Source organism: Vibrio sp. TRT 21S02 (assembly GCF_050113675.1).
GTDB lineage: Bacteria > Pseudomonadota > Gammaproteobacteria > Enterobacterales > Vibrionaceae > Vibrio.
This window is the reverse complement of the sequence record NZ_JBNJOI010000003.1, coordinates 1-57,671: the sequence shown is the minus strand read 5'-3', so window position 1 is coordinate 57,671 and position 57,671 is coordinate 1. Positions and strand designations below refer to the sequence as shown.

Sequence of the window (57,671 nt, the reverse complement as noted above, 5' to 3'; positions counted from 1 at the left end):
AATCAGGTCACGGATTAGAAACCTACCATCTAATGCGTGAATACAACCTATTCCAGCAACTGTTCCCAAGCGTGTCCCATTACTTCACGGCCGAATATGCTTCCAAAACAGAGCAAATGCTGGATCTAGTGCTGGACTCAACCGACATTCGCGTAGAAGAAGGGAAACGAATTAACCCAGCTTTCATGTTTGCAGCAATGCTATGGTACCCGCTTCAAGCTGTCGCAGAGAAACTGATGGAAGAGCGTAACTTCTCTTACTATGATGCCGTCATGGAAGCCAGCAACATTGTGCTGGATGAGCAAGTTAAAACCATTGCGATCCCTCGCCGTCATACTGCAACCATTCGCGAAATTTGGCAGTTACAACTTCGTATGCCTCGCCGCAACGGAAAACGCGCATTCCGTCTTATGGAGCTCAATAAGTTCCGTGCTGGTTTCGACTTCTTAGAAATGCGCGGTGAAATCGAAGGTGAAGAAACAGCGAAACTGGCAAAATGGTGGGAAACCTTCCAAAACGCGGGTCGCAATATGCGCCAAGCCATGGTAGCTGATCTCGATAGCAGTGATGATACAAAACCACGCCAGCGTCGTCGCAAGACCTTTCGTAAGAAAAAATCGAAGGCAAAATCATGATCACTGCATACATAGCAGTCGGCAGTAATTTGTCTGATCCAGTCACGCAGGCAAACAGTGCCATTGACGCGTTAAAAACCCTACCGAAGTCAACACTCCTTCAGGCTTCGATGCTGTATAGTAGCAGCCCTATGGGACCGCAAGATCAGCCCGATTACATCAACGCTGTCGTGGCAATTGAAACTGAATTAACGCCTCTTGAGCTGCTCAATTGCACTCAAGCAATTGAACAAGAACAAGGGCGTGTCCGTAAAGATGAACGCTGGGGCCCAAGAACCTTAGATCTCGATATCATCCTTTATGGCAATGAGGTGATGGATTCCGAACGGTTAACCATTCCCCACTACGGAATGAAAGAAAGAGAGTTTGTTCTCTACCCACTCGCTGAAATCGCACCAAGTTTAACGCTCCCTGATGGGACTGAGTTATCTGAGCTACTGAAACAAGTAGACAGAAATGGCCTCAGAATTTGGCAATCGTAGCCAACTCCTAGTAAGGAAAAACGATGAAAAAAATTACCATTAACGACCTAATGAAGTGGAAACAAGAAGGTCGTAAATTTGCTACTTCCACCGCTTATGATGCGAGCTTTGCTCAGTTATTTGAAAGTCAGGAAATGCCTGTTCTTCTAGTTGGGGATTCCCTAGGAATGGTACTGCAAGGAAAGCCAGATACCCTCCCCGTGACTGTTGAAGACATCGCTTATCATACTCGCTGTGTTCGCGCAGGCAGCCCAAACTCATTGCTCATGGCCGACATGCCATTTATGAGTTACGCAACGCCTGAACAAGCCTGTGAGAATGCTGCAAAGCTAATGCAGGCTGGTGCAAACATGGTAAAAATTGAGGGTGGTGACTGGTTAGTTGAGACCGTAAAAATGCTCGCTGAACGCGCGGTACCCGTTTGTGCTCATCTAGGGCTAACCCCACAATCTGTCAATATTTTCGGTGGATATAAGGTCCAAGGCCGTGATCAAGAAAAAGCCGATCGCATGGTGAAAGATGCCCTAGCCCTTCAAGAAGCAGGAGCGCAAATTGTATTACTTGAGTGTGTACCTGCAAGCTTAGCTGCGCGCATCACTGAGGTTCTAGATGTGCCTGTGATTGGTATTGGTGCTGGTAACGTGACTGATGGCCAGATCCTTGTCATGCACGATATGTTTGGTATTTCTGCTAACTACATGCCTAAATTCTCGAAAAACTTTTTGGCAGAAACTGGTGATATGCGACAAGCCGTTGCGAAATACATCGAAGATGTACAAAGCGGAGCCTTCCCAGACGACGCTCATACCATTGCCTAGAGGATTAACAGATGGAAACTTTTGCTGAAATTTCCGCCTTGCGTGAACAAATCAAACTTCACAAACGAGAAGGCCGTAAAGTTGCTTTTGTTCCGACAATGGGTAATTTGCATGAAGGCCACTTGACTCTGGTTCGTAAAGCTCGAGAACACGCAGACGTCGTCGTGGTAAGCATTTTCGTCAACCCAATGCAATTTGAGCGTGCTGATGATCTCAACAATTACCCACGCACACTTGAAGACGATCTAGCTAAACTTGCTGCTGAGAATGTCGATTTGGTCTTTACACCGACTCCAGAAATCATCTACCCAGAAGGCCTAGATAAACAAACGTTTGTCGAAGTACCCGGGTTATCAACCATTCTGGAAGGGGCTTCTCGCCCAGGTCACTTCCGTGGCGTCGCAACAATTGTCACCAAGCTATTCAATATTGTACAACCTGACGTTGCTTGCTTTGGTGAAAAAGACTTCCAGCAGCTTGCGGTTATTCGCAAGATGGTGGATGACCTCGCCATGGATATCGAAATTATTGGTGTCGCTACCGTACGCGAAATGGATGGCCTAGCGATGAGCTCACGTAATGGCCTACTGACCATTGATGAACGCCAACGTGCGCCAGTACTAGCGCGTACAATGCGCTGGATCAGCAGCGCTATGCGCGGTGGACGCGACGACTACGATTCCATTGTTGAAGACGCAAATGATCAATTGCGTGCTGCGGGTTTGCAGCCTGATGAAATCTTCATCCGTGATGCACGCACACTACAAGCGATTACAGCTGAAACTACACAGGCCGTTATTCTTATGTCAGCTTTCTTAGGAAAAGCACGTTTGATTGATAATCAAACGGTAGAAATGTCCGCTGAAGTGAAAGAAGAAGATTCCGCGGCTGAAACGGAATAACATCAGAAAACAAAAAAAGGGTTGATGATTACATCAACCCTTTTTTATTGCCGACAATATTTATGGTTACGAGCGCAGCCCAATACCACGGGTTACCAAATAGTGTGCAACCGCATACAAGGCCACAATAAATACACTCAAGACAGAAAATGACGTGATGATGCCAACATCAGAAACACCAAGAAACCCATAACGGAACGCATTTACCATATAAACAATCGGATTTATTTTTGATACCCCTTGCCAAAACTCCGGCAATAAACTGATCGAATAGAAGACGCCACCTAGGTATGTCAAAGGCGTTAACACAAAAGTCGGAATGATTGAGATATCATCGAACGTCTTGGCAAAAACCGCGTTAATCAACCCACCAAGCGCAAACACAATGGAAGTCATAAATACCGTTGCAATGATGATCCCCCAGTGATCCACCTGCAAATCAACAAAAAATAGCGATACGCAGGTCACGATAGTGCCAACCAATAAGCCGCGAACGACCCCACCCATGACAAACCCTGCGATGATCACGTAATTTGGCACAGGAGCCACTAACAGCTCTTCAATATTCCGTTGAAACTTAGCGCTAAAGAATGACGATGCCACGTTCGAGTACGAATTGGTGATCACTGACATCATGATCAAACCCGGAACGATATATTCCATATAACTAAAGCCATTCATTTCACCGATTCTGGAGCCAATCAGGCTACCGAAAATGATGAAATACAACGTCATGGTGATCGCTGGCGGAACTAGAGTTTGCACCCAGATCCGCGTAAAACGATTGATCTCTTTAGCCAGCAAGCTGCGAAAAGCCGTCCAATACAACTGATACATGTTATTCGCCCCCTTCTCTCACGATGCTGACAAACAGCTCTTCTAATCGATTGGCTTTATTTCGCATCGACAATACCTTTACTCCTTGCTCGGTTAACTGAGTAAAAATACCGTTCAGCCCTTGAGTCTTCTCTATTTCAATTTCCAAAGAACCGACACTAAACTGCTGTTTAATCACTCCTTCCAGTTTCGGCTCTGGTGCACCTTCCTCAAGATCGAGGATGAAGGTTTCCACCTGCAACTTATTCAGCAAGCTCTTCATGGTGGTGTTCTCTATCAGCTCACCTTTGTTGATGATACCGATATTGCGACACAGCATTTCTGCTTCTTCAAGGTAATGAGTGGTGAGAATGATGGTGATGCCTTGCTCGGAGTTAATTTCCTTGAGGAACTCCCACATAGAGCGGCGCAGTTCAATATCAACCCCAGCGGTTGGTTCATCGAGAATGAGCAGTTGAGGCTCATGCATGAGCGCACGTGCAATCATTAAACGACGCTTCATGCCACCTGACAGATTTCGTGCACGTTCATTGCGTTTTTCCCAAAGATCGAGTTTAGATAGATACTTTTCTGCTCTTTCTTCCGCTAATGATTTAGAGACGCCGTAATAGCCCGCTTGCTGCATGACGATCTGCTTTACTGTCTCAAACTGGTTAAAGTTAAACTCTTGTGGAACGAGCCCTAAATTTTGCTTCGCTAATTCCAAGTCGGTATCGATATCGAAACCAAACACTTTTACCTTGCCAGAGGTCTTATTAACTAAAGAAGAAATCACCCCGATGGTGGTTGATTTACCTGCCCCATTAGGTCCGAGTAAGGCATAAAAATCGCCTTTCTCAACATTCAGGCTAATGCCTTTCAATGCTTCAAATCCACCCGCATACGTTTTGCGAAGCTGTTCTATTTCCAATGCATACATTGCGTCACATTACCATTTTGCTTGTTTTGCTAACTCTATCATCCAAGGGAATTCAATAACTTGGATTGAGGATACTCGTATCGCAATACCCTTTGAACCCACAGAAAAGCCAAGATATATTGTCAATATCAATACGAGAGATGATTTGGATTAGTTTATCGTCGAATAACGATGAACACAATCAAACCTTTCGGCTTTTTTCGAAATATTGATAAAAAAATACGCCGCAGGACTGATTTCCTGCGGCGTACAATAAAGGAAATAATGCTATTTTCTAACTAAACGACGTTCAACTCATGCTCATCATCACCCATATGGCGAACAACGGCCTTCAAAGCTTCATAACGGAATGAGTAAGTATTTTCATCCGGAACCAAATCCAATACATGAAACTTTTCCAGTTGCTGGCGTGTTTGCTCATTTGGACACAACAAATAGACACGACAATTGGCATCCAATGCATCTTTAATTGCGTTTTCAAGTGCTAAACCAACAGTCACATCGATCATTGGTACATCCGTCAAATCAAGAACCATGGCTTCATAGTCCGCGATACTGCTGTGTTGGCGTGAAATGGCTTTCGATACACTGAAAATCATAGGTCCAGACAGGTAGAAAAATAGTACCTTACCATCCGCCCGATCCAACAAAGCACGCTCACTGTCCGTTAAAGGCACATCGTCTTCATCTGCATCACTAATCGCCTTCACTTGTCTTGCTTGCTCTCGACTCAAACGTTCAATGATAATGATATTGGAGATAAATACCCCCAAGCCAACTGCCACAATCAAGTCCACAAATACTGTCAGCAACATAACGCCATACATTACTGCCATACCTGGGAAACTGACTTTGTGCGCGCGTTGGATAAAGCTCCAGTCAAGAATATTGAAACCCACATAAACAGCAATACCAGCTAATACAGCCATAGGGATAGGTTCAGTCAAACCACTTGCAACCAAGACCACCAGCGCAAGAATCAACGCCCGAATCACACCAGACAACGGTGAACGTGCGCCAACTTGGATATTCGTGACTGTGCCCATGGTCGCACCAGCACCCGGTAAAGCACCAAACAGACCGGAAATCATGTTGGCTAAACCTTGGCCGCGCAGCTCTTTGTCGGAATCATGCTCTTTACGGGTGAGCGAGTCACCAATTACCGCAGTTAATAAAGTATCAATACACCCAAGCGTGCCCAATACCAAAGCATCAATCACCATTTCAGTGAACATTGCCGGATCAATATGGGGAATCACAAGTGAAGGTAAGCCAGCTGGAATTTCACCAATACGGCGAATATCTTCAGCATCAAATAGAATAACCGACAGTAATGTCACGGCTACCAGCGCGACTAACTGTGCTGGGACATACTTGCGATATTGTTTAGGGAAAAAGAATAAGATACCTAACGTCAATAGGCCTAAAAACAGTTCACTAAACTTCAGGTTTGATATTGTATCCGGTAGTGCAGACAAAGTGCCTAACACACCACCTGAAGGGGCTGGGTGACCAAGCAAAGGAGATAACTGCAAGATTATGAGGATCACCCCAATTCCCGACATAAAGCCGGAAATCACACTATATGGCATCAAAGTGACGTATTTTCCAAGCTTAAGCGTCCCTAATAAAACCTGAAAAGCCCCCGCCATCATAACCACAGTAAAAGTCATCGCCATACCCGTCTCTGGGTACTTCGCCATCATGCTGGTTAACACCGCTGTCATGATCACCGTCATTGGACCGGTGGGCTCAGAAATTAGGGTATTGGAGCCACCAAATAGTGAAGCAAATAAGCCCACCATAATCGCACCCCAAAGGCCGGCTTCCGCTCCTGCCCCAGATGCCACACCAAACGCTAAGGCTAAAGGCAAAGAGATAATGGCAGTCGTTACACCACCAAATGCATCCCCTTTTAGGTTGATGTCTTCAAAACGACGTCCAAACAACATACTGCTCCCTGCTGTTAAACAATTAAACCGTACAACTTTAACAAATGTTATGCATCATCGATAAGGTTTAATCTTATCGCTTTTTGCTTACTTATAACCATTCGTTAGTATATCGGCTAAGTTTATGATTTTTTGGTGCAAGAACACGTCAGATGAGTGCAACATCGGTCACTTTTTCCGGGATAGAAATTGTAACATTGTGTATAGTGGTGCAAGTTTTCTTTAATCATTGGTCCGTAAGATGCCGGAAATTAAACAGCTTTTTGATAACAATTCGAAGTGGTCTGAATCACTCAAAGCAGAGAGCCCAGAATATTTCAGTAAATTAGAAGAAGGCCAGAGTCCTGGCTTTTTATGGATTGGTTGCTCAGACAGCCGCGTTCCCGCCGAAAGACTAACTGGACTCTATTCTGGAGAGTTATTTGTTCACCGAAATGTAGCCAATCAAGTCATCCATACCGACTTAAATTGCTTATCAGTCGTTCAGTACGCAGTTGATGTCCTCAAAGTGAAGCATGTCATTGTCTGTGGTCATTATGGCTGTGGTGGCGTCAATGCCGCGATTGATAACCCGCAATTAGGTCTTATCAATAATTGGTTGCTTCATATACGCGATCTCTACTTTAAGCATCGTAGTTACTTAGATGAAATGCCAGAAGCCGATCGTGCAGACAAACTCGGAGAAATCAACGTTGCCGAGCAAGTTTATAACTTAGGTAATTCAACCATCATGCAAAACGCATGGGAACGTGGGCAGGAAGTCGAAATCCACGGTGTCGTATATGGAATTGGTGATGGCAAATTACAGTATCTTGGCGTACGGTCCAACTCAAGAGAGACGGTAGAAACCTCTTATCAAAAAGCAATGGATTCCATTTTAAATCCTGAACGCACACTACTCTGTCGCTAGACGCGATATAAACAAAAACGCCCGCTGACACAGCGGGCGTTTTATTAAAGCACTCGGTTTATTCTTGCGGCACAACCTTACCAATGTATGGTAAGTGACGATATTTTTGCGCGTAATCAATACCGACACCAACAACAAACTCATCAGGAATTTCGAAACCGATCCACTTCACATCAACATCAACCTCACGGCGAGATGGCTTATCGAGTAAAGTACAAATTTCAATAGACTTAGGTTCACGAAGGCTCAGGATTTCTTTAACTTTATTCAAAGTATTACCAGTATCGATAATATCTTCGACCAATAGAACGTCTTTTCCTTTAATGTCATCATCCAGATCTTTAAGGATGCGAACATCGCGAGAACTTTCCATTGTGTTGCCATAGCTCGATGCCGTCATGAAATCAACGCAGTGAGTAATATCGATTGCACGTGCCAAATCAGCCATAAATACAAATGATCCGCGTAGTAAGCCAACCATGACCAGATCTTCGCTACCTTTATAGTGCTCAGTAATCTGTTTACCTAGCTCTTGTACTCGTTTGCTGACCTCTTGCTCAGAAATCATTACTTCTACTGTATGTTTCATACCAATCTCGTTTTTACTAGGGACAATAGCTGACTATAGCTCAGCTATGACGTAATCGTTTAGGTCGGCATTCTATCATTCCTGTAGCAATGAAAAAACCACACAGCCGTTCGCATTTTTTTCAACATCGAACAGCAATCAAGCAATTACTTATTAACAAAAGTGATTATAAATTAATCGGAAACCGTTGACCTGACGAATATGCACCATTACACTCATATAGCTTTAAGCACAATAATAAAATACTAAATAGGGCATAAGCCCACTATAACAACTCAATTGGCAAGGATTAATCTATTATGGACACAATAGCTAAAAGACCGCGAACCCGTCTTTCTCCACAAAAACGTAAGCAACAACTGATGGAAATTTCATTAGAAGTGTTTGCTCGTCGAGGAATTGGACGTGGTGGTCACGCCGATATTGCTGAAATCGCTCAGGTTTCAGTTGCAACGGTATTTAACTACTTCCCAACTCGAGAAGACTTAGTTGACGATGTTCTCAATTATGTAGTTCGTCAATTCTCTAACTTCTTATCAGACAACATTGACCTCGACTTACCTGCTCGTGAGAATTTACAAAATCTCACCTCAGCGATGGTTGAGCTTGTCGTCAATGACTGCCACTGGCTAAAAGTATGGTTTGAATGGAGTGCATCAACACGTGATGAAGTTTGGCCGTTATTTGTAACAACTAACCGTACCAACCAACTTCTAGTACAAAATATGTTTGTCAAAGCAATAGAACGTGGTGAAGTGTGTGATGAGCACGATCCTGCAGATCTTGCGACGCTTTTCCACGGTATCTGCTACTCATTGTTTGTTCAATCAAACCGAGTACATAACCAAAAAGCGATTGAGAAACTCACTCAAAGCTACCTAGATATGCTTTGCATTTACAAGCATGAGCAGTAAAAGATCTTGTTGATCTAAAGCCAGCATCTCGCTGGCTTTTTTAATCAGATATAAAAAAACCGCTGCAATGCAGCGGTTTTAATTTATCTATCGATGAAAAATTACTTTTTCTTCTTCGCTTTTGCATTTGGTAGGTCAGTGATTGTACCTTCAAATACTTCTGCCGCTAAGCCCACTGATTCGTGTAACGTTGGGTGAGCGTGGATAGTCAGTGCGATATCTTCTGCATCACAACCCATTTCGATTGCAAGGCCGATTTCACCTAGTAGCTCACCACCGTTCGTACCAACGATAGCACCACCGATTACGCGGTGAGTTTCTTTATCGAAGATAAGCTTCGTCATACCATCCGCGCAGTCAGATGCGATTGCACGACCTGACGCAGCCCATGGGAATGTCGCTACTTCGTAGTTAATGCCTTCCGCTTTTGCTTCTTTCTCAGTCTTACCAACCCATGCCACTTCTGGCTCAGTGTAAGCAATTGAAGGAATTACTTTCGGATCGAAGTAGTGCTTCTTACCCGCAATAACTTCTGCAGCAACGTGACCTTCATGCACACCTTTGTGAGCAAGCATTGGTTGACCAACGATATCCCCGATAGCAAAGATATGAGGTACGTTAGTGCGCATCTGCTTATCAACGTTGATGAAGCCGCGCTCGTCGATTTCTAGACCCGCTTTCTCACCGTCGATAAGCTGACCGTTAGGTACACGACCGATAGCAACAAGAACAGCATCGTAGCGCTCAGCTTCTGCTGGTGCTTTCTTGCCTTCCATTGAAACGTAGATACCATCTTCTTTCGCTTCAACTGCCGTTACTTTGGTTTCTAGCATTAGGTTGAACTTGTTCTTGATACGCTTAGTGTACACTTTCACGATATCTTTATCCGCAGCTGGGATAACTTGGTCGAACATTTCAACAACGTCGATTTGAGAACCTAGCGAGTGATAAACCGTACCCATTTCTAGGCCGATGATACCACCACCCATGATCAGAAGTTTTCCAGGAACTTCTTTCAGCTCTAGCGCGTCTGTTGAGTCCCAGATACGTGGATCTTCATGAGGAATAAATGGCAGCTTGATTGGACGAGAGCCCGCAGCAACGATCGCGTTGTCAAAGTTAACAACAGTTTTGCCTTCTTCGCCTTCCACTTCAATCGTGTTAGGACCAGTGAATTTACCAAAACCATTAACCACGTTTACTTTACGCATCTTCGCCATACCGCCAAGACCGCCAGTCAATTGGTTAATAACTTTCTCTTTCCACTTACGGATTTTATCGATATCAGTTTGAGGTTCGCCGAATACGATGCCGTGTTCTGCTAACGCTTTTGCTTCTTCGATAACTTTAGATACGTGTAGAAGTGCTTTTGATGGGATACAACCCACATTTAGACACACACCACCAAGAGTGCTGTAACGCTCGATAAGAACAGTGTCCAGACCTAAGTCTGCACAACGGAATGCAGCGGAGTAACCAGCAGGACCGGCACCAAGTACTACTACCTGGGCTTTAATTTCTTTGCTCATTTTGACCTCTTGTAGTCATTATCCCTAACAGGCTGAGTAGGTATTGATTCGATTTGTTTTACGTGTGGTTTGTTTTAAACATTATTTTCAGACCGCCAACAGTTTACAGAGATGTTAATGGTGTGAAAAGTAAATCAATTTAGCCTGTGAGCTAGACGACAATTCGCTTGAGAATCCCTCAACTCTTGTAAGGGATAGCTGGCAAATCATCGCTATTTATTAACAGAGGCGGCTCAGTTGCCGCCTCTAAAATCATCTAAATCCGAATTAAAGAACTAGACGACGAATGTCTGATAGCGCACCATTTAGGAAAGTAATGAAGCGCGCCCCTTCAGCACCATCGATCACACGGTGGTCGTATGATAGAGACAGTGGAAGCTGTAAGCGAGGTTCGAATTCTTTACCGTTCCATACAGGTTTCATTTCAGACTTAGACACACCAAGGATACCAACTTCTGGCGCGTTTACGATTGGCGTAAATGCTGTGCCGCCGATACCACCAAGGCTTGAGATTGTGAAACAACCGCCTTGCATGTCAGCCGCAGTTAGCTTACCAGCACGTGCTTTCTTAGAAACAGCCATTAGCTCTTCAGATAGCTCGTAGATGCCTTTCTTGTTCACGTCTTTAAATACAGGAACAACTAGGCCGTTAGGCGTATCTACTGCGATACCGATGTTCACGTATTTCTTCAGAATGATGCTTTCGCCATCTTCAGATAGAGAAGAATTGAACGCAGGGAACGCTTCAAGCGCTTTAGCCGCTGCTTTCATGATGAAGACAAGTGGCGTGATCTTCATACCAGTGTCTTTCTTCGCTTCGATAGCATTCTGCTCTTTACGGAATGCTTCTAGCTCAGTGATATCAGCGTTGTCCCACTGTGTAACGTGAGGGATCATTACCCAGTTACGGTGTAGGTTAGCACCTGAGATCTTCTTGATCTTAGAAAGCTTCTGAACTTCAGTCTCACCGAATTTGCTGAAATCAACTTTTGGCCAAGGTAGTAGACCAAGAGCTGCACCGTCGCCTTTGCCAGATGCTACAGCACCAGACTCAAGACGCTTAAGTGCATCTTTAACGTAAGCTTGAACGTCTTCTTTAAGAATACGGCTCTTACGACCTGTACCTTTAACCTTAGATAGGTTAACGCCGAATTCACGTGCAAGACGACGAACAACTGGAGACGCATGTGCGTAATCGTTGTTTTCTTGGAAATCGCCAGTCGCTGCTGGAGCTGCTGCCGCTGGAGCTTCAGCTTTAGGAGCTGGTGCTGCTATAGGTGCCGCTGCTTGAGCTGGAGCCGCTGCAGGAGCAGGTGCTGCGCCTGCAACTTCGAATACCATGATTAGAGAGCCAGTCGTTACTTTGTCGCCTTCAGCAATCTTGATCTCTTTAACTGTACCTGCGAATGGTGCTGGTACTTCCATAGAAGCTTTGTCGCCTTCAACAGTGATTAGAGATTGCTCTTCTTCTACTGTATCGCCAACTTTAACCATGATCTCAGTAACTTCTACTTCGTCACCGCCGATATCTGGAACGCTAACTTCTTTTTCTGCTGATGCCGCAGGAGCTGCTGCTGGAGCCGCTTCAACTGCAGGAGCAGCTGCTACTGGCGCACCAGAGCCTGCTACTTCGAATACCATCACAAGAGATCCAGTTGTTACTGAATCACCTTCAGCAATCTTGATCTCTTTAACCGTACCTGCAAATGGTGCTGGTACTTCCATAGAAGCTTTGTCGCCTTCTACAGTTAGAAGTGATTGCTCTTCTTCTACTGCATCGCCAACTTTAACCATGATTTCAGTAACTTCTACTTCGTCGCCACCGATATCAGGAACGTGAACTTCTTTAAACTCTGCCGCTGCTGCTGGAGCTGGAGCCGCTGCTGGAGCTGCTTCTGCCGCAGGAGCAGGTGCAGCGTCAGCTGCACCCTCGGCTTCGAAAATCATGATAAGAGAACCAGTCGTAACAGAATCACCTTCTGCAACTTTGATTTCTTTAACAATACCTGCTTGAGACGCTGGAACTTCCATAGAAGCTTTGTCGCCTTCTACAGTGATCAGAGACTGTTCTTCTTCAACCTTGTCGCCAACGCTTACAAGAATCTCAGTAACTTCAACCTCATCCGCACCGATGTCAGGTACATTAATTTCGATTGCCATTGCTTATTTACCTTCTAGTTAAGCGCTGTATTAAGCGTAAAGTGGGTTTGTTTTTTCAGTGTCGATGTTGAACTTAGCAATAGCTTCAGCCACAACAGACTTCTCAACATCACCACGTTTCGCTAGTTCAGTTAGTGCCGCAACGACTACGTAGCCTGCATTAACTTCGAAGTGACGACGTAGGTTTTCACGACTGTCTGAGCGACCGAAGCCGTCAGTACCAAGAACTTTGTAAGATTCAGTAGGCATGAATGCACGTACTTGCTCAGCGTAGTTCTTCATGTAATCCGTCGCAGCGATTGCTGGTTCGTTACCAAGAACAGTAGTGATGTAAGGCACTTTCGCTTCAGCTTCTGGGTGAAGCATGTTGTAGCGCTCTGCATTTTGGCCATCACGAGTTAGCTCGTTGAATGAAGTTACAGAGAATACGTCAGATGCTACGCCGTACTCTTCACTTAGGATAATTGCTGCTTTACGTACTTCGTTCATGATAGTACCAGAGCTCATTAGCTGAACTTTACCCTTAGCACCTTCGTGAGACTCAAGCTTGTAGATACCTTTACGGATGCCTTCTTCAGCGCCTTCTGGCATTGCTGGCATTGCGTAGTTTTCATTCATTACTGTTAGGTAGTAGTAAATGTTTTCTTGCTCAGGACCGTACATACGACGGATACCGTCTTGCATGATTACAGCTAGCTCGTAAGCGAATGTTGGGTCGTAAGAGATACAGTTCGGGATAGTGTTCGCTTGAATGTGCGAGTGACCATCTTCGTGCTGTAGACCTTCACCGTTCAGTGTTGTACGACCAGCTGTAGCACCTAGTAGGAAGCCACGAGCTTGTTGGTCACCTGCTAGCCATGCCATGTCACCAATACGTTGGAAACCGAACATTGAGTAGTAGATGTAGAACGGGATCATTGGCAGATCGTTTGTGCTGTAAGAAGTAGCAGCAGCAACCCAAGATGCCATTGAACCTAGTTCGTTGATACCTTCTTGAAGAACTTGGCCTGATGTTGCTTCTTTGTAGTAAGAAACGATGCCTTTATCTTCAGGTGTGTATTCTTGACCGTCTGGGTTGTAGATACCCACTTGACGGAATAGACCTTCCATACCGAATGTACGCGCTTCATCACAGATGATAGGAACGATGTTCTTACCGATGTTCTTATCTTTAAGCAGGATGTTCAACGTACGTACATAAGCCATAGTCGTTGAGATTTCACGCTTCTGAGCACCAAGTAGAGGAGCGAACTCTTCTAGTTCAGGTACTTTGAACTCTTGCGTAAACTTAGGCAGACGCTGTGGCGTGTAACCTTTCAGAGCTTTACGACGAGCATGCAGGTATTCGTATTCCGCTGAACCTTCTTCCAGTTTTAGGTATGGAAGCTCAGCCACTTTCTCATCAGAAAGAATGTCTTGTAGACCGAGACGATCACGTAGGTATTGTACGTGAGTCATGTCCATCTTCTTAACACCGTGAGCGATGTTCTTACCTTCAGCCGCTTCACCCATGCCGTAACCTTTAACAGTCTTAGCTAGGATTACCGTTGGCTTGCCGTTTGTTTCTTTTGCATTGTTGAATGCAGCGAACAGTTTAGAAGAGTCATGACCGCCACGCTTCAATTCGAAGATTTGGTCGTCAGTCATGTCTGCAACTAGTGCAGCAGTCTCTGGGTACTTACCAAAGAAGTGCTCACGTACGTATGCGCCATCTTTAGATTTGAATGTTTGGTAGTCGCCATCGATCGTTTCGTTCATAAGCTGTAGTAGCTTACCAGTTGTATCTTTAGCTAGTAGTGCATCCCAGTTGTTACCCCAGATCACTTTAACTACGTTCCAACCTGCACCTTTAAATAGACCTTCAAGCTCTTGAATGATCTTACCGTTACCCATTACAGGGCCATCTAGACGCTGAAGGTTACAGTTGATTAGGAAACATAGGTTGTCTAGTTTCTCACGCGCAGCGAAAGAAATAGCACCACGTGATTCTGGCTCATCCATCTCACCGTCGCCTAGGAAAGCGTAGACACGTTGAGCAGAAGTATCTTTAAGGCCACGGCCTTCTAGGTACTTAAGGAAACGCGCTTGGTAAATAGCAGATATTGGACCAAGACCCATAGATACTGTTGGGAATTGCCAGAACTCAGGCATCAGTTTAGGGTGCGGGTATGAAGGAACACCTTTACCGTCTACTTCTTGACGGAAGTTGTCTAGCTGCTCTTCAGTTAGACGACCTTCAACGAATGCACGAGAGTAGATACCCGGTGAAATGTGACCTTGGTAGTAAACTAGATCGCCACCGTCCGTCTCGTTTGGAGCACGGAAGAAGTGGTTGAAACAAACTTCGTAGAACGCTGCAGCTGACTGGTAAGAAGCCATATGACCACCTAGGTCTAGGTCTTTCTTAGAAGCACGCAATACGATCATGATTGCGTTCCAGCGAATAATCGAACGAATACGACGCTCAAGAGTTACATCACCAGGGTAAGCTGGTTCTTGTGCTGCTGGAATAGTGTTGATGTAGTTTGTGTTGATGCCAGTTGGCATATCAACGCCGTCTAGACGTGCTTTTTCTAGAACGGTTTCTAATAGAAACTGAGCACGTTCTACACCTTCTTCACGAACAACGGATTCAAGGGCTTGTAGCCAATCTTGAGTTTCCAGTGCATCTACGTCATGCTTCATGTCAGACATGGCGATCTATCCTTCTGTTGGTTGGATCTAGTTACTTAAGTAACGCTTCTTTATGAATCGTTACCTTGCTGAATTCGACGCAAAGAACGCTCTCGTCGAGACTCTTCACGAGTCAAATCCAACAATGTTTCTTCAATATAAGCCAAATGTGAATGACACATTTCACGCGCCTGTTCAGGCTGACCAGAAACGATCGCTTCAACAATATTGGCTCGGTGTTTACTTACTTTCTCGACCACTTCATCGCGGCGATGTAAGAGCTTTAAATTCTGTAAGATATTTTGCTCTAGCAGTGGCGCCAAGCTTCGAACAATGTGAAGAAGAACGACGTTATGTGCCGCTTCCGTCAAAGCGATTAGAAACTGCATGACTGCAGTAGCTTCACCTTCAATGTTCTTATTTTCTTGAGCGCTACTGATTGTTTTCAAGCACGCTTGAATACGAGCAAAATCTTCGTCGGTACCACGTAAAGCAGCAAAATACGCAGAAATACCTTCCATCGCATGACGCGTTTCCAGTAGATCCAGCTGAGTTTCCGAGTGGCTAGACAATAAATTTAGCAGAGGATCAGAAAAGCTTGTCCAGATGTTCTCACTAACAAACGTCCCACCACCTTGTCGGCGAGTAAGAAGTTTTTTTGCTTCCAAGCGTTGAATAGCTTCACGAATCGAAGGGCGAGAAACATCGAACTGCTTTGCCAGTTCGCGCTCTGGTGGCAACTGCTGCCCCGGAGACAATGTTCCTTCTACAATCAACCGTTCTAATTCTTGCTCGATAACATCTGAGAGCTTTGGCTGACGAATCCTTTGATAAGCCATAATTTATTGTTCTTTTACTCTTTGCTGTTAATTGGTAATACCAATTTTAAGATGGGGATGAAATTAACATAATTAAAACGTCAGTGTCCAGCCAAAAATTGACCCAAATCATAGAACAAGCCACAACCCAACACTTTGATAACAATAGTTGATTAAAACAGCAAAGTAATTGGTATTACCAATTACAAAATATAAACAGACAGGAGATTCTCTGGCCAGATATCACATTAATTAGCATTTTTTAAAGAAAAATGACGAATTACTTATCGATGTGGATAGGAGAAGATGGCAAGGTGAAAATTTTGTGACAGGCAAAAGAAAACCGACTACAAAAGAGTCGGCTTTATTGAACTCATTGATATCTCTCTGTTGAATCTCAGTTTTGTAAGCAACACTGGCTTAAGCAATACGCATCTGTATCCAGCTAGCGAGCTTCTATATGCTCAATCATTAACTGCAATGACTGATTACCACGAAACTCATTAATATCGAGTTTGTAAGCAAGGCGTACAGTTTTGACTGAAGCATCCGGCCAGCGGCGTAAATCAATATTAAAGGCAATACCATCAATCATAATGTTCGTTGGATGACCTTTGAAAAGTGGCTCCAACATCAACTTAAGATGCTTTTCCCCCACCAGTTTCTGATGCAACACTTTGAATTCACCATCAAAAACAGGCTCTGGAAATGCTTGTCCCCATGGGCCACCAGCACGAAGCATTTCTGCAACCGTCATCGAAAATTCTTCTGGTTTTAGCTCACCATCAGAAAGGATGACGCCTTTCAATAGCGCTTCATCAAGATCTTGTTTCACCGCTTGGTTAAATAACTGTGTAAAACGCTCAAAATCTTTCTCTAAGATCGTCAAACCTGCAGCCATCGCATGACCGCCAAACTTAATGATCAAGCCGGGATTTTGCGTATCTATACGATCTAACGTATCGCGCATATGCAAACCAGGGATCGAGCGGCATGACCCTTTGATTGAACCTTCACCGCCATCAGCAAATGCAATCACAGGGCGATGAAATTTATCCTTAATGCGGGAAGCTAAGATACCGATAACGCCTTGATGCCAGTCACGTTGAAACAAAACCAATCCATGCGGCATGTCGTTCTCACCAAACTGCAGACGCTCACAAATCGCCATCGCCTCTTGCTTCATGCCTTCTTCAATCTCTTTACGAGTTTGATTTAAACCGTCCAGTTCACTCGCCATTCTTCGCGCAGCATGAATGTTATTACTCATCAAAAGTTCAACACCAAAGGACATATCATCTAAACGGCCTGCGGCATTGATCCTTGGGCCTAGCGCGAATCCGAAATCAGAAGCAACTAAGCGGCGAGCATCGCGCTTTGCCACTTCAATCAGAGCTTGAATGCCGGGACGAGCCTTACCCGCGCGAATACGCTGCAACCCTTGGTGTACCAAAATGCGATTATTTTCATCCAGAGGCACTACATCAGCAACGGTACCCAAAGCAACTAAGTCAATCAGTTCCATCAACTTAGGCTCCGGCATGCCTTGCTCGGCAAACCAACCTATTTTGCGCATATGAACGCAGAGTGCCATCATCAAGTAAAAAGCAACACCAACACCAGCCAAGGCTTTAGAAGGAAAGTCACAACTGTGCAGATTTGGATTCACCATGGCATCCACTTGTGGCAGTTCATGCCCAGGAAGGTGATGATCCGTCACCAGAACGGTTAGCCCTTGCTCTTTTGCATAACGAACCCCTTCAATTGAAGAGACACCATTATCCACCGTCATGATCACTTCTGCGCCAATCTCAATCGCTTGATCGACCACTTCTGGGCTTAGGCCATATCCATCTTCGAATCGGTTTGGTACCAAATAATCCACATTATTGGAGCCAAGCATACGTAAGGCAAGCACAGACAAGGCAGAGCTGGTTGCGCCATCGGCATCAAAGTCACCCACCACAATAATGCGTTTGTTTTGCTGTAAAGCATCAAACAGCAACGTCACCGCAGCGTCTATGCCACCAAGCTTTTGATAGGAATGCAGCGCCTTAGCAGCCTTTTCGAGCTGCTCGACATTATTGATACCGCGATTGATGTAAATGCGTTTGAGTAACGGAGGAATACTATCTGGAAGCGTAGTTAAATCGGCTTCTGGGCGACGTTGAATTTCAATCATAATCATTAAAAAAGGGCCTTCAATGAGGCCCATGATGAGAATTTATTGGATGGATTGCAAACGTTCTAGCAATTTCTCAGGAGGTAGGTAACCACCGACCATCTCGCCATTAGGAAGGAAAATTGCTGGCGTTCCACTAATACCAAGCTCTTTACCTAGCTGATAGTGCTGCTTAATAGTGCTCTGACACTGAGCAAAGTTCTCACCTTTCTCCGGCATAACACGATTAATTTTCGCATCATGCATCGCAGATTTTGGCTCCGATGAACACCAAATTGCAGCCATTTGATCCGCGACAGGACTTACGCCACCTTGGCGTGGAAATGCAAGGTAACGAATTGTGATACCTAGGTCATTGTATTCTTTCATTTCGCTATGCAAGCGCACACAATAGCCACATGTAATGTCAGTAAATACCGTGACCACGTATTTCTCATTCTCTGCTTTGAACTCAATCATACTGTCTTGCAGTTTGGCAAGCTTCTCGACATTAAGTGGCGCCTGACGTTTAGCCACTACATCAACATACTGACCATCATCAGCCAAGCTAAAGAGTGTCCCTGCAATAAAGAACTTACCATCAGGTGACGCATATAATGGGCCGCCGGAAGTTTGCACTTCAACCAATCCTTCAATCTCTGAAAGAATCACATCATCGACGTTTAAACGTAATTTGCTAAAACGCTCAATCAGTTCTTCTTTGTTAAATTCGTTTGCCTGCGTTGCGACTGGCGCTGCTGTTGCTTTAACTTGTTCTTGGTTCGTATCGTCAGCATTACAAGCGGCGACAAAAAGTGGTAATGCCAATATGGGTAGTCGGCGTAGTACGCTCATTAATTTCTTCCTTATCAAGCCCTTGGATGGTGCTCACTATGAATTTGTTTAAGCCTTTCGGTGGCTACATGAGTATAAATTTGTGTTGTCGATAAGTCACTATGCCCCAATAGCATCTGCACCACACGTAAGTCCGCCCCATAATTTAATAAATGGGTGGCAAAAGCATGCCTCAATACGTGAGGAGAAAGCTGTTCACTATCGATCCCCGCCAAAACGGCATAATGCTTAATACGATGCCAAAAAGTCTGCCGCGTCATTTGACGAGCCCGCTTACTCGGAAACACCACATCAGATGTTTGCTCACCAAGCAATATTGACCGCCCTTCATGCAGAAAAGTTTCAATCCATTCAATGGCATTTTCTCCCATTGGGACCAAACGCTCTTTTCCGCCTTTACCCATAACGCGAACAACGCCTTGGCGTAAACTCATGTTTTCCATGGTTAAGCTAACAAGTTCAGTAACACGAAGACCCGTAGCATAAAGTAATTCCAGCATGGCTTTATCACGTAGCTCCATCGGATCATTAGGGTCCGGCGCATCCAGCAGCGCTTCAACCTGCGCTTCCGTCAAATCCTTAGGCAGTCGTTTAGGTAGCTTCGGACTAACTAACAGCGCACTAGGATCATCCGCGCGCAATTTTTCCCGATGCAAATATTGAAATAAACGACGGATCGCAGACAACATTCTAGCTCTGGATGTTTGTTTGTATCCTGCATCCACCAACCAAGTTTGATACTCCTGCAACCCAGACAAGCTAATGAAGTCCAGACGATAATTATGCTCCGTCATCCACTGCAGTAGCTTCACTAGATCATTACGATAAGATGCTAACGTGTTTTCAGATAAACCACGTTCCATCCACATAGTATCGAGAAATTGTTCAATCAGCCCATGATCGGGCGAATTCATTTCAGACACGACAAACCTCTGATATTTAATTCTTCGCCAATGTAAGGGAGGCATAAAAACAAAGCCATAAAAAAATCGTTTTATACAGATAATCGCTGCATTCTTGTGTCATTTGTGGTTAGAATTCCCAACCCTGATTCCAATAATAGTGATGTAACAGAGATGAAAATCGGTTTATTTTACGGTTCAACCACCTGCTATACCGAAATGGCAGCAGAAAAAATACGTGCCATCATCGGTGAAGAGCTGCTCGATATTCATAATGTCAAAACGTCAGATCTGAGCTTAATGAATGACTACGATTTGTTGATCCTCGGAATTTCCACGTGGGACTTTGGCGAAATACAAGAAGACTGGAACGAGCTATGGGATCAGGTCAGTGAGTTATCACTTAAAGGCAAAACTGTTGCTCTTTTTGGCCTAGGCGATCAAGAAGGTTACGGAGAGTGGTATCTTGATGCCATGGGTATGCTTCATGATGAAGTCATCAAAGCGGGCGCAAAGGTCATTGGTTATTGGCCAAATGACGAACACTATGAGTTTGAAGCTTCCAAAGCCCTCACGGCAGATGGCAGCCTTTTTGTTGGGTTAGCACTGGATGAAGACTCCCAATACGAACTTAGTGATGAACGCATCGCTACTTGGGTTGAGCAGGTGCTCATCGAGTATCAAGAAACACTCTGAGCTCAATCCCCGAGCGCTTTTCTCTAGGAACACAACCCTTTTTTAAAGCGAACCCAATCAAAGACGAGCCCCGGATCAGTTTTACGTAGCGGGGCTATATACTGATGTCCAGTAATTCGAGCGGGAGTGATCATCGGGTAACGGTGCTGAATTGCTCGTGTTAACTCGATTAACGCATCATATTGAGCCGCGGTGTAGGCAGTAAAATCATCCCCTTCCAACTCAATTCCTATCGAATAATCATTGCACTTTTCCCGCCCGGTAAAACTAGAAACGCCTGCATGCCATGCTCTCGCTTGAAAAGGCACAAACTGCACCACTTCCCCATCTCGGCGAATAAGGCAATGAGCCGATACCCCCATTTTATGAATCACTTTAAAAAAAGGATGCGCATCCGGATTCAATTTGCCTGTAAAAAACTGCTCAATATAAGGCCCACCAAATTGGCCGGGCGGTAAACTGATGTTGTGAACCACCAGCAAAGAGATATCTTCATTATCACTTCTTTGGTCATAAAATGGAGATGGCACATGTCGTGCGAGGCGATACCAACCTTGGTCATCAATCATATTGCTGCTCATTAACTTAACTAACTCTCTGATTTTATCCCTTTGGCAATGAAATGCGAGATTAATGGCTGAATTTCATCCGCAGTCAGCGTATCATGCCCACCTCTGTTCAACTGCGTATTAGATTTGCGATGAAAAACACACATAACAGCCAAGAACGTCTCGATTATTTGAAGCAGCAACTCCCACTTGAAATTACTCGTGCGGTTGCTGACACGCTTAAAGAAGATCTGGGTGGAACGCTTAACCCTGCCGCTGATATCACAGCAAGTCTGATCCCAGCTGATGCCCATAACATCGCCACCATTATTACTCGCGAACACGGTGTTTTTTGTGGTCAAGCATGGGCAGATGAAGTGTTTAAGCAATTGTCAGCACAAGAAAATGGCAGCCAAGTGAAAATTGAATGGCATGTTCAAGATGGTGATGTGGTTGAACCCAACCAAGTCCTTTGCACGCTCTCAGGCTCAGCACGTATGCTGTTAACGGGTGAGCGCAATGCCATGAACTTCATTCAAACCCTATCGGGCTGCGCAACCACGACCGCAGAATACGCCAAACAGCTAGAGGGGACAAAGTGTCGCCTATTAGACACGCGTAAAACCATTCCAGGCCTGCGCAGCGCACTCAAATATGCCGTAGCATGCGGCGGTGGCTATAACCATCGCATTGGCGTTTTCGATGCATACTTAATTAAAGAGAACCACATCATTGCTTGCGGTGGTATAGCACAAGCCATCAGTACGGCTAAATCATTGAACCCAGGTAAACCCGTTGAAGTTGAGACAGAGAGCCTTGATGAGCTTCAACAAGCCATCGATGCCGGTGCTGATATCATCATGTTGGATAACTTCACTACCGATATGATGCGTGAAGCGGTGAAAATTAATGCTGGTCGAGCAGCATTAGAAAATTCTGGCAATGTCACTTTAGCAGCTATTCGTGAATTTGCAGAAACAGGCGTGGATTACATTTCTGTTGGCGCCCTAACCAAACATCTAAAAGCCATGGATCTCTCCATGCGTTTTAAATAGTAAATAAAAGAACGAAGCCATAACGAATTTTCTCGTTTTAATCTGGAACTAAGTTCTTATTTTTTCAACAATTAAAGGGAGACATAGTCTCCTTTTTTTTGTCTCTTTTTCCTTACAATCGTGTCAGATTTTTGTTGAGGCTCGAAATAATTTGTCTGTTGAATGAAAACTCCACATTGATTTTCATAACTGACTCGCGGAGTATTTCCGAGTGAATTCATCTGCATATCAGCAACTTATATTCTCTCGCTACTGTTGAGTTGCAATGAATGGAGAGTCAGAGATGCAAACAAAACAAACTCGTAAACAAAAAGGTTTTACGTTAATTGAATTGATGATTGTGGTGGCGATTATCGGTGTACTGTCAGCAATTGCTGTTCCAGCCTATCAAAACTATGTTGCCAAAAGCGAAGCTGCGTCTGGCTTAGCTACTTTAAAGTCGATGATGACACCAGCTGAACTTTACATTCAAGAGAACGGAGATTTTGCTGCGACAGATCAAGCAGCAGTCTTTAGTGCTGTTGGTATTTCAGCTGGTTCAAATACGCTTGGAGAGATAAGTGTAACGGGTACAAACGCGATCCAATTTAAATTTACTAGTGGTTCAATGGGCACTAGTGGTGCTGAAGGAACGATTACGTACCAGAAAAGCACTACTGGCTGGGGTTGTTCTACAAATACACATGTCCCAGCATCAGCTAAACCATCTAGCTGCTCATAAATGCTCACCAACCTTCCTTCAATCTTGCGCCAAGCGAATATTCTTAGCGCGGAGCAAGAACCACAAGTGGAAGAACATATCAATGCTTCAGGGATGTCCGTCCCTGAAGCATTAGTCGATCTTGGCATCATCGACAGTCAGGCATTAACCATTGAACTGTGCCGAATTTTCGGTTTCCCAGAGAAAAAAATCACCCAATACGACTATACGCCACTGTGCCAGCAGTTGTCATTGCGTGAGCTCATTACTCGTCACCTCGCCCTTCCGATAGAACAACAAGGGCAAACACTCACACTGGCTATTTCTGACCCCACGAATTTAGAAGTGGAAGACGAATTTCGCTTTGCAACAGGGTTACAAATTGAGCTAGTGCTGGCAAACTGCAAAGACCTTCAAGGGGCGGTACGTAAACTGTATGGCCGTACCATTAGCGGAGGCTCATCAAATGTCAAAGACATCAATGAAAACGAACTGGCAGAGTTAGTTGATGTCAGTGACGATGAAATTGGCGGGTTAGAAGATCTCAGTAAAGATGAAGCGCCAGTCAGTCGGTATATTAATCAAATTCTTCTTGATGCTGTACGTAAAGGCGCATCAGATATCCATTTTGAACCATATGAAGACAGCTACCGAGTACGACTACGCTGTGATGGGATTTTGATTGAAACTCAGCAACCTTCACACCATTTAAGCCGCCGCCTTTCAGCTCGGATTAAAATTCTGTCAAAACTCGATATTTCTGAGCGTCGATTGCCTCAAGATGGACGGATCAAACTTCGCCTCAATGCAGAAACCGCAATTGATATGCGTGTTTCTACGCTCCCCACATTATGGGGCGAAAAAATCGTTCTGCGACTACTCGACAGCAGCGCTGCCAATCTTGATATCAACAAGCTTGGCTACAACGACACGCAAAAACAGCTTTATCTCAACGCCCTGAAAAAGCCGCAGGGAATGATCTTAATGACAGGCCCTACAGGAAGCGGAAAAACGGTTTCACTCTATACAGGCTTGCGCATACTCAATACCGATGAAATCAACATTTCGACTGCAGAAGATCCGGTAGAGATCAACATTCGTGGCATCAACCAAGTTCAAGTTCAACCGCAAATTGGTTTTGGCTTTGCCGAAGCTTTGCGTGCCTTCTTACGTCAAGATCCTGACATCGTGATGGTGGGTGAAATCCGCGATCTCGAAACCGCAGAAATTGCAGTCAAAGCGGCCCAAACAGGTCACTTAGTTCTGTCAACACTCCATACAAACTCAGCGGCTGAAACCGTGATTCGATTAGGTAACATGGGGATTGCTCCGTTCAACATCGCTTCATCACTGAGTTTGATCATTGCTCAGCGTCTTGCGCGAAAACTTTGTCCTCAATGCAAGTTGCCGTATCACGCCCCCGACGTGGTGCTAAAACAATTAAACCTCACACCAGATACTCCAATTTACCAAGCAAATAATGAGGGCTGTAGCGATTGTAATAGCGGTTACTCTGGCCGAGTCGGTATCTACGAAGTGATGGCATTTAATAACAAGCTCGCCCAAGCCATCATTCAAGGGGCTGATATCCAACAAATTGAAGGCCTTGCTCAATCACAAGGGATGCAGACACTCAAAGAGTCTGGCATTGAAAAATTAAAGCAAGGCATCACCAGTTACGCTGAATTGCAGCGTGTACTCTACTTATAACCATCCTCTCACCGTTGGGAACAACTTATGAGAAGCAGACCTCAAGTACAACTGAAAAGCTATCGCTGGAAAGGCATAAACAGTACCGGCAAACTTGCCTCCGGTAATATGTTGGCCTTTAGTGAAATTGAAGTAAGAGACAAACTCAAAGAGCAACACATTCAAGTGAAAAAGCTCAAAAAAACCGGGGTGTCTTTTATCACTAAGGCGACACAGCGCGTCAAAGGCAAAGACATCACAATTTTGACCCGACAACTCGCCACAATGCTGGTCACAGGCGTTCCTCTGGTACAGGCTTTAAAACTGGTCGGAGATAACCATAAAAAAGCCGAAATGAAGTCAATTTTGTCTCAGATCACCAAAGGGGTTGAAGCCGGAACGCCACTGTCTAAAGCCATGCGCACCGCCAGCTCACATTTCGATACACTGTATATTGATTTAGTCGCTACCGGCGAACAATCCGGTAACCTACCCGAAGTTTTTGAGCGTATTGCAACTTATCGCGAAAAATCGGAGCAACTCAGAGCCAAAGTAATTAAGGCATTAATTTATCCCAGCATGGTTGTTCTTGTTGCATTAGGAGTGTCTTACTTGATGCTGACCATGGTCATTCCCGAATTCGAGGCGATGTTTAAAGGATTTGGTGCGGAGCTTCCTTGGTTTACTCAGCAAGTGCTCAAACTTTCTCATTGGGTTCAAGCCTATAGTTGGATGGTTGTAGTGGCCATATTCCTGATTGTTTTGGTTGTCAAAACGATGCGCAAAAAGTCGTTTCGAGCCAAGCTTCACAGTAGTCGACTTAGCCTTCGTATCCCGATCATTGGTGCCGTCATGTCTAAAGCCTCAATCGCAAAATTCAGCCGAACGCTTGCAACTAGCTTTAGTGCTGGTATTCCAATCTTAACCAGCTTAAAAACCTCGGCTAAAACCGCCAACAACACGCACTATCAACATGCCATCGATGAAGTCTATCGCGATACCGCCGCCGGCATGCCAATGTATATCGCTATGCGTAATACAGAAACATTCCCCGAGATGGTGCTGCAAATGATCATGATAGGCGAAGAGTCTGGCCGTTTAGATGATATGTTAAATAAGGTCGCCACCATCTACGAGTTTGAAATAGACAACACCGTCGATAACCTCGGAAAAATACTAGAACCCTTAATTATCGTGTTTTTGGGCATTGTTGTCGGCGGGCTGGTTGTCGCAATGTACTTACCAATCTTTAACTTAATGAGTGTATTGGGATAAAATCATCACTAACGTCTTTGAGCAAGCCGGAGTGCTTGCTCTTTTTTTAGGTGCTTTACATGTTTTCAACGGAATTATTTGAATACTACCCTTGGCTTTTTCCTATATTCGCCAGCCTGTTTGGTCTGATTGTCGGCAGTTTTCTCAACGTCGTCATCCATCGCTTGCCAATTATGATGGAACGAGAGTGGCGACAAGATTGTGCCGAGAGCTTCCCTGAATATAAAATCCAGCCACCGCAAGGGACTTACAACTTGAGTGTGCCACGTTCAGCGTGCCCATCTTGTCAAAGCAAACTGCGTATCATTGATAATATTCCCGTATTGAGCTGGTTAGTACTCAACGGCCGTTGTCACCATTGCCAGGCTAAAATTTCTGCGCGCTACCCTTTTGTAGAACTGCTAACCGCAATCCTGTGTTGCACCATCGCTTTAAACTTTCCTTTTAGTGGCTATGCCATCGCTCTTATTTTTTTCACGTTTGTGTTAATCAGCGCGACCTTTATTGATTTTGATACTATGTTATTGCCCGATCAGTTAACTCTGCCTTTAGTATGGTCAGGGCTGGCATTGGCTCTCTTTGAGGTAAGCCCGGTATCGCTTCATGATGCGGTTATTGGTGCAATGGCTGGCTACCTTGCCTTGTGGAGTGTCTATTGGCTTTTTAAGTTGCTCACAGGTAAGGAAGGCATGGGATATGGGGACTTTAAACTTCTCGCAGCCCTAGGGGCTTGGCTTGGTTGGCAATACTTACCAATGATCATTCTGCTTTCTTCTTTGGTTGGGCTGTTTTTTGGCCTGATACAACTACGAATGCAAAAAAAAGGTATTGATAAAGCCTTTCCATTTGGCCCTTATCTTGCGATAGCTGGCTGGCTCAGTATGATGTGGGGAGAGAGTATCATGAATTGGTACTTATCCTCATTTATAGGAATTTGATATGGCCTATGTCATCGGCCTAACGGGCGGTATCGCCAGTGGAAAAACAACCATTGCCAACTTATTTCACGAACATTTTGATATTGAGCTGGTTGATGCCGATATCATTGCTCGTGAAGTTGTCGAACCTGGAAGTAAAGGCTTGCAACAGATTGCCAAGCGATATGGGACTGCGATCTTAACGGAAGTTGGCACATTAAACCGCGCAGCACTACGTGAGAAGATCTTTTCGAATCCAAAGGAAAAAGCGTGGTTAGATGCCTTATTACATCCTATGATAAGACAGCAAATGCAGCTAGCGTTAAGTCAAGTTCGCTCTCCTTATGCATTACTGATCATTCCGTTAATGGCAGAGAATAACCTTCAACATATGGCTGATCGCGTATTAGTCGTAGATGTCGATGAGCAAACTCAGATTGATCGTACGATGCAACGCGACAATATCTCAAGGCAGCAAGCAGAAGCCATCCTTGCTGCACAAGCGAGTCGAACTGAGCGTTTAGCCATCGCAGATGATGTGATTAAAAATGATGCAAAAAACCGTCAACTTTTGCCTTTAATCACAGATTTACATAAAAAGTACCTAGCCATAAGCAGTGCAAATCTGTGAGAATAAAAGAAGATCAATGTAGGGCATAACTGAATGACCACCCACTTTTTTGAACATCCACTTAACGAAAAAACTCGGATCTACCTTCGTGTTGAGTCGCTGCTGCAACAACTAAATACATCAGCGCAATTTCGCGATGAACTTCAGCACCTGCTATTTTTTCGTTCCTTATTTGATCTTCTGGAAATTTTTGAACAGATCCAGCTCAAAAGTGAACTAGCTAAAGATATTGAAAAGCAACGACTCACATATCGAAGTTGGCTCAATGTCGAAGGCGTTGATCAAGAAATGCTTCGTGGCATACTCAATGAAGTGGATCAAACTCACGCAGGTTTAATGGCTGCTGAGCGTTTCGGTCAGAGTTTAAAAGAGGATCGTTTCCTCGGCTCAATTCGCCAGCGATTTAATTTACCTGGTGGCGCATGCTGCTTCGATCTTCCAGCATTACATCATTGGCTTCATCTCCCTATCGAAAAGAAGAATGCAGATACTCAACGCTGGTTAAGTACCTTGCTGCCGTTATCCAACGCTCTCGATCTATGGCTCAAGCTGTCTCGTGAAACCGGACATTTTAAACACCAATATGCACATTCTGGTTTTTACCAAAGCGATGCAGAAGAAGCCAATATCTTAAGACTCGATATCCCACTCCAATATGGGGTTTATCCTATGATTTCCGGACATAAAAACCGTTTTGCGATTAAGTTTATTGAGTTTTCTACCGGGCAAGCTTGTTCACACGATATCGAGTTTGAATTGGCGGTTTGCTGCTGATATTAATCCACTTGCGCTCTCTCGCTGCAACACAGACAATACCCTTCTGAAGTAAATTTTAGGTTTTCACAATGACAAAAAAACTGACCATAGTTCAATGCCCACAATGCAATACTGATGTTGAGTGGGGAGAGCAGAGCCCTCATCGACCGTTTTGTAGCAAACAGTGTCAGATGATTGATTTTGGTGAGTGGGCAGATGAAGAGAATACGATACCGGGTGCCTCAGACATGTCAGACAGTGACGGCTGGTCTGAAGAATCGTACTGAAATAATTCATTTAAAATGATGTGCATAAAAAAACGGGGTCGATGAATCGACCCCGTTTTACTATGAGAACGCTAGTTATAGCATTACTTCTTAGCAAGTTTCTCTTTGATACGAGCAGACTTACCAGAACGCTCACGTAGGTAGTACAGTTTGGCACGACGTACTGCACCACGGCGTTTAACTTCGATGCTATCAACAACTGGAGAGTGAGTTTGGAACGTACGCTCAACACCTTCACCGTTAGAGATCTTACGTACAGTGAAAGCAGAGTGAAGACCACGGTTACGGATTGCAATTACAACGCCTTCGAAAGCCTGTAGACGTGAACGCTCGCCTTCTTTAACCTTAACCTGAACAACAACAGTGTCACCTGGTGCAAACTTAGGTAGGTCTTGTTTCATTTGCTCTTGCTCAAGAGCTTTGATGATGTTACTCATTTTTAAATTCCTAGAATAAACTGATACTAAATAAAATAGGTTACTTTGCGTTATGTTCTTTAATGAACTCAGCAAGTAATTGTTCCTGTTCGTCAGTCAGAGCTAGGTTTTCCAGGAGCTCTGGTCTTCTTTGCCAAGTTCGGCCCAGCGACTGTTTAAGTCGCCATTGACGAATGTCCTTGTGGTTGCCAGACATCAGTACCGCTGGTACTTGTTTGTCATCCAACACTTCAGGACGCGTATAGTGAGGGCAATCTAGCAAGCCATTGGCAAAAGAATCTTCTTCTGCTGACGCAAAATCTCCTAGTACACCCGGAATAAACCGAGAGACAGAATCGATCAACGTCATGGCTGGTATCTCACCACCCGTCATCACAAAATCCCCGATCGACCATTCTTCGTCGACTTCAGATTGAATGATGCGCTCATCTACCCCTTCATAACGGCCACAAATAAGCAGTAAATTCTCATTTGTTGCCAGTTCTTCAACCCCTTTCTGGTCGAGCTTACGACCTTGAGGAGATAGGTAAATGACTTTCGTCTTACCCGGTGAGGCTTCTTTTGCAGTATGAATGGCATCACGCAAAGGCTGAACCATCATTAACATGCCAGGGCCACCACCATAAGGTCTATCATCAACAGTGCGATGTTTGTCGTGAGTAAAATCTCGAGGATTCCAAGTCTCAATCGACAAAAGACCTTTTTTAACCGCTTGACCTGTTACTCCGAAATCAGTAACAGAACGGAACATTTCAGGAAAAAGGCTTATTACGCCAACCCACATGTGTATCTCGCTCTGTAGCTTTGGAGTTTAGAATCCAGGATCCCAGTCAACTTCGATCCGTTGAGCTTCGCGATCAACTTTAGTGATCACTTGCTCTTCAAGAAACGGGATTAGTCGTTCCTTTTGCCCGAAAGCATCTTTTAGATTTGCTTTCACAACCAAAACATCGTTTGAGCCAGTTTCTAGCATGTCTGTAACAACACCTAGATCGTAACCTTTCGTGGTTACCACTTGCATACCAAACAATTCGCGCCAGTAGAATTCATCTTCTGACAGTTCAGGCAGTGCCGCAGGGTCAATAGCGATTTCAAAGTTCGTCAGTAAATGCGCGTCTTCGCGAATATCCAGACCTTCCAGCTTAGCCACCATACCTTTGTTATGGCGCTTCCAGCTTTCTACTTTGTACTCAACCCACGAACCCTTTTGGTTAATAAACCAAGGGCTGTAATCAAATATGCTTTCAGCATTGTCTGTGTAGGAAAAAACTTTAAGCCAGCCACGAATGCCATAAGTAGCACCAAGCTTGCCTACAACAATCTTGTCGCCGCTCATCGTTTCTTTACCTTTCATCGACATAAGCTAATTTCTACTTCTTAAATTAAGAATTAAGCCGCTTTTTGAGCGTCTTTAACTAGCTTAGCAACGCGGTCAGATAGAGATGCGCCTTGACCAACCCAGTGGTTAACGCGATCTAGGTCTAGACGTAGACCTTCTTCTTGACCTTTAGCAGTTGGGTTGAAGAAACCAACTTTCTCGATGAAACGGCCAGTTGCAGCGTTACGGCTGTCCGCTACTACGATTTGATAAAATGGACGCTTTTTAGCGCCGTGACGTGCCAAACGAATGGTTACCATGTCGTCCTCTTTGCTTTCTCAAAAATAAAATTAACCCCAGAAACCATTTATCACTAAACAGTTTGGGGTCTCGTGCCAAAATAAAGCTCCGGAATTTTACTCTTATTCCGAGTCAATGCAAGGGTTTTAGCTATTTTTTCACCAACATAAATAGGGATTTTCGTTTGTGACCTAGCTAACAGGTTGAAAATAAAGTTTCTACCGCCCCTTAAATTCTAATGCAGTGTTTCTTCAACGAAAAAGAGCCCGAAGTTTCAGGCCATTTTCATTTAGATACAACTTAGCGACCAAATGGATTAAATCCGCCACCCATGCCGCCCATACCACCCATCATGCCTTGCATATTACGCATCATGCCTTTCATGCCACCCTTTTGCATTTTCTTCATCATTTTTTGCATTTGAGTGAACTGCTTAAGTAAACGGTTTACATCTTGAACCTGAGTACCTGAACCAGCAGCAATACGCTTTTTACGTGAACCTTTGATGAGTTCTGGGCGCTGACGCTCTTTCATCGTCATAGAGTTAATGATGGCTTCCATCTGCTTAAACATTTTGTCATCGACTTTATCTTTGACATCAGCAGGGAGTTGGGACATGCCTGGAAGTTTATCCATCATTCCCATCATGCCACCCATGTTTTGCATTTGACCAAGCTGTTCACGGAAGTCTTCTAAGTCAAAGCCTTTCTTCTCTTTGAATTTCTTAGCCAGCTTCTCGGCTTTTTCTTGGTCAACATTACGTTGAAGATCTTCAATCAGTGATAGAACATCACCCATTCCAAGAATCCGTGATGCAACACGATCAGGGTGGAATGGTTCTAGTGCGTCGGTTTTCTCACCCACACCGAGGAATTTGATTGGCTTACCCGTGATATGACGAACCGATAGTGCGGCACCACCACGTGCATCACCATCGACTTTGGTTAAGATCACACCCGTCAATGGAAGGGCATCACCAAATGCTTTCGCTGTATTTGCAGCATCTTGCCCCGTCATCGCATCAACCACGAATAGGGTTTCTACTGGCGTGATAGCGGTGTGAAGTGCTTGGATCTCCGCCATCATCTCTTCATCAACCGCTAAACGACCAGCAGTATCCACAACGAGAACGTCGTAAAACTTCTTCTTCGCATGGTCGATAGCAGCATTCGCAATATCAATTGGTTTTTGATCTGGCGAAGAAGGGAAGAAATCAACACCTACATCACTAGCAAGTGTCTCTAGCTGCTTGATTGCCGCTGGGCGGTAAACGTCAGCAGAAACAACTAAGACTTTCTTTTTGTCTCGCTCGGTGAGTAGTTTCGATAGTTTACCTACCGAAGTGGTTTTACCTGCACCTTGTAGACCCGCCATCAAAATAACTGCAGGTGGTTGTGCCGCGAGGTTCAGCGCTTCATTCGATTCGCCCATCACCGCTTCAAGTTCGGTCTGAACGATCTTAATAAACTCTTGACCAGGCGTTAGAGACTTGGAAACCTCAACACCAACTGCGCTTTCTTTGACACGCTTAATGAAATCTCGAACAACTGGCAGCGCAACGTCCGCTTCCAGCAATGCCATGCGTACTTCACGCAAGGTCTCTTTAATATTGTCTTCCGTAAGACGTCCCTTACCGCTGATATTTTTCAGCGTGCGGGATAAGCGATCCGTTAAATTCTCAAACATCTTTTACTCTTCGCAAGATTCGGCGATAAATTAAAGTGAGTATACCTTAGCCAAAGTAGACATGACAAAGTTCAGATGAAATTTGATATCTCAACTCTCACAATTAGCGCGGTAATTCCATAGCCCAAGCCGTTGATGCAGGGTATAATTCGTCAATTAACCACCAGCTTTTAGAGAACAATGGACAACTTAATCGCTGTTGTTGCTACCATCTTATATGTTTTGGCAATAGCAACCATTATCCCGGGACTGGTTCACCAGACAGGTATTCGCTCGAAGACCGTTTTTGTCAGTGCGGTGCTGGCCCTTGCTTTTCACGCTTGGCTATTAAGTGATCTAATTTTTGAAAGTTCAGGACAAAACCTGAGTATTCTCAATGTCGCCTCTCTGATCAGCTTTATTATCTCTCTGGTTATGAGCGTGGCCATGCTCAAAACTCGGATCTGGTTTTTGCTCCCGGTGGTCTACAGTTTTTCTGCACTAAACCTCTCTGCCGCCGCATTCTTACCAAGTACCTTTATTACCCATTTGGAAAATGACCCTAAGTTATTAATCCATATATCACTGGCGCTGTTCTCTTATTCAACACTGACAATCGGGGCATTGTATGCACTGCAATTAGCTTGGTTGGATCACAAATTAAAGGCAAAGAAAGCGCTAGCAATTAACCCCAACCTGCCACCTTTAATGATGGTTGAGCGGCAATTATTTAAGATCATTTTGATAGGTAATCTATTGCTAACAGGAACACTGCTAACAGGCTTTGTTTTTGTTCAAGATATGTTTGCGCAGGGTAAAGCACATAAAGGAATCCTCTCTTTCATCGCTTGGATCGTCTATTCCATTTTACTTTGGGGTCATTATCAAAAGGGATGGCGAGGAAAGAAAGTCACTTGGTTTGCGGTCGCTGGAGCCACATTACTCACCCTTGCCTACTTTGGTAGCCGGTTTGTTCGCGAAATTATTCTAAACTGAGACGCCTGATAAGGTGCATGCAATGCACCTTTCTTCTACAATACTCGCCTTATTGACTTAACTAGCGAGTTAGGCCATAAATTAACCAGAACTTCAAAAGGAAACATTAAGCTTTGGATGACATATCAACGGGTATCTTATTTGCGCTACTCGCGTGTCTGATTGTAATTTCAGGATATTTTTCAGGCTCAGAAACAGGGATGATGGCTCTGAACCGCTACCGCTTAAAACACCTTGCTAATACTGGCCATAAAGGTGCAAAGCGAGTTGAAAAGCTGCTAGATCGCCCCGATCGTCTTATCGGCCTTATTCTTATCGGTAACAACCTAGTTAATATTTTAGCTTCTGCCATTGCCACCATTTTAGGCATGCGCCTCTACGGCGACCTTGGTGTAGCAATCGCCACTGGTGCCCTCACGCTTGTAGTACTGGTTTTTGCAGAAGTCACCCCAAAAACATTGGCAGCGCTATACCCTGAGCGAGTGTCATACGCCAGTAGTATTGTCCTAACTGTTTTAATGAAGCTGTTATCTCCTCTGGTTATTTTCGTTAACTTTATTACCAACGGGTTTATTCGCTTACTGGGAATCAAAGCGAAGCATGGTGATGATGACCACCTCAGCTCAGAAGAACTCCGCACCGTGGTGAACGAAGCCGGTAGCCTGATCCCAACGCGCCACCAAGATATGTTGATTTCAATCCTTGACTTGGAACACGTGACAGTCAACGACATCATGATCCCAAGGAATGAAATTACTGGTATCGACATCAATGATGATTGGAAGTCGATTGTGCGCCAACTGACACACTCTCCACACGGGCGTGTTGTTCTTTACCGAGATCAAATTGACGAAGTTGTTGGAATGCTTCGTTTGCGTGAGGCATCACGCCTAATGCTGGAAAAGAATGAATTCAACAAAGAAACGCTGCTTCGTGCCGCTGATGAAGTCTACTTTATTCCTGAAGGCACACCTTTAAATGTTCAACTGCTTAAGTTTCAGCGAAATAAAGAGCGAATAGGCCTTATTGTTGATGAGTATGGCGACATCATTGGTTTAATTACACTTGAAGATATCCTAGAGGAAATCGTTGGCGAGTTTACGACCTCCATTGCCCCTAGCTTGTCGGATGAAATTACACCACAAAGCGATGGCAGCTTCCTGATCGAGGGCAGTGCAAATATTCGCGACATTAACAAAGGATTAAAATGGGATTTGCCTACTGATGGTCCTAGAACATTGAATGGCTTGATCCTTGAACATTTAGAAGATATCCCAGAAAGTCATCTGAGTGTTCAAGTCGCGGGACATCCAATGGAAATTGTCGAATTAGAAGAAAATAGAATCAAACTGGTTAAGGTGTTTCCATTATCCAATAAGAATTAAAAAAAGCCTTGGTAACACCAAGGCTTTTTTCTTTAACGAACCTTACGGATCTAGTCATCTTCAATACTAAACAAGTTTTCCATACTTAGGCCTTGCTTGATCAGGATCTCACGTAACCTTCTAAGTCCTTCAACTTGGATTTGACGAACACGCTCACGCGTCAGGTTGATCTCTCGTCCCACTTCCTCAAGTGTCGAAGGCTCATAGCCTAACAATCCAAAACGACGAGCTAACACCTCTTTCTGCTTAGGATTGAGTTCATCTAACCAATGAATCAATGAGTCTTTAATATCATCATCTTGCGTCGATACTTCTGGATCAGAATATTTCGCATCAGGAATGATATCCAGCAACGCTTTTTCACCATCACCACCAATCGGAGTATCAACAGAGCTGATACGCTCATTCAGGCGCAGCATCTTACTGACATCATCAACGGGTTTATCTAATTGATTGGCGATTTCTTCTGCCGTCGGTTCATGATCAAGCTTTTGAGATAATTCACGTGCCGTACGCAAATAAATATTGAGCTCTTTTACAACATGAATTGGCAAGCGGATGGTGCGAGTCTGATTCATCAAAGCACGCTCTATTGTTTGGCGAATCCACCACGTGGCATACGTAGAGAAACGGAAACCGCGCTCAGGGTCAAACTTCTCAACCGCACGAATCAAACCTAAGTTGCCTTCTTCGATTAAATCGAGCAGTGCAAGGCCACGATTGCTATAACGGCGTGATATTTTAACGACCAGACGTAAGTTACTCTCAATCATTCTTTTACGCGCAGCTTCATCACCACGCAACGCGCGGCGTGCATAAAGCACTTCTTCTTCAGCTGTTAATAAAGGAGAAAAACCGATTTCACCGAGGTAGAGTTGAGTGGCATCCAAGCTTTTTGCGGAAACCTCGAACTCTTCTTTGTTTGTAGATGTTTGAACACTTTCTTCAACAGACGATCCGTTACCGGCAGAAAACGATTCCATTGTTTGCTGATCGATATCGAACTCTTCGACTTTAGTTGCTGTATTGCTGATACTCATAGCGCCTCCCCCTGGCGAGCTAGCAAGACATTACTACTCTTTAATGTCGCTATATTACTCTTAACAAGTAAATTGTTACGGTAAGTAGCGTTTTGGATTCACCGACTTACCCTGATAGCGAATTTCAAAGTGTAAGCGAACACTATTGGAGCCTGAACTACCCATGGTCGCAATTTTTTGGCCTGCTTTTACACTCTGTCCTTCGTGTACGAGCAACCGATCATTATGCGCATATGCACTGAGGTAATTGTCGTTATGTTTTATTATGACAAGGTTACCGTAACCACGCAGTGCGTTACCCGAATAAACAACGGTGCCACCTGCTGTTGAGACTATTGACTGACCTCGCTGTCCTGCGATGTCGATGCCTTTATTCCCTTGGTCTCCAGCAGAAAAGTTTTTGATCACTCTCCCTTTTGTTGGCCACAACCATTTGGAAACTTTATTATTATTTGGTTTTGAAGTACTGACTATTTTGTTAACATTTTGTTTACCAGTAGCCTCAACATACTCCTTTGGTTTCGATTGATCAACCTTCTTTGGCGGATCTTTCTTCACCACTTTTTGGTTATTTTTCGAACTTGATGCTGTAACCTTTTGATTTGAGCTTTTACTCGGTTTGGTCACGGTTGTCGCGGCAACAGCAGTGGTTGTCGACGCTACAGCCCCTGTTGCTGGCCCAGCTCCTGTTCCACCGTATGCAGGCGGCTTATAGGCAGGGCGCCATAATCTTAATTTTTGTCCTGGATAAATGGTATAAGGTGGCTGCAACTTATTGTAACGAATGATCTCTTTTACATCTTTATCTGTGACGTAAGCTATAAAGTATAGCGTATCGCCTTTTTCCACTTGGTAGAAACTACCTCGATAGCTACCACGAGGGATAGAGTCATAATCTTTCTTCAACCCAGAAACTGGCGCAGGGGAATGTGCAGCACAGCCAAGCAGAGTGCTACATAATGCGAATATAATGAGTGAATAAAGCTTTAAAGACATAATTTAAGCGAGATCACCTTCAATAAGGGGAACAAATCGTACCATTTCAATAAGTTCAGACTGATACTCACCTCCATGGCGAGTAATTTTCAGTAATTGTTGATCCTCGGTCCCTACAGGAATCACCATCACACCACCTTCACTTAGCTGCTCAAGAAGCGCAGAAGGAACTTTGTTAGCGGCCGCTGTCACGATAATCGCATCAAAAGGCGCTTTCCCTTGCCAACCTTGCCAGCCATCACCATGCTTTGTCGAAACATTATAAATATCCAATTGCTTAAGACGACGCTTCGCCTCCCATTGCAATGATTTAATACGTTCCAGTGAATACACATGTTCAACCAGTTGCGATAAGACCGCAGTCTGGTACCCCGAACCCGTGCCGACTTCTAGGACTTTACTCTTTCGTGTAAGTTCCAGATTTTCTGTCATTTTTGCTACGATGTACGGTTGTGAGATCGTTTGCCCAAGTCCAATAGGCAACGCGTTGTTGTCATACGCTTGATGACGCATCGCTTGAGAAACGAAAAACTCACGAGGAAGTGCATAAATCGCGTTCAGCACTTCTTGATCTTTGATGCCACTAGCGACAAGAAACTCTATTAATTTGTCGGCATGTGGTTTTGTCATCTTATTTATCCTTCAACCAGTTATCCATACTTCTTAGCGACTCATGTGCGGTTAGATCGACTTGCAGTGGCGTAACCGACACCGAGCCCCTTTCTACTGCATAGAAGTCTGTCCCTTCTCCCGCATCTTGTTCCTTGCCGGGAGGTCCCAACCAATAAATATCATGGCCTCTGGGATCTTGCTGCTTAATCATTTCTTCCGCGTGATGTCGAGCACCCAATCGAGTAACACTTGTCTCCATAAGCGCCTCTTCGGGTAAATCAGGGATATTTATATTCAAAAGTCGATTGGTTGGGATTGGATTACACAAGTGCTGGAGCACGATCTCTTTTGCAACCGTCGCAGCCGTGGCAAAATGCTTCTTACCCACCAATGAAAAAGCGATCGATTGTACACCGAGAAAATGCCCTTCCATTGCCGCAGCAACCGTTCCAGAGTAAAGCACATCGTCGCCTAGGTTTGCACCGTGATTAATTCCCGATAGCACTAGGTCTGGTAAATCATCTTTTAGCAGTTCATTTAAAGCGAAATGGACACAATCGGTTGGTGTCCCTTGAACCGAATAAACATTGGGTTCTATCTCACTAACACGCAGAGGCTGTTCTAGCGTGAGAGAGTTTGAAGCCCCGGAGCGATTTCGATCCGGAGCCACAATCACCACTTCAGCAATGGATTCTAGCTCTTTTGCTAATGTTCGAATCCCTTCCGCATACACACCATCATCATTACTGATTAAGATCTTTAAAGAGCGTCCATTCATATTAGTATTCGCGTTCTACTACAATTTCTTCCATTAATTCACGTACGATCGCTGTCGCAAAGTTTCCAGAAGTTAATGAAAATGACAAGGTGATGTTTTGGCCATCAACCGTCCAGTTCAGATCCTTCGGATAGAGAGCAATCGCTCTGCGTTCATGACGCATCCGGTTACCACGGATCAAAGCCATTAGATCCGGTTCCGCATCCAAGTGAGGCTGCTCTAATGTTAATGCCTTCCCTTGTGTAGGTAGGGCATTATCCCCCGCCAGTGCTGCGGTAATCTGAAGCTCACCATTACCCAATTTAGCATTAAAATCAGACAGACTTTCTTGAGTTACATTGAGCACCTCGCCATTGTTCAACGCAATATCACCTTCGATAAAATGGTTGAAATCACCTTGCTCAATACGTGCAGAAACAATGTGGTTAAAAATCCAAGAGCGAGCGGCAGACAAATATAAACTACGTTTGTTTTGGTTACGGGTACGAACATTCTCCCGCCCCCAACGCCTTGCTTCCTCAACATTATTACCATCTCGGCCAAAACGTTGATTACCAAAATAGTTCGGAACACCTTTTTGGCTAATCGTCTCTAGTCGGCTAAGCACATCATCAACATCGGTAACTTCAGACAATGTCACTTCAAACTGGTTACCCCATAAATCACCTGGACGCAGTTTTTTATTGTGTCTGGTTGTCTGTAAGATCTCGATAGAAGGATAACTTGCAAGAAACTGAGTAAAATCTGGTGTTTCTCCCTTAGGAAGATGAACACTCAGCCACTGCTCGGTTACGGCATGGCGATCTTTAAGCCCAGCCCAACTGACATCTTTTGACTTTACACCACATGCTTTTGCTAATTCATTGGCGACAAAGCTGGTATTTTCACCGGTTTTACGAATGCGAACCATCAAGTGCTCGCCTTGACCTTCTAGTTCATAACCTAGAATTTCATTCACTTTAAAATGTTCAGGCTGAGCTTTTAGCTTGCCTTGAGCAACGGGCTTACTGTTCAAATAAGCCAATGAAGACAACATGTCTGACATAATGTTCTCAATATAATTAAACGGTAGTTTGGCGCCTTTGCAGCAAGACAACAGCTTCTGAAGCAATGCCTTCTTTACGGCCTGTAAATCCTAAACGTTCCGTGGTTGTCGCTTTGACGTTCACATTCGCCAAATCTGTCTCTAGGTCGTCAGCTATAGCCTGACACATCGCTTCAATGTGCGGTGCCATTTTCGGAGCCTGAGCCATAATCGTTACATCTGCATTCCCGAGTACATAACCTTGCTCTTTAACGCGGCGATAAACATCACGTAATAAATCTCGGCTATTCGCGCCTTTCCACTCATCATCAGTATCTGGGAAATGGCGTCCAATATCGCCCGCCGCAATCGCACCAAGCAGCGCGTCACACAATGCATGCAGAGCAACATCACCATCGGAGTGAGCAATTAACCCTTGTTCATATGGAACAGCAACACCACCGATGATCACTGGGCCTTCGCCACCAAATTTATGGACATCAAAGCCATGGCCTATTCGTATCATGAGGATTCCTTATTTCTCTTAAGATAGAACTCTGCTAACGCTAAATCTTCAGGCTGAGTTATTTTTATATTGTCGGAGTCACCTTGAACAAGTGCGGGTGATTTCCCTGTCCACTCGATAGCAGAAGCTTCATCAGTAATAACCGCTCCTGCATTCAATGCGCTCTCAAGTGCCTGCGTTAGTAGTTCTGCTCTAAACATTTGTGGAGTGAGTGCATGCCACAGCGCTTCCCGATCAACCGTGTGATCAATATTCTTATTGCCATCAGCCCGCTTCATCGTATCTCTTACCGGGGACGCTAAAATACCGCCGACAGGATGAGCTTGAGAGACGTCAATCAATGTATTTAAATCTTTGTGTTTTACGCATGGTCTGGCAGCATCATGCACCATCACCCATTGCGCTAAACGATTCTGCTTTATGTATTGTAATGCAGAAAGAACGGAGTCAGCGCGCTCTTTCCCACCGGAAACACGAATGACGTCAGGATCTGTCGCTAAAGGAAGTTCAGCAAAATATGGGTCACCATCTGTCACAGCAACCACCACCTTTTCAATCCTAGGATGAGCAAGTAAGCGGCGCACTGTATGCTCTAAGATTGTCATCCCATCAATCATTAAATATTGCTTGGGACGATCTGCCTTCATACGGCTACCGACACCAGCAGCAGGAACGACGGCATAAAGAGAAGAAGCAGGTTGCATCATTTATTTTGCATCCTCATCAATGAGGCGATAGAAAGTTTCCCCTTCTTTAACCATTCCAAGTTCATGACGAGCACGCTCCTCAATGGCATCTAGCCCCTGACGTAAATCATCAATTTCTGCAAACATCTTATCATTACGCTCTTTGAGGTTGGTATTCACCTGATTTTGAACCTCAGTATCGGTGGTGACGGCTTGGAAGTCAGAGATACCATTTTTTCCGAGCCACAATGTGTATTGTAGCCAACCGAGAAGTAACAATAAGGTCAAGGCAAACAGTCGCATAATATTTATTAGAAGAGGAATAAAGCAAGACCACATATATACCACATCGCAGCTTTTCAGGCGAGGTAGAGATATGTGGTCTTATAAAGTTCTGACAGGATATAAGAATTAACCTGCTTTTAAACAAAAAAGTCACTAGACAATCTCATTGCCAGTGACTCTTTCATCCTAAATTAGGCTTGTTGTGTTAGCTCAGTGCAAGGTAAGCAAAAAGACCAACACCTAGAATTAGGCGATAAATAACAAATGGCGTCATACCCATTCTAGAAATCATCTTCAAGAAGAAGTGAATACAAAGGTATGCGCTGACAAAAGAGGTCAGAATGCCCGTCATCAAAAAGCCAAAATGAATCGGTTCGCCACTTGTCACAAGCTCTAGACCAAGATAGCCACCAGCAAGCAAGATAATAGGAATTGACATAAGAAATGAGAAACGTGCAGCTGCTTCACGAGTAAAGCCTAGGTATAGCGCCGCTGTGATCGTTGCACCAGAGCGGGATGTACCTGGGATTATCGCAGCAGCTTGAGCCAAGCCAATGAATAACGCTTTTTTCCAGTCGGCCTGATATTCATCATCCGCCAACTTAGAGTTTTTATCGACGTACCAAAGCAACAGACCAAAAACAATCGTGGTCACCGCAATCACCCATGCACTACGCAAGTATAATTCGATGAAGTCTTTCATCACTAGGCCAAAGATACACGCAGGGATCGTAGCAATGATGATCATCCAAGCTAACTTGGCTTCTTTGCTGCGATCACCTTTAAAAATAGAGCCTAAAAATGCACTGAGAAGTGTTACCACCTCTTTGCGGAAATAAATCATGACTGCTGCTAACGTGCCCACATGCACAGCAACGTCAAATGCTAACCCCTGATCGGCCCAACCTAATATTGCTGATGGCAAGATCAGGTGTGCAGAACTAGAAATAGGTAAAAATTCAGTCAGGCCTTGGATTAAAGCCAGTATAAATGCTTCAAAATAACTCATTACAAACTCATTAAGCGTTAATATCGAACCAGAGTTCGACAGGGATTAGCGAATCCAATTGCTTTGTATTCTGCCAAATTTGTTGCACCGTACGTCCATCCTTAGGGATGATCCGTTCAGGACACAACTCATAAAGTGGTTGAATAACAAAGGGATATTTGTAGATATCGCTCCTGGGGATTTCCGGAGAATTTTCTGAAATCATGTCCCCAAACAAAATGATATCAAGATCAATGGTTCGAGGTTGAAACTTCTGAGCATTCTCTTCCCGTCCCCATGCGCGCTCTATTGTACGTAGGGCCTGTGAAAAATCTCTCAATTCCAAACGGGTTTTCATTTCTACGACAAGATTGTAAAACGCATCACTTTTGAAACCAACTGGCTCACATTCATAAATGGTAGACAGTTTTAGCTCTTGACCTAGTTGACAAAGCTCTTTTAATGCAATTTCAACGTGCTTCTTTCGTTCAATATTCGACCCAACCCCAATATAGGTTGTGATCATAATTGACCTCGTTCAATGATCACGCCAACACCTTTCGCTTGTGGTACGGCTCCTGGTTTGGTCAATCGAATACGAATCCAAGGAACGGCAAATTGAGTCATGATCAATTGAGCAACTTCTTCAGCAACACGTTCAACCAGCAAAAAGCGACCGCCCTCAATATGAGATAATATGACTTGGCTTACTTGCGCATAGTCCAATGCATCTTGCACATCATCACTGTGACCAGCAGGACGATTGTCATGAGCCATTTCAATATCAAGCACCAGCTTTTGCTTAATCTCTTGTTCCCAGTCATACACGCCAATTGTCGTGATCACTTCTAATTGGTCTATAAATACTTTATCCATTGCTACTACTGCCCTTTCCTATACAGGTCGGATACCTAATTTAAGTAAAAAGTCGTACTATCTCTACGAGTAAACGATTTATTTCATCGTTTTATCCCTTACCTACCGAGGCTGAACGTATTCATGCATATTGGTGGTTACTTGGGCATATAAGCACGGTATGATATCAATTACTTGCTTGACTAACATCTGTTTCACACGAGTAACGCTTCTATGACGCCACTTGCACTTGTTATGATCATTTTTGCCTATCTTCTGGGCTCGATCTCCAGTGCGGTGTTGATCTGCCGTCTTTTGCGCTTACCTGACCCTCGTGGCGTCGGTTCCAATAACCCCGGAGCAACCAACGTATTGCGCATTGGGGGAAGAAAAGCCGCAGCCTCGGTTTTATTGTGCGATATGTTAAAAGGCACCATACCGGTTTGGAGCGGCTACTTTTTAAATATTGATGCCGTTGTACTGGGTGTTGTTGCTATCGCCGCCTGCCTTGGTCATATGTATCCCATCTTTTTTCACTTTAAAGGGGGAAAAGGCGTTGCAACTGCACTCGGTGCCATTGCTCCAATAGGCCTAGACTTAACTGCGGCGCTACTGCTGACATGGCTTATCGTCGCATTCACTTTTCGCTATTCATCACTGGCCGCCATTGTAACCGTACTGCTAGCACCACTCTATACTTGGCTTATCAAACCTCAATATACCCTCCCTGTCGCCATGCTCTGTTGCTTAATAGTGTTACGTCACCATCAAAATATTAAACGCTTAATTGATGGTACAGAGCCTAAAGTGGGTGAGAAAAAGAATGGATTAAATAAGGCCTCGTAAATGAGACCTTATTTATATCAATTGGAATAAACCTTGCTCAGAAACTGAGTCAGCATATTGGTGACACAATCTACTTGTTCTAGGTTGGATATATGGCCCGCTTTAGGGATCTCCATGAGTTCAGAACCTGAAATGCAATCATGCATCAGATACGACTCCAACACCGGACGGGGAATGTCTTCTTGTCCAACGGCAATGAGAACAGGCAAAGCTAGCTTTTCGATCTCTTCAATTAAATCCCTGCGACCAAAGACCATTCGTCCGATTCTCGCTACTTCCACAGCTTGCTCTCCTTTTAATTGAGCAAGGTGTTGACGAAAACCTTCAACCAATTGAGGGGAGTCTTGCTTCGCATTTCGCGCAAAAAATAGTGGTGTGACCGCCTCAATAACAGGTTCAGGGACCAATTGAGCCGCAGAGATCGCTTCCAACATGGCAAAATATTTTTTATGAGTAACTTCAGGCTCTAAACCAACAAACGTATCCATTAATACTAAGGCTTGAACGCGAGCTGGCGCTTTTACCGCAACTTCACTTCCCCACATCCCTCCCACGGATAAACCAACAATAGAAAATTGTTCGATGTCCAAGCTATCCATCAACGCGAGAATATGATCCGCGTAATCTTGTAATGAACGCGTTTGCACCGGAGCAAAGTCAGACTCACCATGAGCCCATAAATCCGGAACAATGCATCGGTAAAACTGGCTTAATACCTCAACTTGGGGAGCCCACATTTTAGCGTCCCACAAATAACTGTGACCAAATACAATGACCGGGCCTTGGCCTACATCCTGATACGCCATTTCACGACCATCGACGACAAATTTGTTCATACGACTGTTATCCATAATCCAGTTTTATAAAATGAAACCATACCATTTATCACTCTTCTAGCAACTCTGAACAGCGATAAAAAAGCCGCTCATTTGAGCGGCTGATTCTATAATTCAATTTTTACGCTATAGGCTCTAGCTGATCAATTGGCCAACGCGGAGTTGCTTGAACAGATAGGTCTGCTAGCTCACCATTTTTCAGGCGTTGCATACCCGCATAAGCGATCATTGCACCATTATCGGTACAAAATTCTGTGCGTGGGTAATAAACTTCACCACCAATCTTTTTGGCGAGCTGTTCTAGATCAGCACGTAGGCGTCGGTTAGCACTTACACCACCGGCAATCACAATGCGTTTAAAACCCGTTTGCTCTAACGCACGCTTACATTTAATTGCTAATGTGGCACAGACTGCTTCTTCAAAAGCATAAGCGATATCGGCACGGGTTTGTTCATCATCACCATTTGCCGCAATGGTATTAGCAGTAAAAGTTTTTAAACCAGAAAAACTCATATCAAGCCCTGGACGATCCGTCATTGGACGCGGGAATTTAAAACGCCCAGGCGTTCCTTTTTCAGCGAGTTTAGAAAGCATAGGACCACCGGGATAATCCAACCCCATCAGCTTTGCTGTTTTATCAAACGCTTCACCCGCTGCATCATCAATGGATTCACCAAGGATTTTATATTCGCCAATCCCTTTCACTTCCACCATCATCGAATGACCACCTGAAACCAAAACCGCAACAAATGGGAATGGTGGCGGGTTATCTTCTAACATCGGCGCAAGCAGGTGTCCTTCCATATGATGAACGGCGACGGCAGGTACGTTCCATGCGTAAGCAAGACTGCGACCAATAGTGGCACCAACTAATAATGCACCAACAAGACCAGGGCCTGCTGTATAAGCAACACCATCAATATCTTGTGGCGTCAACTGAGCCTCAGCCATCGCCGCTTTAATCAGCGGAATAGTTTTCTTCACATGATCACGAGAGGCCAATTCTGGCACGACACCACCGTAGTCTGCATGCAACTTCACCTGACTGTATAACTTATGAGAAAGTAGCCCCTTCTCATCGTCATAGATGGCAATGCCTGTTTCATCACAAGAAGTTTCAATACCGATAATACGCATGCTTTACCCTGAGTGGTTCTGTCCTGTCTTTTAAATTGGGCGCAATCTTACCCCGAGTTCGCCTTGCAAACAAATCATGTTCAAACTGGCGAGTAAAAGTTACTCGGGTATATAATCGACAAAAGGCTTTACAAAGCCATTGTGATCGGATTAAAATTCCGCACCATTTTTGATCAAGCTGATTATAGACCGAGCACTAGAGCTTGGGACTTAGAAATCAGCGTTAACGAATTAACCCCTGAGGTGAAAGGCATATGCCAGTAGTTAAAGTACGTGAAAACGAACCGTTCGACGTTGCACTACGTCGTTTCAAGCGCTCTTGCGAAAAAGCAGGTATCCTTTCTGAAGTGCGTCGTCGTGAGCACTACGAAAAACCAACTACAGTTCGCAAACGCGCTAAAGCAGCAGCTCAAAAGCGTCACGCTAAGAAGCTAGCTCGCGAAAACGCTCGTCGCGTTCGCCTGTACTAATAACTAAGTCCTAAAGGATTATAGTTATGGCTCTTATTGATACGCTCAAAGAAGAGCAAAAATTAGCGATGAAAGCCAAGGACAAAACGCGCCTTGGCACTATTCGTTTAGCCCTTTCGGCAATTAAGCAACGTGAAGTTGATGAGCAGATCACTCTGACTGATGACGACATTCTTGCTGTGCTGACCAAAATGGTTAAACAACGTCGCGACTCTGTCGCTCAATTTGAAGCTGCAAATCGTCAAGATTTAGCAGATGCTGAGCAAGCTGAAATCGCTGTACTTGAGGACTTTATGCCTCAACCGCTGACTGACGATGAAGTGGCTGCATTGATTGAAAATGCAATTACTGAATCTGGCGCGGCTGGCATGCAAGACATGGGTAAAGTGATGGGTGTGCTTAAGCCTCAGATTCAAGGGCGTGCAGATATGGGTAAAGTAAGTGGTTTAGTTCGCGCTAAACTGGCTTAAACTCCCAACCTTATTACAACAAGCCGTGCTATCCTTCGGAATGCACGGCTTGTTTGTATCTACCTTTTTGTTTCAGTTAGTACATTTTTCTAAGGTTTTATGGCAGGACACATCCCTCGCAGTTTCATTGATGACCTCCTCGCTCGACTTGATATCGTCGATATTATTGACGCACGCGTAAAACTTAAGAAAAAAGGTAAAAACTACAGCGCCTGCTGCCCTTTCCATAACGAAAAAACGCCTTCCTTTAGCGTGAGCCAAGAGAAGCAGTTCTATCACTGTTTTGGTTGCGGTGCTCATGGTAATGCCATTGATTTTATGATCGAATTTGAGCGCTTGGAATTTGTGGAAGCGATCGAAGAGCTCGCGTCTTTATTAGGCTTAGACGTACCACGAGAACAACGAAGTGGCAGCAGTGGCAATTTTAACAATCAACCACGAGCCAATACCGAACAAAAACGCAATCTATACGATTTAATGGGCAGTATTGCGCAGTTTTATCGTAACCAACTCAAGTTAGCCAACAGCAAGGTTGCTATCGATTACCTCAAAGATCGTGGGCTTTCTGGGGAAATTGTGCAGAAATTTGGCATTGGTTACGTTGCTGATGAGTGGGACTTAGTCCGAAAAAACTTTGGTCAACAAAAACAAGCACAGGACATGTTAGTCTCAGGTGGTATGTTGATCGAAAATGATAAAGGTAACCGCTACGATCGTTTTCGTGGACGCGTCATGTTTCCAATACGCGACCGACGCGGCCGAGTCATTGGCTTTGGTGGCCGAGTGCTTGGTGATGGCACCCCAAAATACCTAAACTCACCGGAAACTCCTATCTTCCATAAGGGCAAAGAGTTATATGGCCTTTATGAAGTCCTGCAGGCTTATCGTGAGCCGCCACAGATCTTAGTCACTGAAGGCTATATGGACGTTGTCGCCCTTGCGCAATATGGTATCGACTATTCAGTCGCATCACTTGGTACATCAACCACGGGCGATCATCTACAACTTCTATTTAGGCAAACGAATACCGTCGTTTGTTGTTACGATGGCGACCGTGCAGGTAAAGAAGCTGCCTGGCGTGCTTTAGAAAATGCCCTTGGCTACCTAAAAAGCGGCAACATATTAAAGTTTTTATTTTTGCCAGATGGTGAAGACCCAGATAGTTACGTTCGTAAGCATGGTAAAGAAGCGTTTGAAGATAAAGTTAAAAATGCTGAACCACTATCTAAATACCTGTTCTCGACCTTGCTTTCTCAAGTGGATGTTGGCAACTACGAAGGTAAAGCAGCATTGCAAGCAATGGCGCTACCACTCATTCACAAAGTCCCTGATGAATCATTGCAAGATCAGCTGCTTAGGGTTTTAGAACAGAAAACTGGCATCTATAAAAAACCGGCTTTACCCGCAGAATCAAAACAGCGACCTCAACCACATAAAGAGATCAAACGCACACCAATGCGTGAAGTAATCGCTTTGCTTATTCAGAATCCAAGCTATGCTCAAATGGTACCGGACCTCTCAAGTGTGAGGGAGTTAACAGTGCCTGGATTAAGTTTATTTGTTGAGGTGCTTGAATATTGTCAACAGCACCCCAATATAAACACCGGCCAGTTACTAGAAAACTGGCGCAACAGAAGTAATGAAGCCCTTCTGTCTCGTCTCGCTGGATGGGAGATCCCACTCGATGACGACAATGAACAAGACATCTTTTTAGATTCATTGGACAAAATACTTGCCCAATGCGTCGAGAAACAAATTGAGAACCTGCAGGCCAAAGAAAGAAGCGTCGGTTTATCAACCGATGAAAAGAGGGAGCTACTAGCATTAATGTTAGATTTGAAAGCGTAACCCTGATTGAATAGTCAGCAACCAATTAATTTGTTACTATGTGTGGTTTGCAACTCGCATACTAATTCCTTCACCAGATACTAAGTTGGATACCGTCTATGGATCAAAATCCGCAGTCACAGCTAAAAACTCTTGTCATTAAAGGCAAAGAACAAGGCTATCTGACCTATGCCGAAGTAAACGACCACCTGCCAGCAGAAATCGTAGATTCCGAGCAGGTCGAAGATATCATTCAGATGATCAACGATATGGGTATTCGTGTAGTAGAAACTGCACCGGATGCTGATGATCTAGCCCTGAACGATGACGATACAATTACCGATGAAGATGCCGCAGAAGCCGCTGCAGCCGCACTTTCAAGTGTAGAGAGTGAAATCGGTCGCACTACTGACCCAGTTCGCATGTATATGCGTGAAATGGGTACTGTAGAACTATTAACCCGTGAAGGCGAAATTGATATTGCTAAGCGTATTGAAGATGGTATTAACCAAGTTCAAAACGCTGTCGCGGAATACCCAGGTACGATTCCTTACATTCTTGAACAGTTTGATAAAGTTCAAGCTGAAGAGCTTCGTCTAACCGACTTGATCACTGGTTTTGTTGACCCTGATGCAGAAGAAACCACTGCACCAACGGCAACCCATATCGGCTCAGAATTAGCTGAGTCTGAACTTGCTGATGAAGATGAAGAAGACACTGACGAAGAAGATGAGGATTCAGAAGATAGCGAAGAAGAAGATACAGGTATCGACCCTGAGCTAGCACTGGAAAAATTCACCGACTTACGAAATGGTTTCCAAAACTACCAGCTTGCGCTTAACGAACATGGCCGTGAAAGTGCGAAAGCATCAGCTGCACAAGATCAGGTGCTGGAAGTCTTCAAAGAATTCCGTTTAACACCAAAGCAGTTTGACTACTTAGTTAATGAACTACGTACTTCCATGGAACGCGTTCGCACACAAGAGCGTCTGATCATGAAAGCTGCCGTTGAATACGGAAAGATGCCGAAGAAATCATTCATCGCTCTTTTCACTGGTAATGAGTCTTCAGAGGCATGGTTAGACGAAATCTTAGCATCTGATAAGCCTTATGCAGATAAAATCCGCTCAAGCCAAGATGATATCCGTCGTTCAATCGCTAAATTAAAAGCAATTGAATCAGAAACGTCTCTAACTGTTCAAAGTATCAAAGACATCAGCCGCCGCATGTCTATTGGTGAAGCGAAAGCACGCCGAGCGAAGAAAGAGATGGTTGAAGCGAACTTGCGTCTGGTTATCTCTATCGCGAAGAAATACACCAACCGTGGCCTACAATTCTTGGATCTTATCCAAGAAGGTAACATCGGTCTGATGAAAGCAGTAGATAAGTTCGAATACCGCCGTGGTTACAAGTTCTCTACTTATGCGACATGGTGGATCCGCCAGGCGATCACTCGTTCAATTGCAGATCAAGCGCGTACGATTCGTATCCCTGTTCATATGATTGAAACCATCAACAAATTGAATCGTATCTCTCGTCAGATGCTTCAAGAGATGGGTCGAGAACCGCTACCGGAAGAGTTGGCTGAGCGCATGCAAATGCCAGAAGACAAAATCCGTAAAGTGCTGAAAATCGCGAAAGAGCCAATCTCAATGGAAACACCAATCGGTGATGATGAAGATTCGCATCTAGGTGATTTTATTGAAGATACAACGCTTGAGCTACCACTTGACTCTGCAACATCAACGAGCCTAAAAGGTGCAACACGTGATGTACTTGCAGGCTTAACGCCTCGTGAAGCAAAAGTACTTCGCATGCGTTTTGGTATCGACATGAATACCGACCACACGCTAGAAGAAGTGGGTAAACAGTTTGATGTAACGCGTGAACGTATCCGTCAGATTGAAGCGAAAGCACTACGTAAACTACGTCATCCAAGTCGCTCAGAAACACTACGCAGCTTCCTTGATGAGTAAACCATGCGATAAATAATAAAAAGGTGAGCAAAAGCTCACCTTTTTTGTATCTCTATGGTTTAAGTGGATAAAAACTAAGCGTAATTACCCCCTATAGTGGCTAGACAGCACCAAGGGCTTCCCCTATAATCTTCACCCTACGTTGGCCCCTTAGCTCAGTGGTTAGAGCAGTCGACTCATAATCGATTGGTCCCCAGTTCAAGTCTGGGAGGGGCCACCAAATTCCAGAAGGTTAGTAAGCGTAGTGTTTACTAACCTTTTTTTGTACCTGACGATTTTGGGTCAGGTAATGGGTCAGGTAAGCCCCGATCACGCACTCTTCTCTGCCTTCTTCCAATACTAATCCGAATACTACGCTGTTGCCAAATATGTCGTTCTGGCTGATAAAACTCTCTCATAGAGAACAAAGAGAGGTATTGAACTCGCAAACCAACCATAAGTAACTTAAATTGCACTTATAGATAATTTCTTATACAGTCACAACAAAAGTGAGTTATAGTGAACTTATATATTAAAACGAACCCAATAGTGACAAAAGTACATTAAAAGGCACTTATGAAAAAAGGGAAGATGGTAAAGGCACAACCTATGCCTGATTTGAATACCGAGTTCAGTATGGAAACACTGGGGAGCGCCATTCGCTCAAAGCGCACCGATAGAGGCTGGCGTATTGATGATCTCGCTTCAAAAGCCAACTTATCTCGTAGAACCGTCATGAAGGTAGAAAAAGGCGATACCAGTGTCACCTTTGCCAATGTACTCGTCCTCATGGACATCTTAGGGCTATCGCTACGCCTTATCGATTTAAACATATTTGTTCGTCCACACAGCCAGATAACCTCCCAAGCTGAAAACAGCGTGAGAAGCAATGAGGACGGTTGGTATGAGTAAGTTACAACAGTTAGACGTATTTATCGGTACGAATACCAAAATTGGTCGTTTGATTCTTCCTGCAATGAAGATAATGAATTCTAATTTACGTGTGAAGATGATTGGATTCTAAACAGAGAGTGAGTATCTGCTCGAAGCCACGATTGGAGACCTTGGTGTAAAAATTGAAGATGTACTGAAAATTTAAAGGATAGTGAGACTTGAGGAACAAGATTAATCGACCAATATTGTAAGGTTCTGTTCATTGCCATATGCGCTTCACACCATGTAATATAGAGCACAAATCAACGCATTTTTGGATTCTGAAATGCGAACATCATAAAAAACAACTGGAAAAACTTACCATAATGGTAAATAATCAACTCAACGTTAGTGCTTTTGAACAGGAACCACCTACTGCCACAACAGATAAACGTATCCATATCGATGGACCATTGTATATGGTAGACGACGTTCTAAAAATTCTCGAATCTGAGGGAAATACGACTATCCCTTGGACCCGCAAGTGTATACACAATATAGAATCACTTGCACTTGATACTGACGATATCCAAAATTTATTAAGACAAGCCATAACCCAAGGCCAATACGTGAATTCTGAGTGGTGCGTTCAAAAGCCAACTGGACCTTGGGCAGCATGTGATAGCTACCGCTTACAAAGAGAGGAATGGCGAGAGCATGCATATAAGTATATGAGCTGTAATTATTATGTAAAATTTGCGATTGGTAAGACAGGTAAAATTCTATTACTTGTGTCATGCCACGTCTCGCAATAAGGATTGAGCAATGACAACTAAAATTTGTCCGATCTGCGAACAAGGCCACTTGAGTACCCAAGAAGAAATTATCCATGTTGAACATATGGGACAGCATGGTTCAATTTCTAGTCAATTTTCAACTTGTGATGTATGTGGAAGTGAACAAGCAACCCCTGCAAATGCTCGTTTTAATAAACGTGCAATGATTGCTTTCAAAAAGCAAGTTCAAGGCCTTTTGACAGGCGTTGAAGTGCGCGAACTTCGTAAGGGTTGGGGTATCAGCCAAGAGGATGCTGCAAAAATATTTGGTGGCGGCCCTGTGGCATTTTCAAAATACGAGTCTGATGATGTAATACAGTCCGAAGCTATGGATAGGCTCATCAGGGTAGCTCGCGATGTTCCAGCCTCTCTCGATAAGCTGATGGCAAATGCAGGCGTTAAGCGTCAAATAGCTACCGACTGGACGACTGTAGCAATAGTAAATTTCCACGATAAATTAAATATCAAGCGAACTCATGTAGTGCGTCAACATGAGTTTGGTTTAGAGGCAAATTATGGCTACTAAAAATAGTAACCACTTACAGAAAGCCATTGAAAATCTGGTTATTGAAGATGTGTATCAGAAAAGTACAAGAGCATTCTGTGCAGACGATTTTGATACTAAATCATATAGTGAAATTGAACACCTTCACATCCAACAGATGCACGTTGTACACAAGAGCGAAACGATTCAGATTGAAGATGATGGTGAATTACTTCGTGTATTCGTGCGACTTGGCACACGATGGATCGTTCCATCAGAAGATGCTGAGAAACCAGATATCAAAGCTGCTATTGAAAGTGATTTTATAGCAGAATACAGAATAAAATCTCCTTTAGAACAAGAATGTATCGATGAGTTTTCATTGAAAAACGCTAGCTACCATGTTTGGCCATACTGGCGAGAATATTTAAGTTCCCAATGTGAGCGCATGAGATTACCAAGAGTTGTCCTTCCTACCGTACAGTTCACTAAATAACTAAGCCAAACCAGTGCTAACTGCACTGGTTTTTAGCCGCTAGATCGATTTCCCCCCAAAGCCACTTACGGACATAAAAACATCCTATTGCCACATAAAGTAAGCGGTATTTAGGCGAACTATATTTATCTAAGCATTCTATTTTACTAGAAACCAATAAAGGGGTAGGCGTTTCAGAATAGAATTGTTATTAATATATTTACCATCAGAGGGTTCAGAACTAAGAGAGCTTTTTTATCTATTAATTAAATGAGCAAACTTTAGTTTTTGATGATTTTAGCGAGAACAGTGTTCTCGCAGTAGCATTCTTCTCAGGCAGCTAGACTCAAAAGGTTAACTTTTATGTTCTGAGAACACCCTTCTATACGGTTAGACTGCTTAAATCTTCACTCACATTCAACAGTCGCAAGTGTAGCGACACTTAGGATAAGCAGAGCAACCATAGAAACTTTTACCCGCATTACGACCTTTTTTAGCAACACGAATCACAAGGCTAGACTGGCAGTTTGGGCAAACCTTGGAATGAGGATCGGGTGTAGGCTCATCAATGACTGGCTTATTCATAAAGCTACGACCATCTTCAATCATGTGGACTAGCTCGCTACCATTAACCAACCACATGCGCTTCTCTTGAGCAAAGGCGATGGCTTCAGAAGTAAAATCTCCCGATGTTACGATGATCATTTTGCTAGCACGATTGTCGATCATCACACCATACATTTCTCTTAAGACTTGAACTCCGACTTTTCTAGCTTTCCAGTGCTTACATTGTACAAGACTCAACTCACCGTCTTTAGTTAACCAAATATCTACCCCACCATCGGCCTGCTTTGAGAAAGATTGTTTAACGTCGTAGCCTTGCTGCTTAAAGTACTCGCCAATGTAGCTTTCAAATTCAATCCAACTGAGGGAATTAAGCGGAGTCGTGTTTTTGTGTGCTCTGATTTGAGACGTCGTCGCAAGATAATTATGCTTTCGCTGATACTGCTTAAAGAACGCAATTGGAGCTGGAATTAAAAACAAAAAAGCAAAATACGGTGCCATTTGCGGAAGATTCGGCCCAATGGCATTGAAGATGAAGTTATCACTGCGAGCCGCTAAACCTGGCAATAGGAAAGATAAACCAACATAAATGCCTGCTGAGAACAAGATACTCACCCACCACGGCGCATCCATCAAATGCCAAATAATTCCATCATTTTTCCGAGCCATAACTCCTCCCAATAAGCATCAAAATGCATTAAAGCACAATTGCCAGACCTAATACATAGAGTTAAATCATGTATTTAGTGGGAGAACAAACAGCTAGAACATTGTTCTAGCAAGAGCATTTTTATTTATTAATTAAATGACCAAACTTTAGTTTTTGATGATGTGAGCGAGAACAGTGTTCTCGCAGTAGCGTTTGAACGCTACCAGCCTTTGCCTATATACCCAAACACGAGTCGGATAATACCTAACTCTGTCTTTCGCCATTCGGAGAACATCGTTCTCCGTTCAACTGATGAAGATTTAAGAAGAAATTAGCTCCCTGAGATAGACAAAAGCAGGAACAAGGTTCCTGCAAGAGCATTTTTATTCGTGTTATTAATCATGTAAACAATGACTTACTTTATATTTACGAAGGTTAAGCGAGAACACTGTTCTCGCAGTAACAAGTTGCATCTATTTTTGTTCTTCTAGCCAGCGCTCAATGTCTTTTCTCTGCCACCCAACAACTCTAGAACTAAGCGTAACAACAGGTGGCATTTTTCCATCCCGACGCCAGCGCCACAAAGTACTTACGCTTACCCCGATCTCTTTCGCTAACTGCTCTTGTCTTACAAACATTTTATTACCTTTATTTCTCTATTATTTAGTCGCATCTTAGGTTCTCATCGCCCAACTCATAATATAGAATAAGCAACAAACCATATTGACATGATAACGAATGGACTTAGATCAAAAGCGCAATGCATTGAGAGTACAGCTAGAAACAGCAATTAATGACTTAAAAAAACAGGCCGAATATCGAGGTTGTAAAATTGCTCAGCGACGTCGCTCTGGGTATTTATACGCTGTTGATGCCGCTCGGAACATTGTTCTGGAACCATGGTTTACCAAGTTACTCAGACAACATGGAACCATACTCAAAAAGTACAGCCGTTCTAATGCTATCCATCTTGCTGAGATCATCGAAAGTTACGGTGGATTAAATAAAACAATTAAACTTATTGAAACGGTGCTAGCTCTACGTGGATTCAGTCTTCATACTCAACGACGCGTCAATTATGCCGATCAAGTACTGTTGGGCTTAAAGGATCTGCGTTCACTCACTCCACAACATCAAGAAGAAGAGGTTCGTTGGAACAGTGTTCTACCTTACTGCGCACTATGCTGGCGTCTACGCAGCCGATCTCACTACTACTGCGAAAAACACCATCCCATCAAGTCCACTAAACTTTATAAACAGCAAAAATACGCAGTTATCACTGCATTGAAACACCTGCCCAACCAGAACAACACTGCTTACGAAAAGTATCTTGCACAGCCTAACAAACAGAAAAAGTTAGGACGACAACTGTATGATCTAGTCAGCGGCTATGCGCCGCATCCACGAGTATTTCTACGTCACTGCAAAGATAGCGCGAAGGCAGGAGACTGGCTCTCGCTATCAAAGAACATTGTTCAGACATGTAAAGTAAACTACCCAGCGAGCTATAAAAAAATAAATCAGATCAAGTCAGATGATTTTGGTCAATGGTCATCATGGTGTATCGCAATAGTGAGATGTTTAGATCCTAAAGAACCAAACGCGTGGAGTGATAAAGAGTGCCTAACGCTTTTCAATGAGTTGAATACTTGGACCACACTGATTGGGATCTTGCATCGCTTCGAATGTGTAGAACGAATCAATAGCATTGAAACTAAGCGTGGACCAGACGTTGGATATGGAGCCAATCTAGAACAACACCAGTTGATCAAAGAGCTGTTAAAACAACAACTAGCCACGAATAGCAAAACTAACTTAAGTGATATCGCTAGAACGCTTGGGCTTAGCAGACAACGCGTACACCAGATCATTAAAAAACATCAATTGCTCTCCTAAACAGCAAAGTAACTGTGCAAAAAACAATCGAATTTATTTTGCATTTTTAATTATTAAATCAAATAAAAATCATAAATATAATTACGAATAATTTAATTATTAAATTGAGCCAAGATAATTATGGCAATAAAATAATTTTTACTTATTGACCTTTTCATGTTATAACTATTATAACTGTTATAATTATTATAAAGTTATAATTCTAATATAACGTTCATCTATTAAAATTTGGATTCTCAAACGAAATGTTCTAATTTTTAGGCCTAAATTTTAGTGCCACCATTGGCAGATTCGCTGCCCGCTGTGGCATTTTTTCTGCCATCCTTGACGATTTCGCTGCCAATCTTGGCAAAACAATGTGCCAAGCAATTTTGGTTTAAAAAAATTAGGCAAACATACAGTGCATTATTTTAATAAATAAAAATAACCTTTTTTGTTTTTATTTCCTATAGATTACATTCAAGGTAAAGACAATATTTAATTTAAACCACATCCCAGATCAAGAGTATATTTTTGATAATATCTCAGTGGTATTGGGGAAAACTTTCAGAAAGTTCTTTCTTCTAATCGAACAAAGGCTGCCACTGTTCGACAACACCTTCTACTCAGTAGCTTCATCACAAAACTCTCACTGCACACATAAACCTATTGATGGCAGCATGTTCAGAGTCTTAGCCTTAGAGACTCACCCATACCGTTACCCACTTCACTGATAAGTCAGTATCTTTTCTGCTTTTATGCATCCTTTGGTATAGTCATGAAATGCATTTGTACTGAGCTGGCTAATCGCATGGAATCGACAATCAATAAATCAAAGCTATCTGAAACCGACATCATCACGAAATTCATTCTTCCTGCTATCAAAGGTGCGGGATGGGATGATATGTCGCAGATTCGCCAAGAAGTAAAACTACGTGATGGTAAAGTCATTGTTCGTGGTCAGGCAGCGGCGAGGAAAAAGGTAAAATCTGCGGACATCGTCCTTTACCATAAACCGAGCATGCCTCTAGCCGTTGTCGAAGCAAAAGCGAATAAGCATGAAATCGGCAAAGGTATGCAACAAGGACTAGATTACGCCAGCCTGCTCGAAGTCCCTTTTATCTTTGCCTCAAATGGCGACGGCTTTATTTTCCACGACAAAACCAACCCAGCTCAACTCGAAACTGAAATTCGACTTGAAGACTTCCCGACACCTCAGCAACTATGGGACAAGTACTGCGTTTGGAAAGGCTACAAAACCGAACACCTTCCAGTCATTACTCAAGATTACCATGATGATGGTAGCGGTAAGTCTCCGCGCTACTATCAGCTACAAGCGATAAACAAAACCGTGGAAGCGGTCGCAGCAGGACAAAACCGTGTACTCTTGGTTATGGCAACGGGTACGGGCAAAACTTACACTGCATTCCAGATTATTTGGCGACTATGGAAGTCCCGAGCTAAAAAACGCATCCTGTTTTTGGCGGACAGAAACATTCTGGTCGATCAAACTAAGACCAACGACTTCCAGCCGTTTGGCACCGCTATGACCAAAGTCACTGGTCGAACAGTCGATCCCGCTTACGAAATCCACCTAGCTCTGTATCAAGCCCTGACTGGCCCAGAAGATCATCAAAAAGCATACAAACAGGTCGATCCTGATTTCTTTGACCTTATTGTCGTTGACGAGTGCCACCGTGGCAGTGCCGCTGAAGACAGCGCATGGCGCGAGATTCTTGAGTATTTCGGTTCTGCGACTCAAATAGGGCTAACCGCGACACCGAAAGAAACCGATATCGTGTCTAACACCGAGTACTTTGGCGACGCCATTTATACCTACTCTCTAAAGCAAGGTATTGAAGACGGTTTCTT

Annotated in this window: 58 protein-coding genes, 1 tRNA gene and 2 pseudogenes (1 of these 61 running past the window's edge); 29 read left to right on the top strand and 32 right to left on the bottom strand. The window is 43.9% G+C overall.

Annotated elements, in window-relative coordinates:
- The 4 genes in view from pcnB to panC are tightly spaced (at most 23 nt apart) and all read left to right on the top strand, a layout consistent with a single transcriptional unit that may run on beyond the window.
- Positions 1-635: the final stretch of a polynucleotide adenylyltransferase PcnB gene (gene pcnB / locus ACQEXU_RS04435; RefSeq protein WP_427009845.1), read on the top strand. It extends 733 nt beyond the left edge of the window; the window shows 635 of its 1,368 coding nt (coding positions 734-1,368); the start codon falls outside the window, past its left edge; its stop codon occupies positions 633-635.
- Positions 632-1,117, top strand: coding sequence for a 2-amino-4-hydroxy-6-hydroxymethyldihydropteridine diphosphokinase (gene folK, locus ACQEXU_RS04430; RefSeq protein ID WP_427009844.1), 486 nt, complete (start codon positions 632-634; stop codon positions 1,115-1,117). Before pcnB ends, folK (ACQEXU_RS04430) begins: the two co-directional genes overlap by 4 nt.
- Positions 1,118-1,140: 23 nt before the next feature.
- Complete coding sequence (gene panB / locus ACQEXU_RS04425) at positions 1,141-1,935, top strand: 3-methyl-2-oxobutanoate hydroxymethyltransferase (protein WP_367987307.1); 795 nt, start codon at positions 1,141-1,143, stop codon at positions 1,933-1,935.
- Between the two features lie 11 nt (positions 1,936-1,946).
- Entirely contained in the window at positions 1,947-2,837 is an 891-nt protein-coding gene (panC, locus tag ACQEXU_RS04420) for a pantoate--beta-alanine ligase (RefSeq protein ID WP_427009843.1), read from the top strand.
- 66 nt (positions 2,838-2,903) lie between these two features.
- On the opposite strand, the gene ACQEXU_RS04415 is transcribed toward panC, so the two are convergent.
- The 3 genes from ACQEXU_RS04415 to ACQEXU_RS04405 all read right to left on the bottom strand — a co-directional run bounded on the left by ACQEXU_RS04415 (position 2,904) and on the right by ACQEXU_RS04405 (position 6,542).
- Entirely contained in the window at positions 2,904-3,674 is a 771-nt protein-coding gene (locus ACQEXU_RS04415) for an ABC transporter permease (RefSeq protein ID WP_367987309.1), read from the bottom strand.
- A gap of 1 nt (position 3,675) precedes the next feature.
- Complete coding sequence (locus tag ACQEXU_RS04410; RefSeq protein ID WP_427009842.1) at positions 3,676-4,593, bottom strand: ABC transporter ATP-binding protein; 918 nt, start codon at positions 4,591-4,593, stop codon at positions 3,676-3,678.
- A gap of 278 nt (positions 4,594-4,871) precedes the next feature.
- The gene (locus ACQEXU_RS04405) at positions 4,872-6,542 is read right to left on the bottom strand and encodes a SulP family inorganic anion transporter (RefSeq protein WP_367989206.1); all 1,671 of its coding nucleotides are present in this window, start codon (positions 6,540-6,542) and stop codon (positions 4,872-4,874) included.
- A gap of 244 nt (positions 6,543-6,786) precedes the next feature.
- On the opposite strand from ACQEXU_RS04405, the gene can reads away from it, so the two are divergent.
- Positions 6,787-7,455, top strand: a complete 669-nt coding sequence (gene can / locus ACQEXU_RS04400; RefSeq protein ID WP_367987311.1) for a carbonate dehydratase — start codon at positions 6,787-6,789, stop codon at positions 7,453-7,455.
- Positions 7,456-7,513: 58 nt separating this feature from the next.
- On the opposite strand, the gene hpt is transcribed toward can, so the two are convergent.
- Positions 7,514-8,044, bottom strand: a complete 531-nt coding sequence (hpt, locus tag ACQEXU_RS04395) for a hypoxanthine phosphoribosyltransferase (RefSeq protein WP_427009841.1) — start codon at positions 8,042-8,044, stop codon at positions 7,514-7,516.
- A 299-nt stretch (positions 8,045-8,343) separates the two neighbouring features.
- Here hpt and ACQEXU_RS04390 point away from each other — a divergent pair, with 299 nt between their 5' ends.
- The gene (locus ACQEXU_RS04390; RefSeq protein ID WP_427009840.1) at positions 8,344-8,958 is read left to right on the top strand and encodes a LuxR/HapR/OpaR family quorum-sensing transcriptional regulator; all 615 of its coding nucleotides are present in this window, start codon (positions 8,344-8,346) and stop codon (positions 8,956-8,958) included.
- 101 nt (positions 8,959-9,059) lie between these two features.
- On the opposite strand, the gene lpdA is transcribed toward ACQEXU_RS04390, so the two are convergent.
- From lpdA to xerD, 7 genes are all read right to left on the bottom strand, one after another.
- A complete protein-coding gene (gene lpdA / locus ACQEXU_RS04385) occupies positions 9,060-10,487 on the bottom strand; it encodes a dihydrolipoyl dehydrogenase (RefSeq protein WP_367987314.1) in 1,428 nt (475 codons plus the stop codon).
- A 267-nt stretch (positions 10,488-10,754) separates the two neighbouring features.
- The gene (gene aceF / locus ACQEXU_RS04380) at positions 10,755-12,647 is read right to left on the bottom strand and encodes a pyruvate dehydrogenase complex dihydrolipoyllysine-residue acetyltransferase (protein ID WP_427009839.1); all 1,893 of its coding nucleotides are present in this window, start codon (positions 12,645-12,647) and stop codon (positions 10,755-10,757) included.
- 30 nt (positions 12,648-12,677) lie between these two features.
- Positions 12,678-15,341, bottom strand: a complete 2,664-nt coding sequence (gene aceE, locus ACQEXU_RS04375; RefSeq protein ID WP_427009838.1) for a pyruvate dehydrogenase (acetyl-transferring), homodimeric type — start codon at positions 15,339-15,341, stop codon at positions 12,678-12,680.
- A gap of 50 nt (positions 15,342-15,391) precedes the next feature.
- On the bottom strand, positions 15,392-16,159 hold the full coding sequence (gene pdhR, locus ACQEXU_RS04370; RefSeq protein ID WP_367987316.1) for a pyruvate dehydrogenase complex transcriptional repressor PdhR: 768 nt from the start codon (positions 16,157-16,159) through the stop codon (positions 15,392-15,394).
- Positions 16,160-16,583: 424 nt separating this feature from the next.
- A complete protein-coding gene (recJ, locus tag ACQEXU_RS04365; protein WP_367989207.1) occupies positions 16,584-18,320 on the bottom strand; it encodes a single-stranded-DNA-specific exonuclease RecJ in 1,737 nt (578 codons plus the stop codon).
- Between the two features lie 42 nt (positions 18,321-18,362).
- A complete protein-coding gene (locus ACQEXU_RS04360; protein WP_427009837.1) occupies positions 18,363-19,154 on the bottom strand; it encodes a thioredoxin fold domain-containing protein in 792 nt (263 codons plus the stop codon).
- Positions 19,155-19,168: 14 nt separating this feature from the next.
- On the bottom strand, positions 19,169-20,068 hold the full coding sequence (gene xerD / locus ACQEXU_RS04355; RefSeq protein ID WP_367989208.1) for a site-specific tyrosine recombinase XerD: 900 nt from the start codon (positions 20,066-20,068) through the stop codon (positions 19,169-19,171).
- Positions 20,069-20,230: 162 nt separating this feature from the next.
- Here xerD and fldB point away from each other — a divergent pair, with 162 nt between their 5' ends.
- The gene (gene fldB / locus ACQEXU_RS04350) at positions 20,231-20,752 is read left to right on the top strand and encodes a flavodoxin FldB (protein WP_367987318.1); all 522 of its coding nucleotides are present in this window, start codon (positions 20,231-20,233) and stop codon (positions 20,750-20,752) included.
- 23 nt (positions 20,753-20,775) lie between these two features.
- On the opposite strand, the gene ampD is transcribed toward fldB, so the two are convergent.
- A complete protein-coding gene (gene ampD, locus ACQEXU_RS04345; RefSeq protein WP_427010075.1) occupies positions 20,776-21,321 on the bottom strand; it encodes a 1,6-anhydro-N-acetylmuramyl-L-alanine amidase AmpD in 546 nt (181 codons plus the stop codon).
- A gap of 131 nt (positions 21,322-21,452) precedes the next feature.
- Here ampD and nadC point away from each other — a divergent pair, with 131 nt between their 5' ends.
- The 8 genes from nadC to yacG all read left to right on the top strand — a co-directional run bounded on the left by nadC (position 21,453) and on the right by yacG (position 28,610).
- Positions 21,453-22,355 (top strand): carboxylating nicotinate-nucleotide diphosphorylase, encoded by a 903-nt coding sequence (gene nadC / locus ACQEXU_RS04340; protein ID WP_427009836.1) that lies wholly within the window; start codon positions 21,453-21,455, stop codon positions 22,353-22,355.
- Positions 22,356-22,638: 283 nt separating this feature from the next.
- Positions 22,639-23,076, top strand: coding sequence for a pilin (locus ACQEXU_RS04335; protein ID WP_427009835.1), 438 nt, complete (start codon positions 22,639-22,641; stop codon positions 23,074-23,076).
- Positions 23,077-24,765 carry a type IV-A pilus assembly ATPase PilB gene (gene pilB / locus ACQEXU_RS04330; RefSeq protein WP_427009834.1) on the top strand — a complete coding sequence of 563 codons (1,689 nt, stop codon included), beginning with the start codon at positions 23,077-23,079 and terminating at the stop codon, positions 24,763-24,765. It begins immediately after the preceding gene.
- A gap of 27 nt (positions 24,766-24,792) precedes the next feature.
- On the top strand, positions 24,793-26,019 hold the full coding sequence (locus ACQEXU_RS04325; RefSeq protein ID WP_427009833.1) for a type II secretion system F family protein: 1,227 nt from the start codon (positions 24,793-24,795) through the stop codon (positions 26,017-26,019).
- 59 nt (positions 26,020-26,078) lie between these two features.
- A complete protein-coding gene (locus ACQEXU_RS04320) occupies positions 26,079-26,957 on the top strand; it encodes a prepilin peptidase (RefSeq protein ID WP_427009832.1) in 879 nt (292 codons plus the stop codon).
- 1 nt (position 26,958) lies between these two features.
- Complete coding sequence (gene coaE / locus ACQEXU_RS04315; RefSeq protein ID WP_427009831.1) at positions 26,959-27,567, top strand: dephospho-CoA kinase; 609 nt, start codon at positions 26,959-26,961, stop codon at positions 27,565-27,567.
- A 33-nt stretch (positions 27,568-27,600) separates the two neighbouring features.
- Entirely contained in the window at positions 27,601-28,341 is a 741-nt protein-coding gene (gene zapD, locus ACQEXU_RS04310; protein WP_367987326.1) for a cell division protein ZapD, read from the top strand.
- A 71-nt stretch (positions 28,342-28,412) separates the two neighbouring features.
- Positions 28,413-28,610: a DNA gyrase inhibitor YacG gene (gene yacG / locus ACQEXU_RS04305; protein WP_427009830.1), complete on the top strand. Its 198-nt coding sequence runs from the start codon at positions 28,413-28,415 to the stop codon at positions 28,608-28,610.
- 83 nt (positions 28,611-28,693) lie between these two features.
- On the opposite strand, the gene rplS is transcribed toward yacG, so the two are convergent.
- The 5 genes from rplS to ffh all read right to left on the bottom strand — a co-directional run bounded on the left by rplS (position 28,694) and on the right by ffh (position 32,351).
- Positions 28,694-29,047 (bottom strand): 50S ribosomal protein L19, encoded by a 354-nt coding sequence (gene rplS / locus ACQEXU_RS04300; protein WP_427009829.1) that lies wholly within the window; start codon positions 29,045-29,047, stop codon positions 28,694-28,696.
- Positions 29,048-29,087: 40 nt separating this feature from the next.
- Complete coding sequence (gene trmD / locus ACQEXU_RS04295) at positions 29,088-29,831, bottom strand: tRNA (guanosine(37)-N1)-methyltransferase TrmD (RefSeq protein WP_427009828.1); 744 nt, start codon at positions 29,829-29,831, stop codon at positions 29,088-29,090.
- 27 nt (positions 29,832-29,858) lie between these two features.
- A complete protein-coding gene (rimM, locus tag ACQEXU_RS04290) occupies positions 29,859-30,407 on the bottom strand; it encodes a ribosome maturation factor RimM (protein ID WP_427009827.1) in 549 nt (182 codons plus the stop codon).
- A gap of 29 nt (positions 30,408-30,436) precedes the next feature.
- A complete protein-coding gene (gene rpsP / locus ACQEXU_RS04285; protein WP_005438039.1) occupies positions 30,437-30,685 on the bottom strand; it encodes a 30S ribosomal protein S16 in 249 nt (82 codons plus the stop codon).
- A gap of 280 nt (positions 30,686-30,965) precedes the next feature.
- Positions 30,966-32,351, bottom strand: coding sequence for a signal recognition particle protein (gene ffh / locus ACQEXU_RS04280; RefSeq protein ID WP_427009826.1), 1,386 nt, complete (start codon positions 32,349-32,351; stop codon positions 30,966-30,968).
- A 180-nt stretch (positions 32,352-32,531) separates the two neighbouring features.
- Here ffh and ACQEXU_RS04275 point away from each other — a divergent pair, with 180 nt between their 5' ends.
- Positions 32,532-33,326 (top strand): cytochrome C assembly family protein, encoded by a 795-nt coding sequence (locus ACQEXU_RS04275; protein WP_367987332.1) that lies wholly within the window; start codon positions 32,532-32,534, stop codon positions 33,324-33,326.
- A 113-nt stretch (positions 33,327-33,439) separates the two neighbouring features.
- Positions 33,440-34,711, top strand: coding sequence for an HlyC/CorC family transporter (locus tag ACQEXU_RS04270; RefSeq protein ID WP_427009825.1), 1,272 nt, complete (start codon positions 33,440-33,442; stop codon positions 34,709-34,711).
- A gap of 50 nt (positions 34,712-34,761) precedes the next feature.
- On the opposite strand, the gene rpoS is transcribed toward ACQEXU_RS04270, so the two are convergent.
- The 11 genes from rpoS to folB form a co-directional block, all read right to left on the bottom strand.
- Positions 34,762-35,751, bottom strand: coding sequence for an RNA polymerase sigma factor RpoS (gene rpoS, locus ACQEXU_RS04265; RefSeq protein ID WP_367987334.1), 990 nt, complete (start codon positions 35,749-35,751; stop codon positions 34,762-34,764).
- A gap of 75 nt (positions 35,752-35,826) precedes the next feature.
- On the bottom strand, positions 35,827-36,747 hold the full coding sequence (gene nlpD, locus ACQEXU_RS04260) for a murein hydrolase activator NlpD (RefSeq protein ID WP_427009824.1): 921 nt from the start codon (positions 36,745-36,747) through the stop codon (positions 35,827-35,829).
- 3 nt (positions 36,748-36,750) lie between these two features.
- The gene (locus ACQEXU_RS04255; protein ID WP_367987336.1) at positions 36,751-37,377 is read right to left on the bottom strand and encodes a protein-L-isoaspartate(D-aspartate) O-methyltransferase; all 627 of its coding nucleotides are present in this window, start codon (positions 37,375-37,377) and stop codon (positions 36,751-36,753) included.
- A gap of 1 nt (position 37,378) precedes the next feature.
- Complete coding sequence (surE, locus tag ACQEXU_RS04250; RefSeq protein ID WP_427009823.1) at positions 37,379-38,137, bottom strand: 5'/3'-nucleotidase SurE; 759 nt, start codon at positions 38,135-38,137, stop codon at positions 37,379-37,381.
- A 1-nt stretch (position 38,138) separates the two neighbouring features.
- Positions 38,139-39,182 (bottom strand): tRNA pseudouridine(13) synthase TruD, encoded by a 1,044-nt coding sequence (gene truD / locus ACQEXU_RS04245; RefSeq protein ID WP_427009822.1) that lies wholly within the window; start codon positions 39,180-39,182, stop codon positions 38,139-38,141.
- Between the two features lie 16 nt (positions 39,183-39,198).
- Positions 39,199-39,687: a 2-C-methyl-D-erythritol 2,4-cyclodiphosphate synthase gene (gene ispF, locus ACQEXU_RS04240; protein ID WP_427009821.1), complete on the bottom strand. Its 489-nt coding sequence runs from the start codon at positions 39,685-39,687 to the stop codon at positions 39,199-39,201.
- Complete coding sequence (gene ispD, locus ACQEXU_RS04235; RefSeq protein WP_367987340.1) at positions 39,684-40,394, bottom strand: 2-C-methyl-D-erythritol 4-phosphate cytidylyltransferase; 711 nt, start codon at positions 40,392-40,394, stop codon at positions 39,684-39,686. Before ispD ends, ispF begins: the two co-directional genes overlap by 4 nt.
- Positions 40,395-40,676: a cell division protein FtsB gene (gene ftsB, locus ACQEXU_RS04230; RefSeq protein WP_367987341.1), complete on the bottom strand. Its 282-nt coding sequence runs from the start codon at positions 40,674-40,676 to the stop codon at positions 40,395-40,397. It abuts the gene before it with no gap.
- A 187-nt stretch (positions 40,677-40,863) separates the two neighbouring features.
- Positions 40,864-41,667 (bottom strand): undecaprenyl-diphosphate phosphatase, encoded by an 804-nt coding sequence (locus ACQEXU_RS04225; RefSeq protein WP_427009820.1) that lies wholly within the window; start codon positions 41,665-41,667, stop codon positions 40,864-40,866.
- Positions 41,668-41,677: 10 nt separating this feature from the next.
- A complete protein-coding gene (folK, locus tag ACQEXU_RS04220; protein ID WP_367987343.1) occupies positions 41,678-42,172 on the bottom strand; it encodes a 2-amino-4-hydroxy-6-hydroxymethyldihydropteridine diphosphokinase in 495 nt (164 codons plus the stop codon).
- Positions 42,169-42,522, bottom strand: coding sequence for a bifunctional dihydroneopterin aldolase/7,8-dihydroneopterin epimerase (gene folB / locus ACQEXU_RS04215; protein ID WP_427009819.1), 354 nt, complete (start codon positions 42,520-42,522; stop codon positions 42,169-42,171). Before folB ends, folK (ACQEXU_RS04220) begins: the two co-directional genes overlap by 4 nt.
- 213 nt (positions 42,523-42,735) lie before the next feature.
- On the opposite strand from folB, the gene plsY reads away from it, so the two are divergent.
- Positions 42,736-43,347 carry a glycerol-3-phosphate 1-O-acyltransferase PlsY gene (gene plsY, locus ACQEXU_RS04210; RefSeq protein ID WP_367987345.1) on the top strand — a complete coding sequence of 204 codons (612 nt, stop codon included), beginning with the start codon at positions 42,736-42,738 and terminating at the stop codon, positions 43,345-43,347.
- A gap of 17 nt (positions 43,348-43,364) precedes the next feature.
- On the opposite strand, the gene ACQEXU_RS04205 is transcribed toward plsY, so the two are convergent.
- Together ACQEXU_RS04205 and tsaD are read right to left on the bottom strand one after the other, a co-directional pair.
- On the bottom strand, positions 43,365-44,183 hold the full coding sequence (locus ACQEXU_RS04205; protein ID WP_427009818.1) for an alpha/beta fold hydrolase: 819 nt from the start codon (positions 44,181-44,183) through the stop codon (positions 43,365-43,367).
- A 121-nt stretch (positions 44,184-44,304) separates the two neighbouring features.
- Positions 44,305-45,321 carry a tRNA (adenosine(37)-N6)-threonylcarbamoyltransferase complex transferase subunit TsaD gene (gene tsaD, locus ACQEXU_RS04200; protein ID WP_427009817.1) on the bottom strand — a complete coding sequence of 339 codons (1,017 nt, stop codon included), beginning with the start codon at positions 45,319-45,321 and terminating at the stop codon, positions 44,305-44,307.
- Between the two features lie 254 nt (positions 45,322-45,575).
- On the opposite strand from tsaD, the gene rpsU reads away from it, so the two are divergent.
- From rpsU to ACQEXU_RS04155, 9 genes and pseudogenes are all read left to right on the top strand, one after another.
- Entirely contained in the window at positions 45,576-45,791 is a 216-nt protein-coding gene (gene rpsU / locus ACQEXU_RS04195) for a 30S ribosomal protein S21 (RefSeq protein ID WP_001145625.1), read from the top strand.
- 26 nt (positions 45,792-45,817) lie between these two features.
- Positions 45,818-46,261, top strand: a complete 444-nt coding sequence (locus ACQEXU_RS04190; protein ID WP_367987348.1) for a GatB/YqeY domain-containing protein — start codon at positions 45,818-45,820, stop codon at positions 46,259-46,261.
- Between the two features lie 99 nt (positions 46,262-46,360).
- A pseudogene (gene dnaG / locus ACQEXU_RS04185) lies at positions 46,361-47,597 on the top strand (DNA primase); the annotation flags it as partial.
- Between the two features lie 80 nt (positions 47,598-47,677).
- A pseudogene (gene dnaG / locus ACQEXU_RS04180) lies at positions 47,678-48,109 on the top strand (DNA primase); the annotation flags it as partial.
- A 98-nt stretch (positions 48,110-48,207) separates the two neighbouring features.
- The gene (gene rpoD, locus ACQEXU_RS04175; RefSeq protein WP_427009816.1) at positions 48,208-50,064 is read left to right on the top strand and encodes an RNA polymerase sigma factor RpoD; all 1,857 of its coding nucleotides are present in this window, start codon (positions 48,208-48,210) and stop codon (positions 50,062-50,064) included.
- A 144-nt stretch (positions 50,065-50,208) separates the two neighbouring features.
- Positions 50,209-50,284: transfer RNA gene (locus tag ACQEXU_RS04170), tRNA-Ile, on the top strand.
- A 335-nt stretch (positions 50,285-50,619) separates the two neighbouring features.
- A complete protein-coding gene (locus tag ACQEXU_RS04165) occupies positions 50,620-50,955 on the top strand; it encodes a helix-turn-helix domain-containing protein (RefSeq protein ID WP_025500616.1) in 336 nt (111 codons plus the stop codon).
- Positions 50,956-51,741: 786 nt separating this feature from the next.
- Positions 51,742-52,278: a type II toxin-antitoxin system MqsA family antitoxin gene (locus ACQEXU_RS04160; protein ID WP_427009815.1), complete on the top strand. Its 537-nt coding sequence runs from the start codon at positions 51,742-51,744 to the stop codon at positions 52,276-52,278.
- Entirely contained in the window at positions 52,268-52,732 is a 465-nt protein-coding gene (locus tag ACQEXU_RS04155; RefSeq protein ID WP_025500613.1) for a hypothetical protein, read from the top strand. The genes ACQEXU_RS04160 and ACQEXU_RS04155 overlap by 11 nt, the downstream gene beginning before the upstream one ends.
- Positions 52,733-53,128: 396 nt before the next feature.
- Here the strand turns inward: ACQEXU_RS04155 and ACQEXU_RS04150 are convergent, their stop codons facing one another.
- Entirely contained in the window at positions 53,129-53,944 is an 816-nt protein-coding gene (locus tag ACQEXU_RS04150; protein WP_427009814.1) for a restriction endonuclease, read from the bottom strand.
- Positions 53,945-54,397: 453 nt separating this feature from the next.
- On the bottom strand, positions 54,398-54,562 hold the full coding sequence (locus ACQEXU_RS04145; RefSeq protein WP_005480576.1) for a helix-turn-helix transcriptional regulator: 165 nt from the start codon (positions 54,560-54,562) through the stop codon (positions 54,398-54,400).
- Positions 54,563-54,662: 100 nt separating this feature from the next.
- On the opposite strand from ACQEXU_RS04145, the gene ACQEXU_RS04140 reads away from it, so the two are divergent.
- Both ACQEXU_RS04140 and hsdR read left to right on the top strand, forming a co-directional pair.
- Positions 54,663-55,820, top strand: a complete 1,158-nt coding sequence (locus ACQEXU_RS04140) for a MarR family transcriptional regulator (RefSeq protein WP_005480574.1) — start codon at positions 54,663-54,665, stop codon at positions 55,818-55,820.
- 790 nt (positions 55,821-56,610) lie between these two features.
- A partial coding sequence (hsdR, locus tag ACQEXU_RS04135; protein WP_427010074.1) for an EcoAI/FtnUII family type I restriction enzme subunit R occupies positions 56,611-57,671 on the top strand: 1,061 nt, incomplete at its 3' end.

Bases quoted from the DNA above. Each gene is read 5' to 3' on its own strand.
- folK (WP_427009844.1), top strand. From the start codon at position 632: ATGATCACTGCATACATAGCAGTCGGCAGTAATTTGTCTGATCCAGTC.
- panB (WP_367987307.1), top strand. From the start codon at position 1,141: ATGAAAAAAATTACCATTAACGACCTAATGAAGTGGAAACAAGAAGGT.
- panC (WP_427009843.1), top strand. From the start codon at position 1,947: ATGGAAACTTTTGCTGAAATTTCCGCCTTGCGTGAACAAATCAAACTT.
- ACQEXU_RS04415 (WP_367987309.1), bottom strand. From the start codon at position 3,674: ATGTATCAGTTGTATTGGACGGCTTTTCGCAGCTTGCTGGCTAAAGAG.
- ACQEXU_RS04410 (WP_427009842.1), bottom strand. From the start codon at position 4,593: ATGTATGCATTGGAAATAGAACAGCTTCGCAAAACGTATGCGGGTGGA.
- can (WP_367987311.1), top strand. From the start codon at position 6,787: ATGCCGGAAATTAAACAGCTTTTTGATAACAATTCGAAGTGGTCTGAA.
- hpt (WP_427009841.1), bottom strand. From the start codon at position 8,044: ATGAAACATACAGTAGAAGTAATGATTTCTGAGCAAGAGGTCAGCAAA.
- ACQEXU_RS04390 (WP_427009840.1), top strand. From the start codon at position 8,344: ATGGACACAATAGCTAAAAGACCGCGAACCCGTCTTTCTCCACAAAAA.
- lpdA (WP_367987314.1), bottom strand. From the start codon at position 10,487: ATGAGCAAAGAAATTAAAGCCCAGGTAGTAGTACTTGGTGCCGGTCCT.
- aceF (WP_427009839.1), bottom strand. From the start codon at position 12,647: ATGGCAATCGAAATTAATGTACCTGACATCGGTGCGGATGAGGTTGAA.
- aceE (WP_427009838.1), bottom strand. From the start codon at position 15,341: ATGTCTGACATGAAGCATGACGTAGATGCACTGGAAACTCAAGATTGG.
- pdhR (WP_367987316.1), bottom strand. From the start codon at position 16,159: ATGGCTTATCAAAGGATTCGTCAGCCAAAGCTCTCAGATGTTATCGAG.
- recJ (WP_367989207.1), bottom strand. From the start codon at position 18,320: ATGATTGAAATTCAACGTCGCCCAGAAGCCGATTTAACTACGCTTCCA.
- ACQEXU_RS04360 (WP_427009837.1), bottom strand. From the start codon at position 19,154: ATGAGCGTACTACGCCGACTACCCATATTGGCATTACCACTTTTTGTC.
- xerD (WP_367989208.1), bottom strand. From the start codon at position 20,068: ATGAATTCGCCCGATCATGGGCTGATTGAACAATTTCTCGATACTATG.
- fldB (WP_367987318.1), top strand. From the start codon at position 20,231: ATGAAAATCGGTTTATTTTACGGTTCAACCACCTGCTATACCGAAATG.
- ampD (WP_427010075.1), bottom strand. From the start codon at position 21,321: ATGATTGATGACCAAGGTTGGTATCGCCTCGCACGACATGTGCCATCT.
- nadC (WP_427009836.1), top strand. From the start codon at position 21,453: ATGAAAAACACACATAACAGCCAAGAACGTCTCGATTATTTGAAGCAG.
- ACQEXU_RS04335 (WP_427009835.1), top strand. From the start codon at position 22,639: ATGCAAACAAAACAAACTCGTAAACAAAAAGGTTTTACGTTAATTGAA.
- pilB (WP_427009834.1), top strand. From the start codon at position 23,077: ATGCTCACCAACCTTCCTTCAATCTTGCGCCAAGCGAATATTCTTAGC.
- ACQEXU_RS04325 (WP_427009833.1), top strand. From the start codon at position 24,793: ATGAGAAGCAGACCTCAAGTACAACTGAAAAGCTATCGCTGGAAAGGC.
- ACQEXU_RS04320 (WP_427009832.1), top strand. From the start codon at position 26,079: ATGTTTTCAACGGAATTATTTGAATACTACCCTTGGCTTTTTCCTATA.
- coaE (WP_427009831.1), top strand. From the start codon at position 26,959: ATGGCCTATGTCATCGGCCTAACGGGCGGTATCGCCAGTGGAAAAACA.
- zapD (WP_367987326.1), top strand. From the start codon at position 27,601: ATGACCACCCACTTTTTTGAACATCCACTTAACGAAAAAACTCGGATC.
- yacG (WP_427009830.1), top strand. From the start codon at position 28,413: ATGACAAAAAAACTGACCATAGTTCAATGCCCACAATGCAATACTGAT.
- rplS (WP_427009829.1), bottom strand. From the start codon at position 29,047: ATGAGTAACATCATCAAAGCTCTTGAGCAAGAGCAAATGAAACAAGAC.
- trmD (WP_427009828.1), bottom strand. From the start codon at position 29,831: ATGTGGGTTGGCGTAATAAGCCTTTTTCCTGAAATGTTCCGTTCTGTT.
- rimM (WP_427009827.1), bottom strand. From the start codon at position 30,407: ATGTCGATGAAAGGTAAAGAAACGATGAGCGGCGACAAGATTGTTGTA.
- rpsP (WP_005438039.1), bottom strand. From the start codon at position 30,685: ATGGTAACCATTCGTTTGGCACGTCACGGCGCTAAAAAGCGTCCATTT.
- ffh (WP_427009826.1), bottom strand. From the start codon at position 32,351: ATGTTTGAGAATTTAACGGATCGCTTATCCCGCACGCTGAAAAATATC.
- ACQEXU_RS04275 (WP_367987332.1), top strand. From the start codon at position 32,532: ATGGACAACTTAATCGCTGTTGTTGCTACCATCTTATATGTTTTGGCA.
- rpoS (WP_367987334.1), bottom strand. From the start codon at position 35,751: ATGAGTATCAGCAATACAGCAACTAAAGTCGAAGAGTTCGATATCGAT.
- nlpD (WP_427009824.1), bottom strand. From the start codon at position 36,747: ATGTCTTTAAAGCTTTATTCACTCATTATATTCGCATTATGTAGCACT.
- ACQEXU_RS04255 (WP_367987336.1), bottom strand. From the start codon at position 37,377: ATGACAAAACCACATGCCGACAAATTAATAGAGTTTCTTGTCGCTAGT.
- surE (WP_427009823.1), bottom strand. From the start codon at position 38,137: ATGAATGGACGCTCTTTAAAGATCTTAATCAGTAATGATGATGGTGTG.
- truD (WP_427009822.1), bottom strand. From the start codon at position 39,182: ATGTCAGACATGTTGTCTTCATTGGCTTATTTGAACAGTAAGCCCGTT.
- ispF (WP_427009821.1), bottom strand. From the start codon at position 39,687: ATGATACGAATAGGCCATGGCTTTGATGTCCATAAATTTGGTGGCGAA.
- ispD (WP_367987340.1), bottom strand. From the start codon at position 40,394: ATGATGCAACCTGCTTCTTCTCTTTATGCCGTCGTTCCTGCTGCTGGT.
- ftsB (WP_367987341.1), bottom strand. From the start codon at position 40,676: ATGCGACTGTTTGCCTTGACCTTATTGTTACTTCTCGGTTGGCTACAA.
- ACQEXU_RS04225 (WP_427009820.1), bottom strand. From the start codon at position 41,667: ATGAGTTATTTTGAAGCATTTATACTGGCTTTAATCCAAGGCCTGACT.
- folK (WP_367987343.1), bottom strand. From the start codon at position 42,172: ATGATCACAACCTATATTGGGGTTGGGTCGAATATTGAACGAAAGAAG.
- folB (WP_427009819.1), bottom strand. From the start codon at position 42,522: ATGGATAAAGTATTTATAGACCAATTAGAAGTGATCACGACAATTGGC.
- plsY (WP_367987345.1), top strand. From the start codon at position 42,736: ATGACGCCACTTGCACTTGTTATGATCATTTTTGCCTATCTTCTGGGC.
- ACQEXU_RS04205 (WP_427009818.1), bottom strand. From the start codon at position 44,183: ATGAACAAATTTGTCGTCGATGGTCGTGAAATGGCGTATCAGGATGTA.
- tsaD (WP_427009817.1), bottom strand. From the start codon at position 45,321: ATGCGTATTATCGGTATTGAAACTTCTTGTGATGAAACAGGCATTGCC.
- rpsU (WP_001145625.1), top strand. From the start codon at position 45,576: ATGCCAGTAGTTAAAGTACGTGAAAACGAACCGTTCGACGTTGCACTA.
- ACQEXU_RS04190 (WP_367987348.1), top strand. From the start codon at position 45,818: ATGGCTCTTATTGATACGCTCAAAGAAGAGCAAAAATTAGCGATGAAA.
- rpoD (WP_427009816.1), top strand. From the start codon at position 48,208: ATGGATCAAAATCCGCAGTCACAGCTAAAAACTCTTGTCATTAAAGGC.
- ACQEXU_RS04165 (WP_025500616.1), top strand. From the start codon at position 50,620: ATGAAAAAAGGGAAGATGGTAAAGGCACAACCTATGCCTGATTTGAAT.
- ACQEXU_RS04160 (WP_427009815.1), top strand. From the start codon at position 51,742: ATGACAACTAAAATTTGTCCGATCTGCGAACAAGGCCACTTGAGTACC.
- ACQEXU_RS04155 (WP_025500613.1), top strand. From the start codon at position 52,268: ATGGCTACTAAAAATAGTAACCACTTACAGAAAGCCATTGAAAATCTG.
- ACQEXU_RS04150 (WP_427009814.1), bottom strand. From the start codon at position 53,944: ATGGCTCGGAAAAATGATGGAATTATTTGGCATTTGATGGATGCGCCG.
- ACQEXU_RS04145 (WP_005480576.1), bottom strand. From the start codon at position 54,562: ATGTTTGTAAGACAAGAGCAGTTAGCGAAAGAGATCGGGGTAAGCGTA.
- ACQEXU_RS04140 (WP_005480574.1), top strand. From the start codon at position 54,663: ATGGACTTAGATCAAAAGCGCAATGCATTGAGAGTACAGCTAGAAACA.